Source organism: Rhodococcus sp. JVH1 (genome assembly GCF_000280725.2).
Taxonomy (GTDB): domain Bacteria; phylum Actinomycetota; class Actinomycetes; order Mycobacteriales; family Mycobacteriaceae; genus Rhodococcus_F; species Rhodococcus_F jostii_A.
Genome location: NZ_CP166291.1, coordinates 1 through 57,671 on the forward strand (window position 1 = coordinate 1; position 57,671 = coordinate 57,671).

The 57,671-nt window shown below is 64.5% G+C and carries 49 protein-coding genes and 1 pseudogene (1 of these 50 running past the window's edge); 32 read left to right on the forward strand and 18 right to left on the reverse strand.

The genetic code is table 11. The annotated features are described in order from the left end of the window. Positions 1 to 21: 21 nt before the first annotated feature. On the reverse strand, positions 22 to 858 hold the full coding sequence (locus JVH1_RS43245; RefSeq protein WP_157173982.1) for a DUF6602 domain-containing protein: 837 nt from the start codon (positions 856 to 858) through the stop codon (positions 22 to 24). Between the two features lie 279 nt (positions 859 to 1,137). On the opposite strand from JVH1_RS43245, the gene JVH1_RS43250 reads away from it, so the two are divergent. Next, on the forward strand, positions 1,138 to 2,490 hold the full coding sequence (locus tag JVH1_RS43250) for a Shedu immune nuclease family protein (RefSeq protein WP_009475939.1): 1,353 nt from the start codon (positions 1,138 to 1,140) through the stop codon (positions 2,488 to 2,490). A 449-nt stretch (positions 2,491 to 2,939) separates the two neighbouring features. Continuing rightward, positions 2,940 to 3,500, forward strand: a complete 561-nt coding sequence (locus tag JVH1_RS43255) for a recombinase family protein (RefSeq protein ID WP_043779607.1) — start codon at positions 2,940 to 2,942, stop codon at positions 3,498 to 3,500. A 68-nt stretch (positions 3,501 to 3,568) separates the two neighbouring features. On the opposite strand, the gene JVH1_RS43260 is transcribed toward JVH1_RS43255, so the two are convergent. From JVH1_RS43260 to JVH1_RS43270, 3 genes are all read right to left on the reverse strand, one after another. Next, positions 3,569 to 4,030 carry a hypothetical protein gene (locus tag JVH1_RS43260; RefSeq protein ID WP_009475936.1) on the reverse strand — a complete coding sequence of 154 codons (462 nt, stop codon included), beginning with the start codon at positions 4,028 to 4,030 and terminating at the stop codon, positions 3,569 to 3,571. A 76-nt stretch (positions 4,031 to 4,106) separates the two neighbouring features. Continuing rightward, positions 4,107 to 4,697 (reverse strand): hypothetical protein, encoded by a 591-nt coding sequence (locus tag JVH1_RS43265; protein WP_157173981.1) that lies wholly within the window; start codon positions 4,695 to 4,697, stop codon positions 4,107 to 4,109. 40 nt (positions 4,698 to 4,737) lie between these two features. Next, positions 4,738 to 5,157 (reverse strand): hypothetical protein, encoded by a 420-nt coding sequence (locus JVH1_RS43270; protein ID WP_009475934.1) that lies wholly within the window; start codon positions 5,155 to 5,157, stop codon positions 4,738 to 4,740. Positions 5,158 to 5,330: 173 nt separating this feature from the next. On the opposite strand from JVH1_RS43270, the gene JVH1_RS43275 reads away from it, so the two are divergent. The 3 genes from JVH1_RS43275 (at position 5,331) to JVH1_RS43285 (ending at position 8,206) form a co-directional block, all read left to right on the forward strand. Next, on the forward strand, positions 5,331 to 6,347 hold the full coding sequence (locus tag JVH1_RS43275; protein WP_237735166.1) for a hypothetical protein: 1,017 nt from the start codon (positions 5,331 to 5,333) through the stop codon (positions 6,345 to 6,347). Positions 6,348 to 6,530: 183 nt separating this feature from the next. Further along, complete coding sequence (locus tag JVH1_RS43280; RefSeq protein WP_009475932.1) at positions 6,531 to 6,878, forward strand: Lsr2 family protein; 348 nt, start codon at positions 6,531 to 6,533, stop codon at positions 6,876 to 6,878. Between the two features lie 35 nt (positions 6,879 to 6,913). Continuing rightward, entirely contained in the window at positions 6,914 to 8,206 is a 1,293-nt protein-coding gene (locus JVH1_RS43285) for a zinc-ribbon domain-containing protein (RefSeq protein ID WP_083849756.1), read from the forward strand. Positions 8,207 to 8,395: 189 nt separating this feature from the next. Here the strand turns inward: JVH1_RS43285 and JVH1_RS43290 are convergent, their stop codons facing one another. Beyond that, positions 8,396 to 9,370 carry a DNA ligase gene (locus JVH1_RS43290; RefSeq protein WP_043779598.1) on the reverse strand — a complete coding sequence of 325 codons (975 nt, stop codon included), beginning with the start codon at positions 9,368 to 9,370 and terminating at the stop codon, positions 8,396 to 8,398. A gap of 433 nt (positions 9,371 to 9,803) precedes the next feature. On the opposite strand from JVH1_RS43290, the gene JVH1_RS43295 reads away from it, so the two are divergent. Further along, the gene (locus JVH1_RS43295; protein ID WP_009475928.1) at positions 9,804 to 10,109 is read left to right on the forward strand and encodes a hypothetical protein; all 306 of its coding nucleotides are present in this window, start codon (positions 9,804 to 9,806) and stop codon (positions 10,107 to 10,109) included. 80 nt (positions 10,110 to 10,189) lie between these two features. Here JVH1_RS43295 and JVH1_RS43300 read toward each other — a convergent pair whose 3' ends face one another. Continuing rightward, the gene (locus tag JVH1_RS43300) at positions 10,190 to 10,690 is read right to left on the reverse strand and encodes a hypothetical protein (protein WP_043779596.1); all 501 of its coding nucleotides are present in this window, start codon (positions 10,688 to 10,690) and stop codon (positions 10,190 to 10,192) included. A gap of 217 nt (positions 10,691 to 10,907) precedes the next feature. On the opposite strand from JVH1_RS43300, the gene JVH1_RS43305 reads away from it, so the two are divergent. The 22 genes from JVH1_RS43305 (at position 10,908) to JVH1_RS43410 (ending at position 36,513) form a co-directional block, all read left to right on the forward strand. Next, positions 10,908 to 11,846 carry a recombinase family protein gene (locus JVH1_RS43305; RefSeq protein WP_043779594.1) on the forward strand — a complete coding sequence of 313 codons (939 nt, stop codon included), beginning with the start codon at positions 10,908 to 10,910 and terminating at the stop codon, positions 11,844 to 11,846. An 833-nt stretch (positions 11,847 to 12,679) separates the two neighbouring features. Continuing rightward, the gene (locus JVH1_RS43310) at positions 12,680 to 13,510 is read left to right on the forward strand and encodes a CopG family transcriptional regulator (RefSeq protein WP_009475924.1); all 831 of its coding nucleotides are present in this window, start codon (positions 12,680 to 12,682) and stop codon (positions 13,508 to 13,510) included. A 356-nt stretch (positions 13,511 to 13,866) separates the two neighbouring features. Then, positions 13,867 to 14,343: a hypothetical protein gene (locus tag JVH1_RS43315; RefSeq protein WP_009475923.1), complete on the forward strand. Its 477-nt coding sequence runs from the start codon at positions 13,867 to 13,869 to the stop codon at positions 14,341 to 14,343. Continuing rightward, positions 14,340 to 14,717, forward strand: coding sequence for a hypothetical protein (locus JVH1_RS43320; protein ID WP_009475922.1), 378 nt, complete (start codon positions 14,340 to 14,342; stop codon positions 14,715 to 14,717). Before JVH1_RS43315 ends, JVH1_RS43320 begins: the two co-directional genes overlap by 4 nt. Positions 14,718 to 15,167: 450 nt before the next feature. Then, positions 15,168 to 15,596, forward strand: a complete 429-nt coding sequence (locus JVH1_RS43325; protein ID WP_009475920.1) for a hypothetical protein — start codon at positions 15,168 to 15,170, stop codon at positions 15,594 to 15,596. A gap of 601 nt (positions 15,597 to 16,197) precedes the next feature. Next, entirely contained in the window at positions 16,198 to 16,377 is a 180-nt protein-coding gene (locus tag JVH1_RS43330; protein ID WP_157173980.1) for a hypothetical protein, read from the forward strand. A 66-nt stretch (positions 16,378 to 16,443) separates the two neighbouring features. Continuing rightward, positions 16,444 to 16,887 carry a hypothetical protein gene (locus JVH1_RS43335; protein WP_009475918.1) on the forward strand — a complete coding sequence of 148 codons (444 nt, stop codon included), beginning with the start codon at positions 16,444 to 16,446 and terminating at the stop codon, positions 16,885 to 16,887. 235 nt (positions 16,888 to 17,122) lie between these two features. Beyond that, on the forward strand, positions 17,123 to 17,920 hold the full coding sequence (locus tag JVH1_RS43340; protein ID WP_009475917.1) for a hypothetical protein: 798 nt from the start codon (positions 17,123 to 17,125) through the stop codon (positions 17,918 to 17,920). Beyond that, positions 17,920 to 18,252: a hypothetical protein gene (locus JVH1_RS43345; RefSeq protein ID WP_237735165.1), complete on the forward strand. Its 333-nt coding sequence runs from the start codon at positions 17,920 to 17,922 to the stop codon at positions 18,250 to 18,252. The genes JVH1_RS43340 and JVH1_RS43345 overlap by 1 nt, the downstream gene beginning before the upstream one ends. Before the next feature lie 392 nt (positions 18,253 to 18,644). Beyond that, positions 18,645 to 19,013 carry a hypothetical protein gene (locus JVH1_RS43350; RefSeq protein WP_009475915.1) on the forward strand — a complete coding sequence of 123 codons (369 nt, stop codon included), beginning with the start codon at positions 18,645 to 18,647 and terminating at the stop codon, positions 19,011 to 19,013. An 88-nt stretch (positions 19,014 to 19,101) separates the two neighbouring features. Next, positions 19,102 to 20,721: a ParB N-terminal domain-containing protein gene (locus JVH1_RS43355; RefSeq protein WP_009475914.1), complete on the forward strand. Its 1,620-nt coding sequence runs from the start codon at positions 19,102 to 19,104 to the stop codon at positions 20,719 to 20,721. Positions 20,722 to 20,820: 99 nt separating this feature from the next. Further along, positions 20,821 to 21,210, forward strand: coding sequence for a hypothetical protein (locus JVH1_RS43360; protein WP_009475913.1), 390 nt, complete (start codon positions 20,821 to 20,823; stop codon positions 21,208 to 21,210). A 32-nt stretch (positions 21,211 to 21,242) separates the two neighbouring features. Beyond that, complete coding sequence (nrdH, locus tag JVH1_RS43365) at positions 21,243 to 21,467, forward strand: glutaredoxin-like protein NrdH (protein WP_009475912.1); 225 nt, start codon at positions 21,243 to 21,245, stop codon at positions 21,465 to 21,467. A gap of 41 nt (positions 21,468 to 21,508) precedes the next feature. Then, positions 21,509 to 22,039 (forward strand): DnaB-like helicase N-terminal domain-containing protein, encoded by a 531-nt coding sequence (locus JVH1_RS43370; RefSeq protein ID WP_009475911.1) that lies wholly within the window; start codon positions 21,509 to 21,511, stop codon positions 22,037 to 22,039. 780 nt (positions 22,040 to 22,819) lie between these two features. Further along, positions 22,820 to 23,191 (forward strand): hypothetical protein, encoded by a 372-nt coding sequence (locus JVH1_RS43375; RefSeq protein WP_009475910.1) that lies wholly within the window; start codon positions 22,820 to 22,822, stop codon positions 23,189 to 23,191. Between the two features lie 23 nt (positions 23,192 to 23,214). Further along, entirely contained in the window at positions 23,215 to 23,796 is a 582-nt protein-coding gene (locus JVH1_RS43380) for a hypothetical protein (RefSeq protein WP_009475909.1), read from the forward strand. A gap of 26 nt (positions 23,797 to 23,822) precedes the next feature. Then, positions 23,823 to 24,035: a hypothetical protein gene (locus JVH1_RS43385; protein ID WP_009475908.1), complete on the forward strand. Its 213-nt coding sequence runs from the start codon at positions 23,823 to 23,825 to the stop codon at positions 24,033 to 24,035. A 190-nt stretch (positions 24,036 to 24,225) separates the two neighbouring features. Then, positions 24,226 to 24,885 carry a hypothetical protein gene (locus tag JVH1_RS43390; protein ID WP_009475907.1) on the forward strand — a complete coding sequence of 220 codons (660 nt, stop codon included), beginning with the start codon at positions 24,226 to 24,228 and terminating at the stop codon, positions 24,883 to 24,885. 77 nt (positions 24,886 to 24,962) lie between these two features. Beyond that, positions 24,963 to 34,031, forward strand: coding sequence for a helicase-related protein (locus JVH1_RS43395; RefSeq protein WP_009475906.1), 9,069 nt, complete (start codon positions 24,963 to 24,965; stop codon positions 34,029 to 34,031). Continuing rightward, entirely contained in the window at positions 34,028 to 34,231 is a 204-nt protein-coding gene (locus JVH1_RS43400; RefSeq protein ID WP_009475905.1) for a hypothetical protein, read from the forward strand. The genes JVH1_RS43395 and JVH1_RS43400 overlap by 4 nt, the downstream gene beginning before the upstream one ends. Beyond that, the gene (locus JVH1_RS43405) at positions 34,228 to 35,196 is read left to right on the forward strand and encodes a Fic family protein (RefSeq protein WP_009475904.1); all 969 of its coding nucleotides are present in this window, start codon (positions 34,228 to 34,230) and stop codon (positions 35,194 to 35,196) included. Before JVH1_RS43400 ends, JVH1_RS43405 begins: the two co-directional genes overlap by 4 nt. A gap of 78 nt (positions 35,197 to 35,274) precedes the next feature. Beyond that, entirely contained in the window at positions 35,275 to 36,513 is a 1,239-nt protein-coding gene (locus JVH1_RS43410) for a pentapeptide repeat-containing protein (protein ID WP_009475903.1), read from the forward strand. Positions 36,514 to 36,589: 76 nt separating this feature from the next. Here the strand turns inward: JVH1_RS43410 and JVH1_RS43415 are convergent, their stop codons facing one another. The 3 genes from JVH1_RS43415 to JVH1_RS43425 all read right to left on the reverse strand — a co-directional run bounded on the left by JVH1_RS43415 (position 36,590) and on the right by JVH1_RS43425 (position 38,853). Next, positions 36,590 to 37,420 carry a hypothetical protein gene (locus tag JVH1_RS43415; protein WP_371113196.1) on the reverse strand — a complete coding sequence of 277 codons (831 nt, stop codon included), beginning with the start codon at positions 37,418 to 37,420 and terminating at the stop codon, positions 36,590 to 36,592. Positions 37,421 to 37,458: 38 nt separating this feature from the next. Next, positions 37,459 to 37,869 carry an HNH endonuclease gene (locus JVH1_RS43420; RefSeq protein ID WP_237735164.1) on the reverse strand — a complete coding sequence of 137 codons (411 nt, stop codon included), beginning with the start codon at positions 37,867 to 37,869 and terminating at the stop codon, positions 37,459 to 37,461. Between the two features lie 351 nt (positions 37,870 to 38,220). Then, on the reverse strand, positions 38,221 to 38,853 hold the full coding sequence (locus JVH1_RS43425) for a hypothetical protein (RefSeq protein ID WP_009475900.1): 633 nt from the start codon (positions 38,851 to 38,853) through the stop codon (positions 38,221 to 38,223). Positions 38,854 to 39,089: 236 nt separating this feature from the next. Here JVH1_RS43425 and mobF point away from each other — a divergent pair, with 236 nt between their 5' ends. The 4 genes and pseudogenes from mobF to JVH1_RS43445 all read left to right on the forward strand — a co-directional run bounded on the left by mobF (position 39,090) and on the right by JVH1_RS43445 (position 46,562). After that, the gene (gene mobF / locus JVH1_RS43430) at positions 39,090 to 43,430 is read left to right on the forward strand and encodes a MobF family relaxase (protein ID WP_009475899.1); all 4,341 of its coding nucleotides are present in this window, start codon (positions 39,090 to 39,092) and stop codon (positions 43,428 to 43,430) included. 57 nt (positions 43,431 to 43,487) lie between these two features. Further along, a complete protein-coding gene (locus JVH1_RS43435) occupies positions 43,488 to 44,840 on the forward strand; it encodes a hypothetical protein (protein ID WP_009475898.1) in 1,353 nt (450 codons plus the stop codon). Between the two features lie 630 nt (positions 44,841 to 45,470). Further along, a pseudogene (locus tag JVH1_RS43440) lies at positions 45,471 to 45,641 on the forward strand (DUF2188 domain-containing protein); the annotation flags it as partial. Positions 45,642 to 46,346: 705 nt separating this feature from the next. Then, the gene (locus JVH1_RS43445; protein WP_009475897.1) at positions 46,347 to 46,562 is read left to right on the forward strand and encodes a hypothetical protein; all 216 of its coding nucleotides are present in this window, start codon (positions 46,347 to 46,349) and stop codon (positions 46,560 to 46,562) included. 66 nt (positions 46,563 to 46,628) lie between these two features. On the opposite strand, the gene JVH1_RS43450 is transcribed toward JVH1_RS43445, so the two are convergent. The 9 genes from JVH1_RS43450 to JVH1_RS43490 all read right to left on the reverse strand — a co-directional run. Continuing rightward, the gene (locus JVH1_RS43450) at positions 46,629 to 47,228 is read right to left on the reverse strand and encodes a DUF4913 domain-containing protein (protein ID WP_009475896.1); all 600 of its coding nucleotides are present in this window, start codon (positions 47,226 to 47,228) and stop codon (positions 46,629 to 46,631) included. Continuing rightward, the gene (locus JVH1_RS43455) at positions 47,228 to 49,237 is read right to left on the reverse strand and encodes a type IV secretory system conjugative DNA transfer family protein (protein ID WP_371113194.1); all 2,010 of its coding nucleotides are present in this window, start codon (positions 49,235 to 49,237) and stop codon (positions 47,228 to 47,230) included. Before JVH1_RS43455 ends, JVH1_RS43450 begins: the two co-directional genes overlap by 1 nt. A 61-nt stretch (positions 49,238 to 49,298) precedes the next feature. Continuing rightward, a complete protein-coding gene (locus tag JVH1_RS43460; protein WP_043779585.1) occupies positions 49,299 to 50,525 on the reverse strand; it encodes a hypothetical protein in 1,227 nt (408 codons plus the stop codon). 79 nt (positions 50,526 to 50,604) lie between these two features. Then, positions 50,605 to 51,156, reverse strand: a complete 552-nt coding sequence (locus JVH1_RS43465; RefSeq protein WP_157173976.1) for a hypothetical protein — start codon at positions 51,154 to 51,156, stop codon at positions 50,605 to 50,607. A 405-nt stretch (positions 51,157 to 51,561) separates the two neighbouring features. Further along, the gene (locus JVH1_RS43470; RefSeq protein WP_009475891.1) at positions 51,562 to 53,199 is read right to left on the reverse strand and encodes a M23 family metallopeptidase; all 1,638 of its coding nucleotides are present in this window, start codon (positions 53,197 to 53,199) and stop codon (positions 51,562 to 51,564) included. After that, positions 53,199 to 53,504 (reverse strand): hypothetical protein, encoded by a 306-nt coding sequence (locus JVH1_RS43475; RefSeq protein ID WP_009475890.1) that lies wholly within the window; start codon positions 53,502 to 53,504, stop codon positions 53,199 to 53,201. Before JVH1_RS43475 ends, JVH1_RS43470 begins: the two co-directional genes overlap by 1 nt. Next, entirely contained in the window at positions 53,501 to 55,372 is a 1,872-nt protein-coding gene (locus JVH1_RS43480; RefSeq protein WP_371113195.1) for an ATP-binding protein, read from the reverse strand. Before JVH1_RS43480 ends, JVH1_RS43475 begins: the two co-directional genes overlap by 4 nt. A 10-nt stretch (positions 55,373 to 55,382) precedes the next feature. Further along, positions 55,383 to 56,879 carry an SCO6880 family protein gene (locus JVH1_RS43485; protein ID WP_009475973.1) on the reverse strand — a complete coding sequence of 499 codons (1,497 nt, stop codon included), beginning with the start codon at positions 56,877 to 56,879 and terminating at the stop codon, positions 55,383 to 55,385. Next, on the reverse strand, positions 56,876 to 57,671 hold the 3' portion of the coding sequence (locus JVH1_RS43490; RefSeq protein WP_157173989.1) for a hypothetical protein. The gene runs 701 nt beyond the window's last position; 796 of the gene's 1,497 nt are visible here — the last part of the coding sequence; its start codon lies off the right edge, out of view — the gene reads right to left on this strand; it ends in the stop codon at positions 56,876 to 56,878. Before JVH1_RS43490 ends, JVH1_RS43485 begins: the two co-directional genes overlap by 4 nt.

The following is a 57,671-nucleotide window of genomic DNA, read 5'->3' on the forward strand; positions in this document are numbered from 1 at the left end:
CTCGGGCTCGGATGCTTCCTCTCATAGTCTCGTAAGTTCGCGCCCGGTATCCGTGAGGTAGTGGGACAAGACGGACCTTCGATCTCCGAGCGTCAGCGCGTTGAGCATGGACTCGCAAAACAGTAGAAGTGCCCGCGAGGGCTCGCAGACGAAATCATCGCCTATATTTACGATGGGATATTGGTGGCCGTCGTACAAGACGTCGGTTGTGTCTTCATCGGAAGGCTGCATGAATGTTCCCGAAGTTCGAATGTTGTCCGTTCGTTTGTGCATGAGGGTCACGCCGACAACGTACTCCTCCTCCTTCTCGACGACCCCTGGTGCGAATTCTGCCTTCGATGCGAACATTCCTAATTGAAGAACGCATGCGAAATCAAGGCGATTGTCTTGCTCGCCGGACTTCAAATGTCCAGCGATCGTCTTAGCCATTTGTGATGCCTGATATCCAACGAATGCAAAAGATGGATGGGTTCCTGTTGATTTCAAAGCACGTATGCTGGCCATCTTTTTGGCCGCGTCTTCTATTTCCTCTTTGTCTGCTGTCGTTTTCACCTCAATGCAGAGCCTGACGTTTTCCACCGGAAATAGAACCTGGTTCGTCTGGGCAAGTAGGGCTGGCTCTTCGGAGTGGTCGTAGACGACGATGTCCATCTGCTTTGAGTAATTTCCCTCAGAGTCAATGAGGAGACCAGAGCCTATTCCGTACTTGGAAGGGACTAAACGCTCCAGCACGCGCGCCAGGGAAAGCTCGTTTTCTCGACCCTTTTCTCCCTGGTGATCAATCAACCGGTTGAATGTGTCCACCTCAGCCTGGAGTCGACGAAGCACGCCGGACCAGTACTCTTCCAAGATCGCCATTCACAAACCATGGCATGGCTACTCTCCGCCTGCGCGAAGAGGTATGCACTGGCGGGTGGCCGGCGCTGCTGAACCGACTACCCGCGTCTTCCGCGCGACCAGTGGGCTGAATATGGTGAGGACGCCGGATACAAGGCCAAGGAGGCATCCCTCACTCGCGGAGAATACCCCCACGAGGAGCCTTCGTAGTGCCACCTACCTCACCCCCGGTGCTCACAGTGATCGACAGTGTTGCGAATCGACGACTTCTGGAATGCCGAACGATGAGACACTCACTTCGTGGTGAGATACAGCAGTGACCAGGACATAAAGGCCGAACTTGACGTTCGGCGTCGTGATAATGAGGTGGACGGATTCTTCGTCCCACTCGATACTCCAACCGACGATCCTGGGGCTTCCAATGGGGTGCGGATACTCAACTTCTCAGGGGACAGTTCGGAGCTGCGAATCTTCCCCATCAACACATTCCCGGACAAGGAGAAGTACCTCCAGTCGAGGTACCCGGTAATTCGCACGTTGACGATTGCCTTGCCGGATATTGACATCGATGATGTTGATTTCACGGAGATTCTTGAGTATTTGCCGAACGGCTTCCGCAAGACCTACAAATCTGGTCTTGGGCTACTCAAGGACTGCAATCGCCTCGTACGACTGATCGAGGAGCACACCGAGTGCGACGAAATCTACTTTATGGGAGGGACGACAGTCGCAGTGGACGGGAAGCAGCTGCTGTTCGGCCTGGATCGCTTCGAGGCGATCCTTTCGGAGATCCGGCGAATCAACAGCCGCGGCAATGACGGGGCTGGACGCGTCAAAAATGCATTCGTTCACAATGAACTGGCCTCCACCTTCGGGCTTGAGCCGGCGGTGTACAGCCTCGGCCGCCATCCGGTGTCGCAGGTGCTGACGAAGGCGGCTGGCGGTGTCACGGAGTTGACCAAGCAAGAGCAGGACGCGCTGCTCGACACGTTTGCATCCGAGTCCGCGGTACTGGCGCGGACACGGCCGGAGTCGTTTGTGAAGCTCCACCGTGATGTCGAGCTCGTAAGCCTCGATCTGCTCATTGCGTCCTACGAGGATGCAATGGCTAGCCGTAAGAAGGAGGGGTTCTGGCAGAACTTCTTTGACGACAATTCTTTTGCACTTCAGCAGGTATTCGGCGTGCCAATGGTCCATTTTCAGTCAAGTGCAAGTGTCGGTGGTGTCGGATTCGACGGTAGCGGAGAAAAGATCGCCGACTACATGTTCAAGAACCCGCTGACCAATAATGTGGCTTTGGTGGAGCTTAAAAAGCCGGCAACATCGCTGCTCACCGCTAAGCCGTATCGCGGGGGTGCGTTCGGCCCGTCAAAAGAACTCGCCGGCGCCGTGACACAGGTGATGGATCAGGCGAATCGCCTGATGATTACTTTCGCGAGTAAGAAAGTCGCCTCGCGGGTGACAAATCTGGAGGCGTACGCGGTGTCGTGCTTCGTCGTTATTGGGCGCACCCCCTCCTCGGATGACGAGAAGAAGTCGTTCGAGATGTACCGAGGAAACTCGCGGAGCGTGAAGATTGTGACGTACGACGAGATCCTAGAACAGCTTAAGATCCTGCGGGATTTCCTTCTCCCGCCAGACAAGGATCGCTAGCGGCAGCGCGGATTCCCGAGGCCCGTCACGGGTATCGACGGATTGTGTCTGTCCTGCTTCGGAATCGGGTCCTTTCTGAGGCGCTGATTCGTGAGACAACTACTTTTTGGTAGGCGAGCGTCTACGGATCTACGTACATGCGGATCTACGGATTTACGGATCTCACCACCCGACGGAGTGGTCGCCTCGGTGGACTCTGGCGAGCTATCTCTCTGTACGTCGAATCCGGAACTGTCTCGCTATCGATCATTTCCGAGACACCGAAACGTGAGACACCGTCGGGCTAGCGCTGCAAGTGAGGGCCGCTCGAGCAGATCGGCACGCTGGGGGAGGTCCACCGGCCAATCCGACGTCGGAAGTTATCAAACTGTGACGTGTCTCAGAAACCCGTCTCAACCACTGAATCGCCCGCTCGTGGGTGTCGGACGTTTCTGAGACAGTCTTGCTCTGTGAGCGCCGTATTGGGGTACCTGAGAGTGTCAACCGCCGACCAGTCGTTGGATCTTCAGAGAGACGCTCTGGCGGCCGAGAACTGTTTACGCGTGTGGGAAGAAGTTGCTTCAGGCGCGCAGAAGGAGCGCCCGCAGTTGCAACAGGCTCTCGACAGCCTCCGCGCAGGAGACACCTTGGTGGTGTGGCGACTAGACCGGCTTGGCCGCTCGCTGAGTCATCTCATCGAGACGGTAGGACTCATCGAAAGCAAGGGGGCGGCCTTCCGGAGCCTGACCGAGGGTATCGATACCTCCACGCCCACAGGACGATTGGTGTTCCACATATTCAGCTCTCTCGCAGAATTTGAACGTGAGTTGGTCAAGGAACGCACCTTGGCCGGCCTCGCCGCAGCGCGTGCTCGTGGCCGGGTCGGTGGCCAGCCAGCCAAGATCACCCCCGCCAAAGCACGCCAGATCCTGCGAATGCTCGAGGACGGCACACCGAAAACTGAGATCGCCGCCGTCCTAGAAATCGGACGAGCAACCCTCTACAGGCATCTCGCGGAAGGGTCGGATTGATGCGGCGTCCCCACCATTGTTGATTCGGTGAGCGGCGAATCTTGAGAAGACGTCGCGGAGGGTGCGCGTTACCTATTCGTTCGTCGTCGGGCCGCCGTGGGCTGTGCCCTCTCGCCGCGGGCGCCGCGGACCCTTCCTTTCACCTTCTCCGCGGTCCTCCGAGGTGCGGCAATGCGCTTCCTGGGTCGCGCCTCCTGCTCGTCCTCGTCCTCGTCCTCCTCGTCCTCCTCGTATTCGTCCTCCTCCTCTAGTTCAACGTCAGAATCGAGCACGTGATCGCGGCCGACGCCACTGAACTCATTCGCTGGTGTTGAAGGTGTACTCGCTGCGGCCTCGCGGGCAACTTCGATTGCTTTCTCACGCTGACGGGCCAGCTCGTCCTCAGGAATGGCCAAGATCTCCAGCGCGGAGTCCGGTACGGGGCGACCCAGCCGTTCAGCGCGACGTTTCGCCGAGCGTGCCGCTGCGTGTGCGTCTCGCGCGTACTCGGTGGGTTCTAGGTTGGCGATCTGCTCTCGAAGAGTGCTCATCGTGCGGCCTGTCTAGTTGTGGCGTCATCGCAGGTGTTGCAGTGGTCAGGAGGTCGCTGCATCCGGACCTAGGTTTTTAGGACGCCTGCTGAGCATCCTTAACCTCGCGATACCTGTCAATAACTTCGGTTGAGTAGGCGACGACGGCCTCCTTCAATGTGCTGTCGTCGAGACTGTAAGACTCGGATTCGATCGCGTCGAGGATCTTCTCACGCAGCGTTTCCGTTAGGCCTGGATCATTACTACCTGGGCTTGCGCCTTTGTCGATCACCCACTGAAGCCTTGACCAGCTCCTGTCCGAGCGATGATGTTCCTTCGCCTGGTGCCACGCACGTTTACCTGTGATGTAGGCGAGAATAGCCGCCCCCAACGCAGCTAGCCCAGCGAAGAGAGTCGCCACAGGTTGGCCCGCAATCGTCCAGAACTCGGACGATCCCGGAACCTCAAACCAGCGGCCAAGCAAGAAGCCGATGAACATCGAGAGGCCGGCGAAAAGCGGGATTCCCCAACGGGGTACCTGGGTGGTGCTAACCCACCACGCTGCCATTCCACCGGATCCGTGAGAGTCCATCACTGCCCGATTGTCGCTGATTTCTGTTGATCCGGGGTTGTTACGCCAGCCAGGTCTGAAACCGACGAGGAAGACCCCCAGGCCGCCGAACGGCACCGGGAACTCTGCTCGTCTTCATCCGTTGTCGGAGAGGGATTTACCGGCGACCGTCGCGAATCTGGTAGACCCGCTCGCGGCTGACTCCGGCCGCCCCTGCGAGCCGTGTAGCTGAACCGCCGGCGCGCATCGCATCGCGGAGTGCGGTACGCCACGCCAGGTCCTGCCGGCCCGCCTCAATCTCCGCCTGTGCCTTGGCGAACGTCACGTGTTTGACGATCTGCTCCCAATCGACGGCCTCGACCTCCACGATCCTGTAGCCCATCTCGACCGTAGGCGTGTCGCCGCTGGTGACCCGCCATCCGTTCGCTGCCAGGACGTCCTCTGGGGCTTCGTCGTCGGCCAGGGGATAGCTGGCGATGAGGCCGGGTTCGTCCGGAGCGGTCATCACGAGGATCTCGGGATCGCCGAGGGCGACGGCGTCGCTGGTCACGATGTGAGCGGCATAGGTCGGCGACATTCTGTCTCCTTCATCAGCGGTTCTGCCCTATTTCGTAAAGCACGCTACACACTTACCGTGAAGCGCGCTACACATTTCGCCGTTTCGTATCGTTTCGTTTCATAACCGAAACGTAATGAAACGAAACGATAATGTGTTACGATTTACCTCACGTCAACGGTGGGAGCGTCGAAATGGCTGAAAACAAGCCGGGTAGGCCCCGGGAGTACGCGTCGGACGCCGACCGAGTCCGGGCCTGGCGGGCGCGGCAGAAGCAGGAGGCCGCCTCTGCCGCGGCGGAGACCGAACTGCCGACCGATCCGGCCGAGGCGGCGGCGGCGTTGGCGCAGGTCCTGCCGTTGCTGCGGCAGGAAGCCGACGGCGCGTTGGAAAGACTGTCTGCGGTCGCCGATCGGATCACCGGTGCGGTCGACCTACTCGGAGACCCAGCGGCGATCGACGCCCATCTACGTCGCGCGCAGGTCACTGCCGCCAAGGTGGAGGCCGACGCCGCCGCGGAGATCGAAGAACTCCGTAACCAGCTCGACGCGGCGCTCGATGACCGGGCCAATGCCGACGTCGCCGCCCAGGCCGCCGAAGCAGCGGCCGCGGAATCAGCGACGGCCCTGACCGAGGCCCAGCGTGAGCACGCTGAGCAGTTGCAGGCCCTGCGGGTAGCTCAGCAGCAGGAGCTTGCCGCGCTCACTGAGGAGCACGCCGCAGTCCTTGATCGGTGGCAGCAGCAGTTCGACAGCGCGGCCGCCGAGCACCGCGACCAGGCGGCAGAACAACACAAAATCATCGAGACCCTGCGCGGACGCAACGCCGAGCTCGTGAGCGAGGTTGACCAGGTCCGGAGTGAATCTGACCGCGCAGCGGCAGCGGCGACGGCCAACATCGAACGGCTCGAGGCCGATCTCGCAGAGGCGCGGACCGCAGTGCAGTCCGAACGCACCCGGGTGGACACAGTCCGCGACGAACTCGCCGCCGCCCGGGCGGATCTCGCTACCGCCCAAGCGCAGGCAGCGGCCGCTCGTGAGCGAGCCGGCGAACTCCGTGACGAGCTCGGCGCCACCAAGGCGGATCTCGTGACCGCGCAGGCGCAGGCTGCGACTGCCCGCGAGCGAGCTGATGAGCTGCGCGACGAACTCGCCGAGGCGCGTATCGCCAGCGCGGCCACAAAGGACGGCGAACGGGGCGGCACGAAGTGACTCATTTCGATCTCCCGGTGGGAGGCGCACTTCGAGGTCCGGACCGATGACGGGGAGTGGGCCGAGAGCTTCCCGGAGTCAGACCATCCGGCCGGGCACCCATAGGAGCCCGGGACTCGCGGAGTTTTCTGATACTGCCAGTACTTTCATCCGGTCTGTACCGGAGAACGAGGAGTGGAATCTGTGGCACGCAAGGTCGTAGTTGAGATGGTCGACGACATCGACGGCACCGCCTTCGGTGAGGACGGCGAGAGCATCCACTATGCAGTCGACGGCGTCGAGTACGTGATCGACCTGAAAGACGAGCACGCGAAGGAACTCCGAGAGACCTTCGAGTACTACATCGCGCACTCCACCCGGGTCGGCGGCCGCAAGCACCGTGCGGACCGGCCGGGCAACCCCACTCCCGGGAAGCGGCCATCGGGCGAAACGAAGAAGATCCGCGCCTGGGCACTTGAGCAGGGCTACGAGCTCTCCTCCCGCGGTCGTATACCCGCCGAGGTCGAGCAAGCCTTCCACGACGCCCACTGACGGCACCTGCCTCAGAACAGGAGCATGCACCTGGTATGCGTCTCAAAGATGAGCACCCAGAACTGTTTCGGCAACTACATCGGGCCCGCAATGCCGGGGTCGATCTTGATTCGACCACGGCCTCCTCTCACGAGATGCTGTGGTGGCGTTGTCCTGTTGGTCACGAGTGGCGAGAAACGCCCCTGCAACGCCGGTCACACGCGATGTGGAAGAAGGGGGATCTCACCGCATGCCTGTACTGCGTAGCTCCTGGCTGCCTTGTGTACAGCTGCGGTCACCGCAGGTTTCGGCGCAGTGAATCCACCTTTCGAGTGCTGGCCCACCCGTGCGACAAGTGTGAGAGCACAGAGCACGCACAACTGATTCTCGACGCCCTGGACGATTCGGCCGCGGCCGCGGTCCGCATCCTCGATGAGAGCCCGCACTACGCCCTGTTCTGCAGCAAAGCGGCCGACACAGTCGAGTGGTGGGAAGATCTCTTCCCGCTGGTGGAGGCATATTTCGTTCGCATGGTCAGCGTGTACGTCGCTATCGCGACCGTCGAGCATCGTCACGCTTTGAGCGAGCCGACATCGAGCGTGCTCGGCGCGTGCATGCTGCGCATCCTCGATGCGCTGCCGCAGGACTGTCGGGAGGAGATGTACTCGGCCGTGCCGGAAGACGCCGGTCACATGCATTCGACGTATCTTCCCGGCCGGCACACTGTCGAGGTCGGATGGGCGCTGAAGAAGCTCGGCTTCGACATCCTCGACACACCGCTACCGGACGATATCGAGCGGCGCCTTCAATTCTGCGAGCGACAACGCTTCTCCGCGACCGGTGAGCTCCCGCTGGTCAACCTCGCAGACAGGCACTATCCCGCCTTCAGCCACCTTCCCCGGGACCGCGAGAAAGGGGCAGAGACCGAACTGCAGCGATTCCGTCCGAAGCAGCTCACACCACGGATAACGGCCCTACGGGTCGCGCTCGACGAATCCTCACCCGCCGAACCCGACGACCCCCTCGGCCGAACGCACGTCGGCTACGCCCCAGATCTCACTCCGCAAGAACTGTGGGAGCGGGGACGTGGAGTGTGGAAGTTCCGGGCCGATCACGTCGCTGCATCAACGATCGTCCTCATGGTTCACGACAAGACGGTTGTGCTGGTGGGATCGATCACCGGACTGACCCTGCACCGTGGCGGCCTGGCGATTCTCGGTGCGCCGCTGATCGATCACCCCCTCATCGGTAAGCCTGACCCGCTGCATACACCGAACCCCCTCGCCTATGGCGTCATCAATGGTGAGGTCGAACGGAGCGGCCGGGAGCAGCCTCGACCCTTAACGTGATTGGGTATCTGACGCACCGGGTACCACATAACGATCGGTGGCTGCGAGCGACCACTTGCCGAGAGGCGATATGGCGCGCCACTGTCACCCCCGAGCCGGGGTAAGACCTGCATTGCGTAGCGTTCTCGACGTAGGGGATGAGGAGCCGCTGACGCCGGGGAAGGTGTCGGCGGCTTTCCTCTGGCCGGGCTACAGGTCCTCCACACGAACCGATTGAAAATCGACGTCGAAGCGCCGGCCTTTCAATGAGGGGTGCCGGAGCCCGCCCGCCGTGTGCGCCCTGTAGGCGACGTCCACGACCAGCCGAGGAGTCAGCCACTGAACCCCAGGGAAGGTCTCCGCGGCCGCTGACGGGTCCGTGAGAGGGCTGCTAGGGCGTTCCAGCGGCCGGAAGTCCTCCCGGAGCTGTCGGCGCATCGAGACCGTGAGTCCGCTGGAGACAGAACCTACCTGGACTAACCGTCCTTCCGCGTCGTACGCCCCGAGGATCAGCGCCGCGACCGATCGGCTCGAGCCGACGAATCCGATCACCAAAACCGAACTGCGAGTGCGGATTGCGTGTTTGATCCAGGACCGGCTCCTCTGGCCCGGAAGGTAGATCGACGCCGATCTTTTGGCCACAATCCCTTCCATGCCAGCACTTCTCGCTGCATTGAGCATGATTTTGCTGCTCTGATTCTCCCAGAACGGAGGGACGGTGATGGGCAGGCCGCCGACGTCCTGGATGACCGCATCCAGCTCGGCCAGTTCCGCCCGCCGATCCAGATACGACGCCTTCGTGAGATCGTCTCCGTCGAGCGCCAGGACGTCAAAGGGTAAGAATGTCACAGGTATTCGCTTCTGTAATGGCTTCGTCGCACGCGCAACCCCCATTCTGCGCTGGAGCAGTCCGAACGAGGGCTTGCCGTGATCATCGAGTACGACTACCTCGCCGTCGAGAACGATGCGCCCGCGGCCGCCGAACGCCGCTGTCAATGCCTCGGCGATCTCGGGATACGAGGATGTCACCACGTTCATGGCGCGGGTCCACAGCACCGGCTCGCGCCCGCCACCGACCGAGGCCAGTATCCGGCACCCGTCGTACTTCATCTCGAAACTCCACGGGCGGTCCGTGTTGTCCGGAAGCGTGCCGGCCGTGGCCAGCATGGGCGCGATCAGCCGCATAGCCCCGATTGTGCCCGTGACCTGGGAGCTACGCAGGTAGAAGGCTCAGGACAGCGCGTCGCCGGCGGCGCGCGAGGTACAGGGTCAGTGCCAGGAGTTCCACCAGAGAACTATGGGCACCAGCCAGGGCGTCCACACCATCCAGCTGCCGCCCAACCCGTACGGGGGGATCGGAATCACCGCCATCACCTCCGGGGTTAGTTGAATGGAAGCGACTGCCACCACCTCGTTGCTGCAACCATTACGTCGACAACAGGCGTGAGCCAGGGGTACCAGAACAAGAGGTCCATCGTGATCTCCTTGGTCGGAAACGGGCTCAGTTGAATGGAAGCGCACCCCTCCTACGCTGTGTATCGACCGCCGGAGGCGGATCGGTACAACTGCCCAGTAAGAGACACCGGAAACTGCCAAGCCCGAACGCACAAGGGGAACTATGACCGAGTTCTACACCGCAACCGACCTCGAGCAGGCCGGATACGTCCGGTACCGGCTGACGGAGCTGTTCGGGGAACCCGACACCACCACCAACGAGGACCGCTGGTCACGCGAGACCGTTGAAGCTGTTGAACACGAGGTCCTCGCCCCAGCTGCGCGGGTGATCTTCGCCGCGTTCGAGCCGCAGCTCGACACCCGTGCAGGGATGATCGCCGCCGATCTGCGGGTCGGGTGGCCGCAGATGGAACAGATGCTCGCGCGCGTGACCGAGCGAGAGTCAGGCAATGGTCGGAATCATCCCTGACGACCACAGGAACGGCCCCGTGGAGAACTCCGCAGGGGCGTTCTGACTGTCCGGCTGGATGGACGGGACCTGTCGTTGGATCAGGCGGTGGTGACGATCCGAATCTCGGGATCGGTATCGCCTGCCTGCAGGCGGTAGTGCGGACATCCAACGACTTGGCGGGGCGCCCGGATCGCCTGCCGGTCGGCGTCGAGGTAGAGCCGGTAGGCCAGCTGCCCGTCCCGGTGTTCACCGGTGTCCGGGTCGACGGCGCCGAGGAAATACCCCTGCGTCGCGTCGGCATCGGCGAAGATCGCCCGCGCCCACTCGCCCGGTTCGGTGACCGGGAGATACCGCGGTAGGCCCGTTGCGGCGTCGACGATGTGCACGAGCACGGTGACCACGAATCCCGATGCCGGCGGCACCCACTCCTCGGCCGCGACATCGAACACCGTGAGCGATGTGTGGATCCGCAGCTCGATGTTCGTGCCGGTCCGGGCAGGCACGGTGATCACGTGCGGATCCGCCGACGGACCCAGTGCGGTCAATGACGGCAGCACTGGGGGATGCTCGTCGGAGAGGTCGTTGGAGGGAGCGGGCACCAGGAGAGACTACGGGTCCACCTGCACAGATCGGCCTGAGCGATCACCCGCATGCCGCAGCAGTACCGCCCGTGGATGACGCCCACGAGTTGTTGTGTGTGCACTGCTCGGATGCGTTTCCGACACCCCGCTGACCCGGAGAAGTGCCAGCACAGAGCGTCGAAAACTCGTGTCGAAAAACTATGTCGAAAACCTCGAACGAGGGTATTCTCGACACATGTTGATCGGCTACGCGCGGGTGCCCAGCGCAGACCAGAACCCCGACCACCAGGTCGATGCGCTGCGCCGCGCCGGAGTGGCGTCCGAGAACATCCACGTCGACCAGGCGGGCGGGGCGAAAGCGTCACGCCCCCAACTCGATCTGGTGCTGGCGCGGCTGCGCGAGGACGATGTCCTGGTGATCACCCGGCTGGACCGGCTCGGACGGTCGATGCTGCACCTGATCACACTCGGCGCCGACCTGCGGGAGCGCGGAATCGGTCTGAGGGTCCTCGAGCAGGGCATCGACACCGCTACCGCCGAGGGCCGTGCCATGTTCGGGATGCTGTCGGTCCTGGCCGACTTCCAACGCGAGCTGATCGCGGCCAACACTCGTGACGGACTGGCCGCCGCCCGTGCCCGCGGCCGCAAGGGTGGTCGACCCTCGAAGCTCGGTCCAGACCAGATCGCACTCGCTCAACGCCTGTACGACGCAGGAGAGCACACCGTCGCCCAGATTGCCGACATGCTGAAAGTGCCGCGCACCACGGTCTATGGGCACTTAAACAAGCGAAGGGTGGACACCACACCGCTCGCGCAGGAGACCGCCGTAGTCGCCGGTCCGCCGGCACCCAACTCTCGCACGTGCCCGACTTGCGGTCACGAGCCGACCACTCGCGCCGAGGCAGTGCATCAACGCGCTGACCTCGCGGTGATCTGGCTTCATCCCGATCCCCAGCACCGCGGAACGCTGATCAGTCGACACCATTGTCGGCACTGCGAACCAGGACAACCGGCATTCGATATCGCCTGCAGTATTTGTGGCGACGGACCCATCCTCGCCGGCGCGCTCGCAGAAGAGGCGCGGAACGGCGAACTGACCAAGCCGGTCGAACGATGGCTCACCGCAGCGGGATGGACCGTTGCACCGGGCCTCTTGTGCCCGGACCACGCATGAGATGCGACGTCCAGACCTCAGAGTCCCGTTGACCGCGAACGTGCACATGGCGGCCGGTAATGCATCCTGGGCCTGTCGGGCGCGCTGTTGCGGTAAGCCTGCGCAGGCGTCGATGAAGCGCAGCCGGGACGAGACCGCTGACTGCTAGGAATCCGCCGGGACCAGAAACTTCGTCTGGACGCTGAACGGATAGGTGCCCGGGCTGGCCAGTAGGGACTCGATGAGCGCGTGGCCGTCCTCATCGATGGAGAGGATTTTGAACTTCGAGACCCCTTGAGGGTGGAGCAACACCGTGTCCCCTGGCGCCATCGGATCAGCCCTCCAGTCTTCAAGACGCCGAAATTGCAGGTCATCGGCGGTATAAGAGTTTGTGCACCGCGGCGGATCGTCTCCGTGCCGAGGCAGCAGCAAGATTACATCTATCGAACGGATGTGCGAAAATCGAGGGGTGAAGCACGTCGAACGCGCTCCGGTGCACTGCCCCTCAGGGCACATGCTCGGGCCGAACACGTGCGTCGTCGGCTGGGAGGTGTGCGCCTGTGACACTGCAAGCAACGGCGGCCACCGCACACACTTCTGCCGTTCGTGCGGTCAGACAGTGCGGACACCGCCCTGTGCCGGTGCGCAACCACAGGCGGACCGGTGGTTCACTCCTCCCAAGTCCGACTGACGACGAACCGCGGCCGCGCGAACGGATGTCAGTGGTGCTCCGTAGACTCAGCTTCGTTCTGGAGCATCCCCCCAATTTTGTTCTCGGAACACCCCCCTGTGCCCCGGCGTCACCTCCCCCCCCGATGCCGGGGCACAACCATGCGCACAGCGAAGATCGAGGGATGACGGAGTCGAAGCCAGGGCGGATCCCTGTAGGCGATCCCATCGCACTGCGCTTCGACCCCGAGACCAAACGCAGACTCGAAGAGATGGCCAAAGGCATCGGGCCACGCCGATTCGGCGCGCTGATCCGTGTCGCCTGCCGACGCCTCATCACCCAGCCCAAGGCCGTCGGCACCGGCCTCGCCGAACAACGGCGACTCTCGGAAACGCTGCGGGCGATCCCGCTGGTCATGCTCAAGATCAAGTTGGAACCGGACACCGCACAGAAGTTCGCCGCGCTGGCCGCCGAGTACGACACCACGGTCAGCGCGCTCATGCGGATCGCGCTGCACCGATTCCTCGAAACCCCCGGTCGCTACAAACACCCGATGCTCCGCGAGGCCGAGCGAACCGGCTTGTCCGACTGGGTCGACGTCATGGTCAACCCCACCAGCAAGGAACGGATCTGGCACCTCGCCGGCCGATACGGGGACAAGCTCAACACCGCACTGCTCCGAGTCGCACTACGACGCCTGCTCGACGAGCCTGGCGACCTCACCGCAGACCTGGAGAAGATCGCACCACTGCGCGATCTCAGACCCGAGATCTATCCAGCCAGGGCGAATGTGCACTTCGATATCCCCCTGCGCGACAAGCTCGATGGGCTGGCGGCACGGGTCGGGTCCGACCGCGCCGAACTGATGCGCCTCGCCGCGAAACGTGTGCTCGACGAGCCCGGAAAGATCGACCAAGCAGTGAACCGGGAGATCTTCCGCAGCGAGAAGAACAAGGCGCACCTGATGGCCCGGCACGCTCGCCGCCAAGCACGCCGCAACACCCAGCACGACTGATCACATCGGGCGACTCGGGTCGCGATGTACCCGCCTCCGGCGGCTACCCGGCCACCTCCGGCGGCCCCAATTCGAACTCCGCTGCGCTCCGCCCTGTTGAAGAACATCGTTCGTTTGACGTGCTGGCCTTCCGATCCTGATCGACGGCGGTCCTGGCAAAACCCCTGGCGGCTTCGCCGGCACAAGGCTCCGGAAACTTTCTCAACCCGCACTCGCTGGCGCTCGCAGAGAAACTTCCCGGCCCAGGAGTTGCGCCAGGCCCTGATACCGCCGATCCGACTCTCCTTTGCCAGCACGGCAAAACGAACGATCGGGGCACGCGAGTGGTCCGATCCCGTACGAAAGGTCACTGACCTATGACCACAGCAACAGCATCCAGAGCTCCCGTTGCGGGGACGTCCGAGCTGCTCGACTACCGGCACTACGGCACCTTGGAGGAGATCTACGCCCACGAGCTGGGCCGACTGGCAGAGGCAGGCGTCGGGGATCCTGAAGTGACCTCGACCGGCGGGAACTGCTACGCCCTCACCGGCAATCCCGGCCGCACTGCCGACGGCCGGTCGATCCACCTCCTCGCCACCACCAACGGCGAACCCGCTCTGACCACCGATTCGCCGATCACGAGCTGGGCTGTCGGCCTGTACGAGACCGAGGGCGACTCGGTAGCCCTGGCCATGGGAGAGGCCACCGTCGACGCATTCGGCAACTCTCCCGATGCCCTCGGCTGCGCGATCACCCGCGCCTGCACGGCACTGCACCAGTACGCCAGCGCCGCACCGGCAGGGAAGGTCGCACACATCGGCGACCACGGCATGAGCTGGAGCCCCGAGTGACCGATAGCGGCGTCTCAGTCTCCGCGATCGACCCACCCATCCTGAAAGGGTTTCTGCCCGTGACCATCCACATCAACCCCGAAATTGCGGCCGAGTTCAAACACCTCGCCGATGCCAACGAAGCCGACCTGACCGTCGACCCGGACGCTACCTGCGACTACCTGTACTACAAGGCCGGTGCCATCGGGTACGACGGCGGGTCTCCGGGCATGTACGGGACCTTCCACATCAGCGATGACGGCTACTCCGTGGCTCTCCACCACAACGACAAACCGTGGGAGAACACCACCCCGGAGCGAACCGAACATCGGGTCACAGAATGCGCGGACTGCTTGTTCAAGGCCGTCCAGGTTCTGCTTCGACAAGCTCTCTAGAGCGCCAACACAAGGAGGTCCCATGCAGTTGGAATTGCTCAGTCCGTGCAAAATTCACGCCTGCTCATCATCCGTCGCTCAGGACGGTGACGTGTGCGAACGATGCCGCATCGCCTTCGACTGGATGCTGCAGGAGATTCGCATCCTCGAGCCGGAGGCACCGGGTCAGGACCAGAGCGAACTCGGCACCGGCGCCGATCTCAGAGAACCGAATGGCCCCGAGCGGAGAGCAAGCCAGTGCTGCTGGATCTGCGAAAGCACGCGGACTTGCACCCGAGTCAGGGGCCGATGGGAATGCAGGATCTGCGCCAAGATCGACGGCTCCGACGATCACGACGTCGGCAGCTGAGCTCTCATCGCACGCAGAAGTAGGGGCCACCGGGCAGTAGGAGCCTGCCCGGTGGACCCCCGCAACACCACCACCCACACATCCAAAGGAGAACGAACAATATGTCGGAGAACGAGTTTCAGCCCGGTGACCGGGTCATCATCGACCCCGAGTACGTGACCAAGTCCCTGAGAGGCCGCGTTTTCGAGGTGGTTCGCCGGATGAAGGTGAACTACGAGCTGCGGCCGCTCGACGGTGTCGGCCGTAACTTGGCGGCCCACCCTGGGGAGATCGTGCCCGCCCCCAAGGAACTGTTGGCGAAGCCAATCGTGGCGGTCACGCCCTTGGAGCTCGGCTCGACTGTTCGAGTGAAGGCGGCGAATATCGATCCGTCCACACTGTTCGTAGTCCTCTCGAACGGCAGCAAGGTGAAGGTCGCCAAGCTGGGTAACGACGAGAGCCGGTACTGGAATGTGCCTCGGACCTGGCTCGAGAAGGTGACGATCGACCTCGACGCAGCCGCTGCGAGCGCCCAGGCCGCCGAAGTCTGATCCCTCCACCTCGCGGGAACAAGAACACCGGGCAGTAGGAGCCTGCCCGGTGTTCTCTCCCGAAAGACTAGGAGGCGGGAGCGCGCGACCGCAACATAGGCCCGGACCAGGCCCCGCCCCATCAGGACCCGGGCGCCGGGGCATCGATCACCACAATTCTTAACGGCGGCCGGCAGCACAATTCGCGCCATATTTTCACTCAAAGGGAATGTGAAGTATGGAGACGAAGCCCAGTCGAGTATCCCTTTGCGATCCTTTCACTCGGCGTGCTCTCGCAGCGCGCCGGAAATTTATAGTGTTCGGGGTTGACTTCGCAATTCACGAAATCCTCCCTCGGATGTAGTGCCGCCGCCAATGCAACGTCCGAACTGGGATTAAACCCTGGTGGAAGGGTTTCAGTGGGCGCGGGCGGCGACATGGTCGGTTCGCCAGAGGGGTTTCCAAATCGGTTGTGAATGCGCCGTAAATTACTCGAAAAATTGACGAAAAAGGGTTGGGAAAATTTGTTTTATTCGATATTATGAGACCAATTGATAATTGACTCGGAGGGAAATGCATGACGGTCGCTGTGAAACCGCATGCGCAAAATTGGGAGGGTGAAATGATGATCGCTGACGACGACGCGCGCGATGCCTGGCAACTCCACCACGAGGATGGGCTGACCTGGTCTCGGGTGGCCAAGGAGATGGGATACAGCGAGGGCGCGGTCCGGAAACTTGCTGATGCCTATCTGCAGCGGATCGACGCCGCGGCCGCCGAGCACCAGATAGCGCTCTTCTGAGCGGGTCGTGAACATGACAGACCCTTACGGCACACTGACGGTTCGTTCACCGAAGGAGATACCAGCATGACCCTTGGAATGCGCCGCATCCTGCTCATTGAAGTCGCGTTCGCCGCGGTCATTGGCGTGGTCGTTGCACTCCTCTGGCCTGGCGGCGGCGGTGACGTGATCAATCCCGCCCCGCCCACCGATCTCGGACCGGGATGGCTGGCCGGGCTCATTGCCGGCGCCATCTGCCTCGCGGTCGCCATGATCACCGCGTTCGTGATGCGTCGGAGGGGCGGAGCCCTGGACGCACCCGACCCCGTTGAGCCCGATCTCACTCGACTCGCCAAAGCTGCGGTCGAGGACGACGCCCGCGACCGGTCGATCCGCCGCACGGGCACTCCGACGACTCGGCAACCGCGGACTCCGGCGGCCAGTGATGTCCCCGCGGGCATCTACTACGCCGACGGCGGCACGGGCGGTACCGACGGCGGTGCAGGCGGCGACTCGGGCAGCGCGAGCTGACTCCATCTTTCGTACTTCACGCCGCACGGTGACTGATACCCGAGATCGAGGAGGCCCGCCCCATTCGGGGCGGGCCTTCTCGCATGGGTCGGTGCTGCCTGGCTCATTGTGAAAGGCCCCCGGACCTGGGGTGCAACGGACCCGGACCGGCTTCGGTGAAGCATTCGGATCGAACCTATGTTCGACTACACTCAGTGGGGTAGATCGGGTTCAGAGATGTGCGAAGGCGGCGGGTATGAGCGAACAGCCGATCGCGCCCGCTTCGGACGCGCTCAGTAAGGCGCAAAAGCTCGAACAGCTGCGTCGGAAGATGGCGGCGATTCCCGCCCGTTCCGACGGTACTGAACCGGCTATGCCTGCGGTGATACTGCGGTCCGTCGACGAGCGGGCACCGATTGTGGCCACCGCTCAGACCACGTTGCGCACGCTTCCCGTGCCCTCTCCGATCGCGGAGCTTCTTCCGCGCGGAGGACTCGCCCGTGGCACCGTTGCCAGTGTCGCCGGCACGTCGTCAGTGCTGGTCGGCCTACTCGCCTCGGTCACCGCGTCCGGTTCACACGCGGCCGTGATCGGAATGCCGGACCTGAGTCTGCTCGCCGCGGTCGAGCAAGGCGCGGACCTCTCCAGGATTGCGCTTGTACCTGAGCCGAAGGACTCCGCGGTCGAGGTTGCCGCGATTCTTCTCGATGGTGTTGACCTCGTGATTCTCGGGCTTTCGGGCGCGGCCGTGACGCCGTCGAGGGCGAGGGCGGTGGTGGCGCGGGCGCGGTCGAAGGGCGCCGTCTTGCTGGTGACCGAGGGGCGCTGGGACGGGGTGGATCTGCGCATCGAGTCCCGAGTCGCCGGATACTCCGGTCTCGGCGAGGGGCACGGCCGCGTCACCGGGGTGCAACTCGACGTCGCGGCCGCCGGCAAGGGATTCCAACGGCGCACACGGCGTATGGAGATCCGCAGCGACTCCGGTTCGGTGGCCTGGCGCACGGTCCCCGAGGTCCAGGCCACCGGCCACACCCCCTTGCGAGCTGCGCTGTGATGAACACCGACAGCTGGACCGAACGATGGCCCGAGCACCCGGTCATCAGGACATTCGACCCGCCGCGCCCGGTCCAGGTGGACATCAGCAAGGCGTTGCCCCTCGGACGTGGCGGATCGGCGCGCGCCGATTACGTCAGCATGCGGGTGAAGAGCTCAGCGGTCTACCTGTCCGGTCTGCGGCCGGCGCTTCAAACTCACTGGTTCAAAATCCACGATGGACAGTGGCTGGCTGCGATCACCGTGTACGTCACCGACGCCGCGGGGATGAACAGCCTCGAACTCGACATGGTCGTCACTGCCGACGCCATCAGCGAACCGCCCTCCGCCTAGCTGCCGAACGCGGGCCCGCCGTCTCGGATGAACCGGTGACGCGACGAACGCAGTCGTCTATCAGCTGGTGATCCGCCTGCCCGGCGGCCTGGCCACCTTCGGTGTCCCCCAAGAGGATGCTCCGCTTCGCTCCGCTCTGTTGAAGAACATCGTTCTTTGACTTGCTGTCCATCCGATCCTGATCGACGGCGGTCCTGGCAAAACCCCTGGCGGCTTCGCCGGCCTTCGGCTCCGAGAACTTTCTCAACCCGCACTCGCTGGCGCTCGCAGAGAAACTTCCCGGCCCAGAGGTTGCGCCAGGCCCTGATACCGCCGATCCGACTCTCCTTGCCAGCAAGGCAAAAAGAACGATTAGGGCGCGGCAGGTGTCCTGATCCGAATTGGAGGTAACTGTGAGCGGCACAAACGATTTCGTGGTCAACGGAGTCATAAACAGCAGTCCTGATGTCGCCCGCGCTGAACTGGCTCAGGCACCACTCACCGAACGAAAGGCACACAAGGTGTACGACATTCTGGCTATCTGCGAGGCCGCAGACACGTTCGCCGAGGTAGTTTTCGCGGACAAGTCCGTGATCCGGCAAGTCGCGCTTCTCGACTGCCGCTACGTCGACCGTTACGTCGCGTTGCTGGAAGCGCTGGGGTTCGACGCACTCGCCGCCGACCTTCAGAAACTCCACCTCTCGGAGTACTACCTCCACACGGGAACTACGTGGAGAAGGGTGACCGGCCTTCCCGCACATGACGGGTCCGCGACCGGCTAACTGAACCATTCCCACCGGAAAACACAAGACACCGGGCAGTTGGTACCTGCCCGGTGTCTTGGATCCGAATCCTAGGAGAGAGACCAGCATGACTGCAATTCAGAACGGCCCCGTCGCCGAGATCATCGACGGCGAGATGTTCGTCCGTCTCGACCCGCACGCTCTCGACATCGGCGCCAACGTCCGCGACCAGGTCGACCTGTCCGAGACGCCCGATTTCGTGGAATCCATCCGCGACCACGGCGTGCTCGAAGCGATCAGCGCCGTGCAGCTCGCAGACGGGCAGATTGTCGTGCGGGACGGTCAAAGACGAACGCTCGCGGCGCGAGAGACCGGCGCGACGTCGATTCCGGTGATCGTGCGCCTGGACACCGCCACGGACGAGCGTGCACGCAACGCCGAGCGGTTGATCGCACAGATGGAGGCGAACGACCAGAGACTTGCCCTCACGCCCGGCCAGCGCGCCGCAGGAGCAGCTGAATTGCTGGACCTGGGTGTCTCGGTGGCCAAGGTCGCCAAGGCCATCCACGAAGACAAGGCATGGGTGGAGCAGGCAGCCAAGGTCGGCAAATCCAAGATCGCGCGCAATCTCGTCGACGAGGACCAGCTCGACTTCGCGAGTGCCGCGATCCTCGCGGAGTTCGACGGCGACGAGGAGGCAGTGCAGCGGTTGCGCTATTGCTCTCGCTGGCGGATGGAGTCGACCGCCGAGGAGCTGAGGGCCGCGCGAATCGCACGCGAAGAATTCGAGGATGCGGCCGCACCGTACGAGGACAAGGGTTTCCTCGTTCTGCGCGAGCACCCCGGCTACGGAACCGTGCTCGCGATGGCGGACCTGCGCACCCGCGACGGCGGCGAGGTCACCCTTCAGAACGTCGAGGCCAACGCCGAGCACTGGACCGTGGTCCTGAGCAAAGGCCAGCTCATCTCCGACATCGAGACCGGACTGCCGCTCCACGAGGATGCCATCGACTGGTACACCGAGGGCCAGGCCGACATCGAGGCCGGCGAAGGGTTGGTCCACGTCAACACCGTCAACATCGAGGACACGTGGCTCCCCGAGTACGTGTGCGCCGATCCGGACGCCGCAGGATTGCAGCTCTCACCCGTGATGGCAGCGGTGCGAGCTGGCGGACCGGGCGTGGACGCTGCGGTGACCGAAGGGGATCCACGCGCGGAGGCGGAACGTCAGAGGCTCGAAGCCGAGGCCGAGGCCAGGCGGAAGGAGCTTGAGACCGAGGAGCGGGTGCGGCGTAAGCGCAAGATGGTCCGCTCGCTGAACATCAAGGCAGAGGCCGCGACCGTCGTCCGCCGGAAGTTTCTGAGCGGTCTGCTGGCGGCCAAGACGCCCCCGAAGTCCGCTGCCGCGGACGTCGCCACCACACTCGCCGCCGACGGGCACCTGCTCACCGAGTACCGGGCGGACGAAGTCCTCAAGGAGGTGCTGGCGATCAAGGCTCTCTACAAATCGGATTTCGTGGCCGACCAGGTCGACAAGGCCGGAGCATCCCGCGCCCAGGTCCTCACTCTGGCCCTGGTCCTCACCGCCCAGGAGTCACGGATCCTCAAGGACTCGTGGCGATCGACGCGCAGGGGCACCGAGGCCTACCTCGAATACCTCGAGGGAATGGGGCATCCGCTCACGCCGATCGAGGAAATCATGGTCGGACGACGGACCCCCGATCAGGTCTTCGACCTGGACGAATAAGAGTGTCTACCCCCCTAGACTGAAACAGTCTAGGGGGGTAGACTTTCACTTGGGTGAAGCAGCTCGGAATGGCTGAAGCGTGCCGAGGAAGGGCAGGACATGAAGGTCACAGCACATGCGGTGCGCATCGGGGAGTGGTGGACGGTCGACGTACCGGAGGTGGACGGGCTGTTCATCCCGGCGAAGCGGCTCGACCAGATTCCCGCGATGGTGGCCGACGCCGCCGCACTGCTCACCGAGGTGGCTGCGGACCAGGTGGAGGTCACGCTCGACTACGACCTCGGTGATCCGGCCGTGCTGCGGAACATCGCCGAGGCGAAGCAGCGAAGCGCGGAGGCGCAGCGAGCCGTGGAGAAGGCCTCGCGACTGTCCCGCGCGCTGGTGCACGATTTGCGCGCCCGGGGACTGTCCGTGCGTGACGTGGCCACCATCCTCGAGATCAGCCACCAGCGCGTCGCCCAGCTCGACAAGGAACACCCCACCACCTGACCGTCAGGTGTGGGAGTAGGGGAGGAAGTCTCATGGCTGTCACCGTCTACAGCAAGCCCGCGTGCGATCAATGCAACGCCACCTGCCTGCAACTCGACAAGCGCGGCATCGAATACCGGATCGTCGACATCACCGAAGACGCCGAGGCGCGGGACTACGTGATGAGTCTGGGATACCTCCAGGCGCCGGTTGTCGTTGCAGGAGACGATCACTGGTCCGGTTTCCGGATCGACCGCATCAAGGCGCTCGCGGCCTGATGGACGCCACGGCAGCCAGTCACCGACAGGAGGACTACCCGATGAGCACCGCACTCGCCGCCGACCCGCACGAGGCCATTTCGGCCGATGACATGGACTACGACCCCCGCCTGGACGTCGAGGCGCAGCTGTTGTGCGCGCTGCTGTGGGCGCAGCCTGCCGAGGCTCGGCGCGTGACCGCGCTGATCAGGGCCGCGGACTTCGACCGCCCGACCTACGGGGAGCTGTACGGCCAGATCGCCGCACTCGTCGCAGCCGGCAAACCCCACGATTCGGCGCACGTCGCACTCATGCTGAGCCGTGAAGGCCGCACTGCCGGACACAAGGGGAAGCAGCTCACCACCGCCCTCGCCGACGTCACGACGCTCGGGGCAACCGGCGGAGCCGAACACTACGCCGACGCCGTGATCACCCAGGCATACCGCCGCGGATTCCACCTCGCCGCACAATCGCTGGCAGAAGCGGCCGAACGCCTCCCCGAACGGGACCTCTTCGAGCACATGTGCGCCCACGGCCGCCGACTACGAGAAGCCACCGAACGACTCACCAAGATCCGAGGAGGGCAGCTGTGAAATGGCGCGAACACGTCGAACGAGCGGCTGCCACCATGCGGCCGTGACAGAACGATCAGAGCTGATTGAACCAATCAACGAAGTTGTTCCATGGACCTGCGAGCGGAAGCCACCACGTGTAGAAAAGGTCAGGCAGTATGCCGATCATTGCGCGCCCCTTAGAACGGATTCCACCAGTTGGCGATTTGGGTAAGGATCGGGAACCAGAAGGCCCATTCCCCTTCCGAAAACCATTCTGGGAGGTCAGGAAAGGTACCGATCATGATCGGTACCGCCAGTCCATCCCAGGCTTGAAGCAATGCCTGCCAGAGGTCACATAGAAGTCGCCGACCGGGTCATACATTCCTGGGGGTGACATGGCTAGAACTGATTCCACCAGTGGGCGAAGTTGACGTACCAAACACCCGGTGGCCAGATCGGGTCGCCGAACACTGGGATGTCAAACACGATGCCGATCATGACTGTCTCCTGGTCCTCCCGACCTGCCTGACGTATCGCTGACCTGGCAAGGCCCGTTACCCAGACAGGGCCGCACGCCGCCCTAATCGAAGGACAACCCAGGGCGCATTCGCCTGCGTACTCGCCGCCGACGTCCTGTCGGAGAAGGCAGCCGAGACGCCTCGGCTCATCTTGCCGTCAGTCTTTGACCTTGAGCCAGATCCCGTGCCCGACGAGCAACGGCCGGCACGTACCTATTCTACTTGGAGAGGTCTCTATGTAGAGTAGGTGGTGAGTTGTCGAGTCGAAACGCGGATGACGCGCGAACGGAAGGACAGGCTTGTGACGGTTCTGTTGATCGACCAGGCGTTGCGCGGCGAGGTCGGGCTGGCGGTGCATCAACCGATGGGCGCCGGCCACGAACAGGCGCTGGCGCAGCTGGCGCGCGAGTTCTACGAGCGCAGCGACTCGCACGCCGAGACTGAATCCCTGGCTTCGAACATCACGCTCGACGACGGCGACCTCATCTGGCGCAGCGGCGACGGCCACGACATCCTGTTCACCGTTGTCGACGTATCCGGAACGCTCCTCGTCCGAGCGTTGGAGAAGTCGTCGGAGGGCTGGGTTACCGTCGCAGACCGACCCGTCGACCCGCGCGATGCCGCCAGCACCGCACACGCAGTCTGGCAACTGATCTCACTACTGACGGCATGAACGAGAATCCAGAAGGAGCAGGCATGGCCAAGGTTGTTCACCTCGCGGAGGGCGTGACGATTCCGCACCTCGAGTACTACGCCACCGATGTCGAAATGGTCGAGCTGAACCAACTCTTCGATGCGTGGGCGCGCCGCCACGACGATCTCGACGAGAGCGAACGGTCCAAACTGGGGCCGCAGAAGGTCAAGTTCCTCGCCGCGTTGGAGGCGCTGGAGGGCTACCGATCCGTGCACACCACAGTTTTCGAGTCCGGTCACTCGTCCGCGTGGTTCACCGTGGAAAACCCTCTCGCGGGCTTGCTGGCGAAGGCCAGGGAGCTGGATCCCTCCAATTCGCGCCTGCGGCTGCAACCGGCGACGATCGAGGTCGAACTGCCCTGGACCCGGATCGAGGCGGTCACTCAAATCCTCGACTTCCCAGCCGCGGCCGCGGAGGGCAGCAGCACCCTATCGGGTGCGCAATGGAGGGCCGTGCCGTTCGCGGCCGCAATGCCGGGCGCAACGATCGGTGGGGCTGCCGCCCCCGGAAGTTTCGGCTTCGGGGCCGACAACCCCTCCCGGATCAGCGATGTCGATCCCGTGCGGTTCGATGAAGGCACCTAACACCCGCTAGAGAGGTTGGCCCCGTGATGGACGGAAACGCGTTCGCCGCCACCGTGTTTGTCGCGTTCAATGTGTTGTCCATCACAGGGGCGGTGGTCTGCGCTCGCCGCTCGTACAACCGCCATCGCCGCCCCGCACGGGCGTTCATGGCGGGTATCGGCGGGTTGTTCATCGCCCCATTGGTGCTGATGATCTTCGTCGCTCTGGCGCGCCCTCAGGGCGCTTCCCGGAGCACTTGAATCCGGCAACGAATTCGGCATTAATGCAGGTCAGGCACCATTTTTGTCGTAGTTCTGTAGTAAAATCGACCTCAGAAACTCCCCGTTTTCGGGTGGGGTGTCGCCCCGGATGGGCGCTGACGAGGAGGTCGAGTGGCACGCGGAAACGTCAACCAGGGCGCGTTCGATTTCGAGGATGAAGGAGCAGGGGATGGAAGCGCAGAGCGAGGAAGCGATCGAGCAGGTCGAGGGGATCGACGTGACGATCGCGGACGAGACGCGACGGATTCTGGTCGAGTGGCTCGGCCTGGACCCGACCTCCCCGCAGGACCTGGAGCGGATCGACCGGGAGGCCCTGCGCCTGCAGCAGCTGACCGAGTCCGCGAGCGGGCCACTGGAGACTCAGGCGCACGAGCAGTGGGCCGAGGCGAACCGGGGCATGACCCCGACCTACTGGAACGTGGTGCAGGCGAAGGAATCGGCGTGGCGGGCGGCGCGGGAGATGATCCTCGCCGAGGAACTGTATCCGCAGGTGACACCGGAGATCGCCGCCCGCAGGACGGAATTCGAGGCCTGGGCGGACAACCAGATCGAGGCGGAGCAGGAGCGGGCCCGGCGGGAACACGATCCGGACCGGTGGAAGAGCCTGAACGTGCGGCCGATGCCGGTGGCGGAACAGATCGTGCACCGGGTGTGGCTCGATCGCCAGGCGTGGTTCCAGCAGTTGGGGCGGGCACTGGTGGCGCAGCGGATCGAGGACAACCAGCCGGTGCCGATGACCGCGTACGACCCGATCGCGGACGAGTTGGCGGAGATGATCGACGAGGAGATCCGGCGCAATCCGCCACAGGACCCGAATCTTCCGTTCTAGCTGCACAAGCGCAGTGGGCGGCCGCCAGCGAGCAGGTCGCAGAACTCGAACGGCACGGGGCCAAGCTCACCCGGCAGTTGGCGGCCGCTCAGCGGGCGCTCGCGACCGCGCAGCAGCGGGGGCTGCAGGCCGGGATCGTCGCGAACATCGAGAACGTCCACAGCATCACCGGGAAGCTCGAGCGGCTCCGCACCCAGTGGCGCGTCCAGTCGGCCCGAGAGGGTGAGCTGCGCAATCAGATCCACGCGCTGGGCATCGATCCGCATGAGGTGCCGCGTGCCCTCGTGCAGGAAATGTCCACAGCCGAGCGCACCCCGGCCGCCGGTTGGCGTAGCGACACGATCAGCCGGGCACAGATCCGCAAGCTCGAACAGCTGGCCGGCGAGGTCGAGAAGCCGTTCACGGTCGACACGACGATCACCAAGGGCGAAGCGCACGACCTCATCTCGGCCATCCTCAGCGGCAACCTCAAAGAGGTCCAGTTCCGCGATCGTCCCGCCGGCCCCCTGTTCCCAGAGCCCGCGCCCACCGACAATGCGCAGTTCGATGCCGCAAGCGCCGACGCTTCTGCCGACACCGACCCGGTCGAGGACGCAGCGGCCGTCACTACGCCCCTGGACGCGACCGCCGAGGTCGAAGTCAGAATCCTGCAGGCACTTTCCGAGCCGGACCCCGAAGCCGATACCTCCGCCGCGTCCTCGGCGAACACCGCTACCCAGTTCCTCGCTTGGGCAGAGGGACATTTCAAGACGAAAGCCCAGGTGGCGCTGGCGGACCTGATGAGCGACCGGCAGAACATCTCGGACGAGATGTTCACCGCGTGCCGGACGATTCTGCTCAGCACCGACCGGTGGCATGAACTGGGCCGCAAGGCCGCCGAGGCGTACTGGGAAGCCCGCCGCCCCGAGGCGATCCAACACCCGATCACCACGGCGGTCACCGACGCAGTGGTGGCCGCGCGAGACGCCGTCGAACGCGAGGTCGGCGAGGCCTACCTCGAAACCGCGCAGCGCGCCGCAGAGTCCGTGCTGGCGGCCGTCGAGAACACCGAGATCGACACCGATCTCGATCTCGACGACGAGATGAGTCTTGAACAGGCCGAGGCGGAACTGCTCGAACTCAACGACCGCGTCGAGACCCTCGAGGCCGTTCAGGAAGCCCTGGACCTGGGCGTCATCCCGGAAAACGACTGGTACCGCCGCGCCCGCGTCAAGTTCGACCCCGCCACACCGCTGGACTTGCCGCATCCCGACTGCGATCCCGCCTTCGTCACCGCGCTGCGCAAGCTCAAGGGCGAAAAGGCACGGGTCGCAATGACGAACCAGTGGTGGAAGGGCTGCGTCGACGCGCAACGCGACGTCACGGCCGCCGACCAGGCATTCCTGTACGCGGCGGCCGCCGCGGATTCCCGCCTCATCGAGGCGGTCGGCGGCCGCGCGGCCGGCGACCTTGCAGAGTCCACCCGGTTCGACACGATCGTCCGTGAGACGTTCGTCGAGCTCGCCCGAACCGGCTCCACGACCCGGCAGGCAGCCGCCCAGCTCATCGTGCGGGACCTGCGCCCACTCGAGGACGCCGGGTTCTACGAGACGGTGGCCCAGGCGTGGATTGCCGCGCACCGCGACGATCTGACGTGGGACAAGTCGGTACGCGAGGAGTGGACGCAGTGGATGCGTGCGCACCTGCGCACCGATCCCCTCGTCGCGCCCTGGGCGGGTTTGCCCTCGCGGACCCGCGGCTCGGAGCTGGAGGCGGCCATCGCGGTCGCCTTCGAGGTCCTCGAATACGAGCGTCCCGACCTCGTCGCCGCCACCGCGAGCATCGGCCAGGAGCGGCTCGCCGCCGAACTGCGGCGCACCATCGTCCCCAACCTTCACGACGACATGGAGGTCGTCTACGCGCACAACGGCCACGAGTACTTCGAACGCGGCGGCATACATGGGCTGCGTCTGAAGTCGAAGCCACGGTCCGGGATCCGCCACACCGCCCGCGGATGGGAGTACACCCTCACCGGAGGCGACACCGAGATCAACTGCGGTGAGGACTACCGTGTCGCTGTCGGTGGCCTCCTCGACGCCGCCGGCCACCCGATCCCGGCGTGGGTCGAGCGCACCTACCGGCCCGTGCGCGAGGCGCGCGATCGGATCATGGCCACCGCCGCCATGCTCGCCCGGGGTCACGAGTTCTATCACGCAGCCGCACACAGCGACCCGCTCTGGAAGTACTCGAAGAACGGATCCTCCGCCGCCGACAACGGGCCGGTGCGGGAAGCGCGCCGCACCATCATCGACGACCTGCGCCGCACGTTGGGGAGCGAGGTGTCCCTGCTCGAAGCGCGGGGGTTCGATCTGGACTGGGTGCTGGAGACGGAGAACGACCGGCAGCTCCTGGTCGCGATGCGGAAGCAGAACGCGAAGGACCCGTACGCCACCTTCGACGTCAGCGATCTGACGGTCTACTCAAACGGCAGGGTGTACGTCGGTGACCCCGAGGGCACCCACATCGAGGTGAGAAGGCCGAGGCAGAACCGAGATACCGAGGCCGCCGAACTGGACGGGCAGGTCTACAGCGAGGTTCGTTCCTGGCGCGAGGCCATCGACGAGGCCCGCGTGCTCCTGCCGCGCAAACGCGCCGCTGCCTCGTCCGAAACGGCCGAGGCGACTCAGACGGTCGAGGCCGAACGGGACGCTCAGACGCAGTCCGAACAGGCCACCGCCGATGAGATCGAGATCGTGGCGGAGCCGGCCAGCCCGCTGGTCCTCGACGAACACCAGGAGACCACCGCCCAGGTAGAAGGGGCCGACCCGTCGTCGGAACAACCCGGGGTCGCCGACCCGGCGGCCCCCACTGAGCGGACCCCTCGCATCGCCGACGCGGAGTTGCCGGTAGTCCCCGATCATGTTCGCGGCGAACCGATCACCAGTCCGCTGTGGCGCAACGGCGGCCTGATCGAGGTCCGCAAGGAAAGCGGCGGTCACGTCTGGGTTTCCCCCGAGACCGCCGCCCAGTACGGCCCCGCCGACTCCGCACCGGCCGCGGAGCCGGAGCCGGGGATCACCCAGGCACCCGAGGCCGCCGCACCGCTCACACCGGACGAGCTGGCCGCCCTGGACCCGCTGACCGCCACTGCCGGCGAGCTGGCGCAACGGCAGGCGCTGCTGGAGTCGATGCTCGCGGACTCCGAGGCGGTCGAGGAAGCCGAGGTCGAGGAGATCGCGGAGGTCCCGCGGCCGACAGAGCCCATCGCGGCACCCGCGGACTTCGAGCTGGGCACCGACATCCTGGTCCCGTCCGGCGCGAAAGCCCGTGTCCGCGCCAACATCGCCGCTGCCCGGCTGGTCACCGAGCTGGACCGCGAACAGCGGCTGGCGACGGCGGAAGAACAGACAGTCCTCGCCCAGTGGTCCGGCTGGGGCGCGGTCCCCGAGGTATTCGACAACCGGGCACGGTTCCGCGATACCTGGCGCACCGAACGCGACGAGTTGTACGAGCTCCTCGGCGAGCGAGGCTTCGCGCAGGCCCGCGAGACCACCCTCAACGCGCACTACACCGATCCGGCCGTGGTCCACGAACTCTGGCGCGCCGTCGAACGCGCAGGGATGCCGAAGAACGCCCTGATACTCGAACCCGGCTGCGGAGCCGGGTACTTCGTCGGCACCGCCCCGGCCGGGGTGAACATGGTCGGCGTCGAAATCGAGCCGATCAGCGCCCAGATCGCGCACCACCTGTATCCGTCGCAGCAGATCCGCAACCACGGATTCGAGCGCAACTTCGCCGGAGACGACACCTTCACCGGCGCGATCGGCAACGTGCCCTTCGGCAAGGACGGCGTCTACGACCCGATCCACAACGCCGACGGCCATTCCCTGCACAACCAATTCATCGTCAAAGCTCTCGCCCTCACCGCCCCCGGCGGCTACGTCGCGGTCGTGACCTCCGCGTACACCTCCGACGCGAGACGGCCAGGTGCACGTCAGAAGATCACCGAGACCGCGGACCTGATCGGCGCGGTGCGGCTGCCGACCGGAGCTTTCGACCGGCAGGCCAAGACCGCGGTCGTCACCGACGTACTGGTCTTCCGGCGCCGCCCCGACGGGCAGGAACCATCCCCCGAGACCGCGGCGTGGGCCGGCGAGGTCAAGAGCATTCCGCTCGACCATCGACAGGGCGCGGACCAGGGCGGCGCACCGACGGCGCAGTACTGGATCAACCGCTACTTCGAACAGCACCCCGAGCGGGTGCTCGGCACCCTGGCGGTCGGGAACGGTCCGAACGGCAAACTGAATCTGATCGTCGAACCCCGCACCCACACACCGCTGGCCGAGCAGATCCGCCGCCAGCTCGACCCGATCATCGACCGGGCCGTCGACCGCGGACTCGGATTCACCGCACCCCGACCATCGCCGACGGCCGCCGCACCGTTCACCTCCGCTGGCCTGCTGACCGGCACCGGAATCGAAGCAACCACAGTCGAACCCGGAACGATGCGGTTCGACGAGGTCAAAGGCCAGTTCGAGCAGTTCAAGATCGGTCAGGGATGGACCTACGTCAACTGCATCGGCAAGGACAAGGCCGAGCAGTGGAAGGTACTCATCGCACTCGGTGAGACCGTCATGAATCTGACCGAGGCGAGCCGCTCGACCGACTCCACCCGAGCCGACCGCGACGCCCTGCGAGTTCAGCTGGGCACCCTCTACGACCGCTACACCAACCGGTGGGGACCGCTCAACAGGTTCACCCTCACCGAACCCGCGCCGCTGACCGAGAAGAAGATCGCCGAACGCCTCGACAAGGCCATCACCCGGTGGCGCATCAAGACCGGCAAGGCCGAGGCCCGGGAGGAAGGGCTCAGCGCCGAGGAGGCCGGCCCCTACACGGGGCCGATCCCCGACGATGTCCTCGAGGACATGCAGGACAAGGCCGCTACGGAGCCGATCCCGCAGAAGAACCAGAACCACCTCAAGGGTGCGATCCTGCGTGATCCCCGAATCGGCATGGTGCTCTCGATCGAGAACTTCACCTCGCGGTTCGACGGCACCGACGCCGAGGCCAGCAAGTCACCGATCTTCACCGAGGACACCACCCCGTTCAAGAGTCGAGCCGAGACGGCCGACCATGTCGACGAGGCAATGGCGATCAGCTTCGACGAACTCGGCTACCTCTCACCCGAGCGGATGGGGGAGTTGCTCGACCTCGAGGTCGGCGATGTCATCGACCAGGCCCGCGGGCGTATGTTCCCGTCCCTCGATCACCCCGGCGAATGGGAGATCGCCGAGACGTTCCTCTCCGGGCACGTCCGCGACAAGCACGCCAAGTCCCAGCGCCTCGCGGCCGAGGACCCCGAGCTCTACGGCGGGGCTGTCGAAGCCCTCGAACGGGTCATCCCGCCCGACGTCGATCCGGCCGCCATCGGTGTCCGGCCCGGCGCGATCTGGGTACCGATGGAGTACTACCGGGAATTCCTCATCAAGGAGTTCGGCCTCAACCCGAACCGGCTCACGACCGAGTTCGACAAGGTCAGCGGCAACTGGAATTTCGAGACCGAGCAGAACAGCCGCCACAAGAACCCCACCAGCGGCTACACCGACAAGTACGGCAGCGCCCAGCTCTCCGGCGTCGAGATGTTCAACCTGATCGCCAACAATAAGGCTGTTCAGGTCCTCAAGACCGCCGAGGAACTCGAGCGGTCCCCGAAGCCGCGGTTCCATCCCGAACTGACGGCCGCAGCCCGCTCGAACGCGGCAGCCCTGCAGGAGCGGTTCGCCGAATGGTTGTGGTCCGACGGCGACCGCTACGTCACACTCGCCGCCACCTACAACGAGCTGTGCAACTCGTTCGTCAAACCGAAGTACGGCACCGAGTTCAAGCAGTTCCCCGGGCTGAACCCCAAGTACGAGCTGTACGACTACCAGGCCGCCGCCGTCCAACGGTTCCTGCACGACGAGACGATCCTGCTCGATCACGTCGTCGGCGCCGGCAAGACGTTGACCATGACGGTGTCCTGCATGGAGGCCAAACGACTCGGGCAGGTCCGCCAGCCGTGGGTCGTCGTCCCCAACCACCTGCTCTCACAGTGGGGCAACGAGGCCCGCGACGCCTACCCGAACGCGAAGATCCTCGTCGCCTCCGAGCTCGACGGGATCGAGGACCGGCAACGGTTCATCGGGCAGACCGCCGTCGGTGACTGGGACATGGTGATCGTCCCGCAGTCCGTGTTCGGCCTGATCGCGATGAAACGCGAGGCGCAGATCGAGTACCTCGAGAACGAGGAAGCCGAACTGCGGGGCGCCCTCGCGGCCGCCACCAAGTCCGGATCGGAGTTCTCGGTCAAACAGATCGAGAACGCGATCAAGGCGATGAAGAAGCGCATCGAGACGATCGTCGGGCAGAAGTCCACCGACGACGGTCTGAGCTTCGAGCAGTCCGGGTGCGACTTCATGTTCATCGACGAGGCACACGACTACAAGAACCTCTCACGGCCCTCGAACTCCGCTGACCTGTCGGTAGCGGAAGGGTCGCAGCGGGCCACCGACCTGGAAATGAAGGCAAGGTTCCTGCGCAAGCAAGCCCAGGACCGCAACGCCCGGGCCGGCAAACCCAACGCGCCCGCCAAGGCGATGGCCTTCGCCACCGGCACCCCGATCACCAACGCCATGTCGGAGATCTGGGTGATGACCAAGATGCTGCGGCCGGACCTGCTGACACGGACGGGAATGAGCCGGATCGACAACTGGGCCGGCACCTTCGCCAAGCCCGTCACCGCGGTCGAAATGAACATCACCGGAACCAAACTGCGGATGGTCACCCGCATGGCCGAGTACGCGAACGTGCCCCAGCTCGTCGCGATGCTCGACCAGTTCCGGGACGTCGTCACCGCCGACCAGATCCCGGTTCGGCTGCCCGTCATCGAGGGAGGAACGCCCACGATCCTCGAATTCGACCAGGGCCATGACGTCCTCGATTTCGTCGCCGACCTGGACGAACGCCTGGGCAACGTCAAGGGCGATGAGATGCACATCGACAACACGCTCAAGATCTCCACCGACGGGCGCAACGTCGCCATGCACCCGAGACTGGCGAACCTGCCGTCCCCGCCCCCGGAGAACTCCCGGGTCGAGGTCGCCGCCGACGCCATCTGGAACGCCTACGTCGACAACGCCGACGTGGTCATTCCGGCCGACAAATACGGCCCGGACATGACCGGCGCCTTCCAGCTCGTGTTCTGCGACCGCGGGACACCGAAGGTCGGCGACAGCCGCCGCGCCCGCAACGTCTACACCGAACTGCGCGACGCCCTGATCGCACGCGGGATGAAACCCGAGGAAATCGCCTTCATGCACGACCACAACTCGCCCAAGGCAAAAGCCAAACTCACCGAGGCGTGCCGCGACGGGCGGATCCGTGTCCTGCTGACCTCGACGAAGAAGGGCGGCACCGGACTCAACGTCCAGCGCGCACTCAAACAGCTCGTCAACCTCGATCCGGCCTGGACGGCCGCGGACATGGAACAGCGGATCGGACGCATCATCCGCCAGGGCAACACCTTCGAGAAGGTCAGCGTCATCAACGTCGTGGCCCGCCGCTCCTACGACGCGATGATGTACCAGTACGTCGCCCGCAAGTCCGGGTTCGTCGCCCAGCTGCGCCGTGAAGACGTCCCCCAGACGATGGAGGACGTCGGCGGCGACCTGTCGTTGTCGTGGGCGCAGACCAAGGCCGCCGCCACCGGCGACCCGGTCTTCGTCCAGCAGGTCGAGGCCGAGCAGAAGGTCACCATGCTCGAAGCTCAACGCAACGCCGTCACCAACAACAACGCCGCCCGACAGGCCACGATCCGCTCCCTCGAACGGCAGATCGCGGCCGCGACGGAACGGCTGCCCGAACTGAGGGAACAGAGCGGGAAACTCCAGGACTGGCTCGCCACCCCGGACCGCAGCAAACGCATCTGGCACGTCGCCGGCCGCGCGGTGCCCGACAGCGAGGCACCCGAACTTCGCGATGCGGTCAAGGAATCGCTGGCACAGGCCCGCGAAGAGGTCACGAAGGCACGCAAGTTCCTTCCGATCGGGTCGATCAACGGAGTCCCGATCACCCTCGGCTACTCGCACACCCTCGCCAACTACATCGTCGACATCGCGGGGGAGGAGCGCTACATCGAGCGCGACAAGATGATCGACATCGTCGCACTCGACAGCGCCACCACCGGGTTCATCCAGTCCACCCGAAATCACCTCTCCGCGGTCAGCAACCGCGGCGACGCACTCGCAGCTCAACTCGAACGCGACAAGGCCAAACTCGAAGTCGCCACCGCCGAACCCGAGCTGGTGTTCACCCAGGAAGACGAACTCGAACAGGCGAAACTCGAGGCCCACGAACTGAGCCTCGAGGTCAACTCGCGGGAGAACTCACCCGAGGCGCTACGCCGCGAGCGGCTCGACACCGAACGGCGCCGGGCCGACGGCCAGTACCGAGGATGGTCGCTCGACCTCAACCCGACCGAAGGATGGGCAGAGGAGCAAGGGATGACCCGCGAAGCGGTGATCGCGAGCGTGCCCGGGCGCATGGCCGCCGCCCGCAAGGAGTGGGAAGAAAACGCCCAAGCCCGCGCCGAAGACCTCCAACGGCGGCCCTGGCAAACTCTCGACTCCAGCGAATACGAGTGGCGGTACGGCTTCGACCCCAACTCCGGAATGCCCGGCGCCCGCACGTACTGGCACGGCCGGCAGTGGAACTGGGAATCCTGGGACGGCGCCGGGCAGACTGATCGCGGAGCCGCCAACCGCCGCGGCGACGCCTTCGCCACCGGCGAACGCAGCGCCGACAAGCTCGCCAAGGAACGTGAGGTGCCCCGGGAGAAGCTGTACGAAGCCAGCCTCAAACGCGGCGTCGAACTCCGCGCCGGACAAGCCGCAGCACCCGATCAGTCAACGGACACCATCATCGAGCCGACCCAACCGGTCGCCACGATCGTGGAGCAGTCCGTCATCGACGGCATCAAGGCCGCCAGCAGCGGACACGCCCGCCCCATCCGAGATGTCCTCGGCACCACCACTGCCGCGGACAATGGGAACGTCACCCCGATCCACCCGGAAGCCGAGATCGACCACGGTTACGGCATCGACGAAGAAGGCGAGCGCGCCGTATGAACGACGACGAACCACCGCGCGGTCTGACCGAGGCGCAGGCGCGAGCCGAATACGAGCGGCTCGCGCCGATCATGGCCATCGAGGGACGAGCGATGGACGAGCCCACCAAGGAACTCCTCGTCCAACTGCTGCAGGAGAACATCACGCTCGACGATGCGCTCGACTCGATCCTTCGCCGACGAGCCCAGACCGAGCAGTGACCCGGCCGCGCCCGTTCTCACAGGAGTGGATCGACTACTTCATCCCGTCGACGGTGCAATGGGATGCCACCGGATTCCCGGACATCTCCGGTGCTGTCATGCGCAACCTCGTTCGTGTGTCCGCCGATCGGCCGTACGGCATCACCGACCCGGAGGTCCTCGATGTGTACGAGGGGCTGGCGACGTACAAGCGCATGTCCGAACTGAGACGTGAGCCGATCCCCGGCAACTACGACCTGACACACCTGCGCCGGATCCACCACCACCTGTTCCAGGACGTCTACCCCTGGGCCGGCGAACTGCGCACAGCCCCACGTGATTGGCCGATGGTCAAACTCGGACCGGACGTGCAGGCGTACCGGCAGGGCATCCGAAACCCACCGGAGATCCCGCACCGCTACTTCGCCGCCAAAGAGGTCCGCGGATACGGCACCGCGGTGCTCGATCGAATGGCAGCCAAGAACCACTTGCGCGGACTCGACCGCGAGACATTCGTCGACGAGCTGACGAAGGTGTGGGCGCGGATCAACTACGTCCACCCGTTCCGGGAAGGGAACACCCGGGCGCAGTTCGCGTTCTTCACACAACTCAGCGCGGACGCCGGCTACTCCTTCGACACCGCACGATTCCAACCCGCCGAAGCGAACCTTCCCCACGAGAGTTCGTTGGTCGGGGATCTGCGGGAGCAATTCGTGTGGGGACGATTCGAGTACATGCAGACCGGCGAGACCACGCTGCTACACGAAACGATCGACGCCGCCGTGGTCGTCGCCGCACCACCGCGCGACCCGGAAGCATCGACCGCGGGCCACGGCTACGACATCGGCTCACTACGCACTGCGACCGCGGGGCATCCCCGCCCCATCGAGGGGATGCTCTCGGGCAGGGCCGAATCACGGGCGGAGCCAGCGGAAGCGCGCGGTCCGGAGCGGGCGCCCGCACACGACACCGGGTACGAGCTGTAGAAGATCGAGTTCCGCCTGGAGAACAGATACTGTTTCGAGCCGATCTACGACCGAGCGACTGCTTCCCGAAGGAACAACATGAACGCCGACGCCGAATCGACAGCCACATCGAAGCAGCTGCACCGACGAATCGGCGTCCCGGTGAGCACAGGCATCGCTGGACTCGCGGGCGGCTACCTTATCGGTCGGCTCTTCGCCGTCCCCGGCAGCACACAGATCTGGGAAGTCGCCGCGCAACCACTCGCTACCGCTCTCGCTGGCGCAGGGGCCATTACCGCCGGCTATCTCGCCTTCCACAACGGGGAAAAGAGCCGGTCCCAGGACGCACACCACCACAAGGAGAAGGCCGAACGAGATCGAGAAGCCGACCTACGCGAGCGATACACCACCGCAGCGCAGCAGCTGGCCGATAGTAGCCCAGCGATTCGCGAAGCCGGAGTGTATGCCGTCGCAGCCCTTGCCGATGACTGGATCCGATTCGGCGAACTAACCGGCCGAGGATCGCTCGCGGCTTCCGGCGCACAAGTATGCGTGAACCTACTGTGTTCGTATCTCCGAGCCAGCCGGCGGCTTGTTGATCGGATCTCTGATGCGCCTGATCCCGACGAGCACGCGGTTCGTGCATCGATCATCGAGGTGTTGGGAAAACAAAGTATTGACTGGCGCCTAGAGGTGGGGGATTGGCTGAAGGCAGGAAAAGTTGGTGTGCGGTCGCTGATTGCGGTCGACCTGTCCCGCGCGGATCTGAGTGGAGCTCGTTTGTACGAGGCAGACCTCCGCGGTGTGAGATTTCTGGGCGCCGATCTATCGCACGCCATACTCCTTAAAGCGCGTCTCGACGGTGCGAAGTTGGAGGACGCGAACCTGTCGGACGCAAAACTTAACGAAGCGCGTCTAGATGGCGCTTCGATGATGGAGGTCGATCTTACGGGCGCCCACATGCGACACGTAAGTCTGAGGGGGGCGGAACTCGTCCGCGCGAAATTGGTGGGCGCCTATATGACCGGGGCGAATCTGGACGGCTCGAACTTGCATGGCGCCATTCTGCAGGGGGCGAGGCTGGGTGGGGCGACCCTCACAGATGCGAACCTGAGGGGGGCAAATTTGGTCGGCGCGAACTTGATGGGAGTGGATCTGACGGGGGCGGCTCTAGCCGGGGCGGACGTTACCGGTGTTCTGGTAGACGACGACACCACTTGGCCCGACGGGTTCACACCACGCAACTTGGAGGCGAGGCCGGCGGCCGCCGAGAGAGCAGGTCTTATGGAGCAGAACCAACCGTGCTTAGGCGATGACGGCAGCGAGGAATCAGACTGATCGATCGACGGCACCCGCGGCGGCACAAAAGCCCGGCGCGTACCCCACTCCGACGGGTATCAGCGCCTGGGGCCGATCACGAACTTCGGAGAGCCTTCTCGACGGCGCTGCTGATGAGAACGGCAGCTTCGCTGGACACCTCGCCGACCTGATGGTCATCGAACTCGACGACCGTGATGTTGCCATCGGTGATCTCTCTGGGTTCCACCCACCAGGCGCGGTTGGGATCGGTTCCGGCACGGGCTACAACGATGATGGCGTGGGCGAGTGAGCCTTCTGCAACCATTTCATTCAGCTGTTTGAGGACGTGACCACTCTTCGCAGTGCGGGGGCCCGCTAGAACTACGACACCAATGGGGAGTGCGTCGCCTCTGTTGATGACGATGTCCACCGTCGCGCCGTGCAACTGCGGCGACTTCCCCACCTGAACATCGCGTTCGACGGTGAAGGGTGGAGCGACTGTCGTAGCGATCACCGAAGCGACCGCTTCCTCAAGACTGATGATTCGGGCAAGTGCCTGCGCTCGCGAGCTGTCGGCGGGCGTAACAAGCGTTTCCGTTGGTGCGGTCCACCTTCGGACTTCGCGTGCGTTGCTATTCAGGAGCTCCGCGACTTCCCTCTGCGTCCCCGGGCTTCCGAACTCTAGTGCGTCCTTGACCGTCTTCTCTTCGATGGAGTCGTGTTCGATTCCTTCTCTTCCGATGCGGTCGGGGACGCGCCCCGTCATGGCCATGAGAAGAAAGACGGCACCGAGTAACAACAGGGCGGTACTTCCGGCTTGGTTCGTGCTCGCAAAGACCGACCATCCGCCAAGGCTTGCTGAGACCAAGCCAACTGCGCCTGATGAAATGCGTGCCCCCCGTGACAGCATGATGGGGCTGCGGGTCGACTTGCCTGTCTCCGACATGCTGAGAAACTCTAGACGACCGCCGAGGTCGGAGTGTTTCAGAACAGAACGCCTTGGTCTGGGCCTGGATCCGTCTTTGCGCGAAGCACCGCTTCTTCGTTGTAGCCAAACCGCAAGGCTTCCCGAATGGCGAGAGAACGGTCGACGCGTGATCGACCGTTGCCGTCGAGGAGTGTGTGCCCGACCAACCGTCCGAGCGCGATCGCGAATCGAACGTTCTCCGAGTACGTCGACTGCACCAAATGCTTCGGGTGTACACGGACGCAGAGCGGTTCGTTGCACTTGTGCTCGCACACGACACCGTCGTCCATTGGACCGTGCACCAGCTCCACCGAGAAGCGGTGCGCGAGGACCGTCCGCTGGCGGTTGTCGCGTTGATAGTTGAATCGGCCGTACCCGTCCGGTGCACTGATTGCGCCGGTCCAGTACCAACAGGTCGGGGACTTCACGACCTTCGACCAGAACAGTGCAGTCGCGCGCGCATTCGGAGCAAGTGTCGTATCGACGGAGCGCCGTCGGCGAGTGCCGGCCGGAACATCAACGGAGCCGGGACCGGTGCCCTCAGATTCTTCTGCAGGCCACAACCCCGGCTCGACTTCTTCACTCACTGATCACGCAAACCCGCGCCTGTGCCGTCCGGCCCGATCGACCTAGCCGGTCCATGCCGTTCATATCGACCCCGGCCACCACAGCGAGAGCCAGAGGTCGATCGCGCCCTGCCACACGGGCTGCAGCCACGGGGCCATGTCGTAGAGGGTCATGGTCTAGCCTTCCGAACGTTTCAGCCCCGGACCGGGCCGTCACGCCGAGGCGAGGGCAGGCGCGTCGACCGGTGCCGCCTCAGTCTCGCCCTCGTCCTCCGTCGCGGGTGCAGGCTGTTCCGCGGACGGCGCCGGCGTGTTCGCTTGCGACGCCGTGTCGGTGGGCCGGTCGGTGGAGATGCCGGCCTTCTCCAGTTCGGCCGTCGAGGATGCGATCAGTTCCTTCGCCTTCTTTTGGGAGATACCGAGGACGGTGGCGAGGTCGGCGTTCGATCCGCTGTGTGAGAACTGCACGATCGCCTGGGCGTACTCGAGCATCAGTGCGTCCTCGGACTTGCGCTGCGAAGTGTGGAGCTCCGCGAGCTTTGTCTCCGAGTCCTTTTTGGCCTGCTCGATCTGTGCGGCGGTGTCGGCCTTGAGCTTCTCGATCTTCTTCTGGAGTCCGTTCTTCAACGACTCGATTCGGCGGTCACCCGCAGCGGACACCGAATCCCTTTCGCGATCGAGGCGGGCGAGCTTCTCCGACACCGAGTTCAGCGGCTTCGACAACTCCTCGATGCGGTTCTGACGCTCGAGCGCGCGCTGCCTTGCTGCCTTGACGTTCTCTTCGACGTTCTTGACGGTGTGCAGTCGGCGGGAGCGGATCGCCGCCGTTTCAGATGGGGTGGCCATGGCGCGAAGTGTATCGGCTCGGCACGCGCGTGGGCGGGCGCAACGCGGAGACAGCGATCTGTGAATTCAAATACGAACCGAATCGACACATCCAACGTTCGGACGAGCAACTACCTAACACCCTCGCCTCCGGCGAGAAGAAACTGAGCCTGACGGCACCGTATAAACATGGACCTGCCTGCGGCAGGTCCAAAATCTTTTACACACCTCTTGCACTAAAGGTGCCACCTGGCACAATGGTCGCCATGATGACCATCCACAAGCTCTCAGCTGGGGATGGATACACGTACCTGACGAACCACGTCGCGGCCGGCGACGCGACCGAGTCGAAAAAGGGCGATGTCATCGACTACTACAACGCCAAGGGCACGCCGCCTGGGCGTTGGTACGGGAAAGCTACGGCGCGAGCCGGAGTCGCCGTCGGCGACGTAGTGACCGAAAGTGCGATGCGTTCGTCGTTCGGTGCCGCGCGAACTCCGAACGCTTTTGCCACGATGCCGCCGGTGACGGCCTCGCAGCAGGAACGCTATGACTGGTCCGCCGCGACGGCGCTCGGTCGGCCGTTCAGCTGGTTCACTGCTTCGCAGGAGTACGTCCACGAGGTCGTGGATCGGTGCAACGACTACAAGCGCGCGACCGGCAAGTTTCCCGAATCTGCGGCGAAGGATGCCATCAAGTGGGACGTCGCGGTGCGCCATCTTGGGAAGGCGAAGGGCGACAAGGCAGCTCTGCTGAGCGACGCTGAGGTTACCAAGTTCATCGCCGACAGCTACCGGAAGATGCGGCAGCCGGTCGCGGGCTACGACCTCGTCTTCACGCCCATGAAGTCAGTCTCGTTGCTGTGGGGGCTGGGCGATCCACGCGTGAAGGAGGTCATCGAGGCGGCGCACCGCCAGGCCGTCGACGAGACCTTGGGGTACGTCGAGGACGAACTGACCTACACCCGGCGCGGCGCCGGAGGAACGCGGATGGTCAAGGCCGAGGGTCTGCTCATCGCCCGATTCGACCACTGGGACAACCGAGTCGGCGACCCGAACCTGCACACGCACTGCGCGGTCCTGAACCGGGTCTACGCGGAGGGTAAGTGGACCACTATCGACGGCCGCATGTTTTACCGTGCGGCCGTCTCAGCGTCCGAGCGGTACAACACCCGAGTCGCGGATCTGGTGGCACGCAACCTCGGCGTGAGCTTCGCGCCACGCGCCGACACCCCTGCCGGAAAGCAGCCGGTCTACGAAGTCGAAGGCATCCCACTGGCGCTGATCGAAGAGTTCTCGCGCCGTCAGGCCATCGTGGACCGGCAGGCAGAACTGGCCCGCGAGTACACCGCCCGCCACGGCAAGAATCCGCCGAAGAAGGTCCAGTTCGCGCAAGCGCAGCAGGCAACGTTGGACACCCGCAACGCGAAGAACCCGCCCCGGTCGATGGCAGAACTGCGGGCCGAGTGGGACGAGCGGGCACGCGCAATCATCGTCGACACCTCACCCCAGCAGCTGGTGGAAGAGGCACAGACCGGCCACGATAGCCGACCTCCGTTCGGCCCCGCCGACCTCCCGGAACTGATCCGCACCGTCGAAGAAGACTTGTCCCGCAAGGTCGGAACCTGGACCGTTTACAGTCTCACCGCCGAGGTTCAGCGGCAAGCCCGAGCGTTCAGCTTCGCCGACGATCTCGACCTGGACGTCTACGTCCGCGCGGCCGTCGACACCCTCGTGAAGAACCATTGCATCCCCGTGTTCACCGAGATCTACGTTGCCCCGGACAAGCTGTCCGAGGAGATCGAAGGTGGTCTGGTTCGACTGCACACCGTCGACCGCACCACCATGCGCTACACCTCCGAGTCGGTCCTCGCCGCTGAGTCATTCATGCGCAGCAAGGCCGACGCCGCGAGCGAACTGACCGTCGCGGATCGTGTCATCCGGCGCCAGATCCGGAAGATCGAGAAGGCCGTCGCGAAGGAATCGAAGATCGACGGGTTCCACCTCGGAACCGATCAGATCGCGATGATCGAGCACTTCCTCACCGCCAAGAAGACGGTCGCCGTGGCCGTCGGCGCCGCGGGCGCCGGAAAGACCACCGCCGCCAAAGTGGTCGCCCGAGCATGGGAACAGACGAACGGCAAGGTCATCGCACTCGGACCATCTGCCCGCGCCGCGGAAGTTCTCGGATCGGAAATCGAGGTCGAGGGCCGCACCATCGCGGACATCCTGACCCGCGACAAGCACGGCGTCCCGACTGGGATCGACGCCGGAGACCTTCTTTTGGTGGACGAGGCCGGCATGGCATCGGCTCGAAACCTTGCCGACCTCACTCGAATCGCGGCGGATGCCGGGGCCGTGGTGCGCCTTCTCGGCGATCACCAGCAGTTGGCCTCAGTGGAGTCCGGCGGTGTTCTTCGCGATCTGGCCGAGCGCACCTTTGCGCCGTTCCTGTCGAAGATCCACCGATTCCGCACCGAGGGTGAAGCGGCCGCGAGCCTGATGCTCCGCGACGGCGACGAGAGCGCGATCGAGTGGTACGAGGAGAACGACCGCATTCAGTCGGCCATGACTCATGAGCTCGCCGACAAGGTCTTCAACGCCTACGTCGCCGACGTCGAAGACGACGAGGTCACCCTCATGGTCGCCCCGACCAACGACCTGGTGCGCGAACTGAACCTGAAAGCCACCGCGTACTACCGGGACAACGGCACCGTCACCGGGCCTGGGATCGTGCTCGCCGATGGGCTCGAAGGGGCGGTCGGCGACGTCGTGGTCACCCGCAAGAACAACAGCAAGTACGTCGTGAAGGACGACAGGGGCAAACGCACCGGACGCGTCAACAACGGTGATCTGTGGACCATCGTCGAGATCGGCGCCGACGGCTCACTGCGCCTGGAGAACCACGCCAGCGGCGGCCGCGTTGTCGTCGCTTCCGACTACATCGCCGAGAACGTCCAACTCGGCTATGCCGCCACGGTCCACCGGTCGCAGGGAATGACGGTCGGGTCCTGCCACGTCCTGACCTCCGCGGGGATGGACCGGCAGGGCTTCTACGTCGCGATGACACGAGGCAAGAGCAAGAACATCGCCTACGCGGCGGAAGACGAACTCCCCGATTGGGACTTCGAGCATCGACCCGATGAGCATCCCGGCGCTCTCGGGGTCATCAAGGGGATCTTGGCCCGCGACGGATCGCAGCGCACCGCGCACCAGATGATCGAAGAGGCCCGCGTTCACGCCGAGTCGTTCGACGCCATCAAGGACGGCTACATCGCCGCCGTCAGTGCCCTGTACGAGGAACACACCGCCGCGCTGCTGGACGAAATCCTCACCGACAAACAGTTCACCTGGGTCCACACATTCGGCGGTTGGGACAAGATCGTCGAGACCGTCGCACAGTCAGAGACGTTCGGCTGGGACACCCGCCAGCTCCTCACCGACGCCGCCAATGTGATGCGGGCGGTCGGCAAGAAGGGCAAGCTCGACGACGAGAGGAACACCCCCGGCAAGGTCATGGCCGATACGCTCGGCAAGGCAACCGCACCCGGAAAACTGCCCCGTAGCCGAACCGACGCCGTTGCCCGATACCGCGTTCCGCTCCTCTCCGAAGCCGCGGCCGGCGAGGACAAGATCCTCGCCGCCTACGCCCGCCAGCACCAGGAACAGATGCACGCCTACGTCGACACCTACATCGAGAAGGCGATCGACAGCGGCGCGGAATGGGCCGCAGCACTCGGCGACCCCGGTACCGATCCACGCAAGCAAGCCCTGTTCCACAGCACCGCCACTGAGGTGGCGGTCTCACGGATTCTGTGGAACGTAGGCGACGACGTTGCAGACCCGTTCGCATCACTGAATGAGGTCCGCACCGAGGCAGTGAAGAAGCAGATCGAGCAGATCACCGCGCCACGCCAGGCGGCCAGTGTCTACTCGGCGTACGGCACCGACGAGCTGAACACCGCCGCCGCGGCCGCGCGCCGACGTATATCCGACACACGGCAGATGCTCGGATCGGCAAAGCACGAACTCGATCGTGCGACCAACGAATCGACCGCAGGCGCGGTCAATTCGGTCATCGCTGAGATTGAGGCCGAAGAGCAGAAGATCCTCGCGGTGCGCCGCGCCCGTGAGATCCATAACCGGATCCAGCGCGATCCCGCCGCCACCGCCGAACAGATCGAACAGGCCAGCGCCGCCCGGCAGGCCGCCGAAGCGGATGCGCCGTCCGAACGACGATGGGGTGCGATCGAAGCATCGGCGGCCGCGAACCGCGCCAACCATGGACGCCGCCAGCGGGCCGAGCAGACGGACGAGCGGGTACTCGGGCAGCTCCAGACGCGAATCGCGCGACTCGAAAAGTCGCTCGCCACCGACCGGAAGCGGCTTGAGCTCATCGAGGCAGAACAACGTCACCGGACCGACAGCAGCGCAACAGGACCGCGGCGCCGGAACGCACAGATCACCGAACAGCAGAACGACCCGGCACCGCCCATCTACGAGCAAGATCCACCGCCCATCTACGAGCAGGAGCCACCGCCGGCCTACGACGAGGAACCGCCCTACGACGAGGAACACGATCGTGGCCCGGAGCTGTAGCTGAGCACTGAACATCCTCGCCGCCACCAGCGAGGGGGGAAACGAGGAGGAGAAGGCATGGCCGACATCGACCGCACCACCGACGAGTACCAGCAACGCATGGACGAAGAGGCCGATTGGGCCGAACGGAACTACGACGAGGAAGAGGTGACCGGGTACGAGGAGGAACTCGACCTCGACGCACCGCGACGCCTACGCGTACCGCGACGAACCCCCTCGGGAGACTGGGAGTACCACGATCAGGAGCCCGACAACCGCGAGGCCGGCATCCAACCGACTCCCGGCCTATCCAACGAATCCGTGGCGGCCGACGCGGGTTCACTCGAACCGCAAGAGCAACTCGACCTCGACCCATCCTGGCCAACAGGCGAAGACGGTGAACAGGTAGCCGCCGACGAACCGGACCGGTCAGACGACTACGCACACTCGCCGGCACTCACCAAAGAACCCGCACCCACCCGCACCTCTACACGAGCGGTCGACGACGGAGTACGTGTCGATGCCATCGCGGCGAGACCCCGCGACAGCCAGACGAAACGGTCGAAGCAGCACACCGCGCCGCCGCCGAATCAGCGTGTGCACGACATCGCAGCGTTCCTGACCGACGTCGAGGTACGCCATCGAACCGGCCAAAAGGTCGCCCGCCCCAAACCGATCCGTGAGGTGCTGGGCGTCTACCGAGGTGCACCGATCGATCAGACCAGAATCCAGGTCCTGGCCGCCGCCGCGGCGGCGCGCCACCTCGAAGGCGTGGAGTCGGCCAATGCCCAACGCTTGAATAGGCTGGTCCAGGACAACGACGCACGGCTGCGCTCCCTGCGCGAGCACGAACGCCGAAACGCGGTCCTCTTCCACGCCGCCAATGAGACAACGAAGGATGAACTCGCCGCCGCCGACCAGGAGCGCATCGAGCGAGAGACGACCAACGATCGCCGCGTCTTCGACGCCGCATCTGCCGTCGCACTGGGATATGTGGCCGCGCGGGGACTTCCCGCCTACGACCAGCTCGCCCAGCTTTCTGAAGCCCAGCTCGGTCCCGTGCCCGAAACTGCAGCGGAAGAATCGGCGGAGAAGGCACCCGTCAGCGGTGGCCAATCGAAGGTCGACAAGACCAAGAGCGTGCTCGACTCCGTGGGACGAGGACTCGCCCAAGCAGCCGGACCAGTGGCCGGCGACGACGACGTCGCCGCCAATCTGTCGCCGATCAACCTGACCCAGCTCAACGAAGAACTCGCGAACCTGGCCGCCAGCATTGCCCCCGCGATGAAGGCTGCCATGTCCAGCCACCCCCGATCCATCAAGGAACTCCTCAACGTCGAGCAGCGGCCCGATGAAGAGAGCGAACTCGCCTTCGAGCAGGAACCGCAACTCGACCGCGAACACCGCCGAGACACCGTGCACTCGGTCTAGAGCGGCTCCGAACAGAGAAAGAGGTCGCCACCCCGCCGATCCGAGAACACTTCTCGGATCAGGGCGACAGGGAAATCTCCCCGTCAACCATGGCAGTGGGTGGCGACCTCTTTCTCGTCGCTCGGGCAGTGTAGAACCGCTCTACGACATCGGGGGCGAAGCGCCGGCGGCCCACGAGAACTTAGTGCAGCAAACCATCAGTGACACCCCCGCAGAAAGCGAGGACGATCGAATGGAACCGACCAGTCTTATCTGAAGAGGTGGAACGAGATGTTCCGGTTCAATCGAAAGAAGGTCTCTGAGAACGTCGAGGAGACGAGAAGAGTCTTCGACTTCGCGCGCCGAGGAGGCGACATATTTCGCCCCTTTCACCCACGCAACGACCACATTAACTGCCCGGAACCGACCGATCCGGAGCCGTACCCGGATCCTCGCACCGCAACTGAGAGGCGGATTGCCGAGCTCCAATCGCTTCTTGATCGGGGAGTCATTAGCGGTCAGGACTTCGAAAAACGGAAAGACGCGATTTTAAGGGAAGTCTAACCTCTGGGTGCGGAAACTCTAGCCGTACGAGATGCGCCATATATTTGAAAAGGGCTCGTGACGTCCTCAAGGATTGGATATCCTGCTATGCCAATCACTCGGATCGTCGAACCTACCGGCCGCGGTCGATGGGCAATCCGGGAACGCCCCCAGACAATGGCAAGATCACTGCATCGCACTCGTTTTGATGCTATCGCTATCGCGAAACGTGAGGTCGCGAGTGGCGGGGGTGGAGAGGTAGTCATCTATGACGGGTTAGGGCAAGTTGAACGCTGTCCCATTGCTTCGTCCGAGGTCCCGCCGGGTTGGGGGACTCCCTTCCAATCAGGTCTCTTCGTTCCGCCTCCGTCGTCGGCAGGTCCCTTTGTTCCGCCGCCTCCAGCTCCGCGCGGTGAGGAGTCCGCGGGGGCCTTCCAGCCGTCGCCTCCGCCGGCGTCCGGGCCGGGTGTGCCGCCGGGGTGGGGGACTCCCTTCCAATCAGGTCCTTTCGTTCCGCCTCCGTCGTCGGCAGGTCCTTTCGTTCCGCCTCCGTCGTCGGCAGGTCCTTTCGTTCCGCCTCCGTCGTCGGCAGGTCCCTTTGTTCCGCCTCCAGCTCCGCGCGGCGAGGAGTCCGCGGGGGCCTTCCAGCCGTCGCCTCCGCCGGCGTTCGGGCCGGGTGCGCCTCCCCCACCGATTGGAGTGCCCCCCCAAGTCGAGGAAGCAAGGCAGAATATCCGCGATTTCGAGAAAGGGGCATCATTCCTCAGCGAACATATTTGGCCTGTGTTCGGATTGCTCGGACTGGGCCCTCTACTCAACGGACTTATATCGGAACAACTACAAGGGCAAAGCACTTTTGTAGGGATATTCTTGGCAACCCTTTCATGGTCGGGTGGGTGCTGTTTGTCAATTTTGCTACTTAAGGCAAACGAAAAACATCAGTTTACAGGCGGCTACCAGCTGTTATTAGGAATCGTGGTTTGCTTGACCGTCGCGGCCCTAGTTGCAACGGTCATCGGAGTTGGCACTTACAGCGAACCTGTAACTGTCACAGGATCGGCCTATGATGTCGGGAACTTCATCGAGGCTGCGATAGAGACGTGGGGCCCACTGGGGATGATCCTCGGCGCCGGGTCCGGAGTCCTCGCCGGCCTGTGGATGTTCGAGTACATCGAGCATCGCCGCGCCCACGGCGGCTGAACCCACCTCCTGCCGCAAACGTGCTGTAGTAGTGCACACGCGAGGGGATCATGATCGGGTAATTCGTCATTCCGGATCTTCGTTCCATGGATCACGTAGACCGGGGGGCATGGGCTCATATGGGAGGGCGGGCCAGCCCGAGAACGATCCGTCGGCCTTCGCATGGGACATGGGGCCGGAATCGCTGTCGAAGATCACCCGCAGATGCGGGTCGAGCTGGTGGATCCACCAGTTCGACATTGCCGACGCTTTGTCGGAGGCTCGGGCTTCTTCCCATCCAAACCAGAGGGATTTGAGTCGGCCGGCGACTTCGGGGTACAGCCACCATCTCGCGTCCCAGGCCAGGCCGCTTTCGCCGCCGCCGGGACCCATTTTCCGGCGGATGACCTGGGTGAACCATCCTTCTACCCACGCCTCGTAGGTGGGATACATCGGCTCGATCTCGGCGAGCTCGCCATCCTCTTCGTCGGCCTCGACGCCCTCGAGCTCGTCGTCTTCGTCCTCGACGATCTCTTCCGTGTCTTCGTCGGGGTCGAGGCTGGGATCGTCCCCGTCGACGGTGGGGTCGTTCTCGTCGACGGCGTTCGGGTCGTAGTCGTAGGGGTTCTCGTACCCGGTCTCGTCGTCGGTCTGCCACTCGTCCTCGGTTGCTGAGAGATTGACCATCACTGCCTTCCTTCCGCGAAGAATTCGGACTCGAAGATGTCGTCGACGGCATCAGGTGCTGCGGCGACGCTCGTGGTCGGCGCGACGACGTTGTGCTGAACGGGTAGCTCGATCAGTTCCTTGTCGGCTGCGGCAGCGATCCGTGGGATCGGGCCGGTGGGTGCCTCCGATGCCTCCCGATCGGAGAATCCGACCGGAAGCGCCTTCTGCTCGACGCGGTCGGTGCTGGTCATGCACTCGGCGAGGGACCGCTTGATGTCGTCGGCGAACGGTGTGTTCCCCCAGAAGTTCTTGCGGACCAGCAGCGGCTTGTTGCCGCCCATCGTGACGATGGCCCGAGTCTGCGGCAGGGCCTTGAGGTCGTCGACGGTGAGGATCTTCTCCCGCTGGTGCGACGTGCTGATCGTTGTTTGCCCACTGCCTAGAATTCCGCCGCTGCGGCTGCGGTTCTCGACCTCGACGAAATGGTCGCCGATCTCGTCGGACAGCGAGGCCAGGAACCCTTTGTCGTTGACGTTGCCGCCGTACCAGAGCATGTTGGCGGCATCGACCATGGCGTCGTAGTTGGTCTCACCCCACACCTTCTTCGCCTGCGACGGTGACTGCAGGATGGTGATGAGGATGCATCCGCGGGATCCGAAGTGCGAGTACCACTCGGGGAGTTGCTGCAGCTTGCAGATGTTCGCGGCTTCGTCGAGAACCATGACCGCCGGGATCGGGACCCGCCCGTCGCTCTGTTGGGCGCCGTACTCCTGCAATGCGTCCCCGATGGCGCCGACCAAGGCTGTGGTGAGCGCGGAGGCGGATCCGGCTCCCTTCTTGCTCATGGCGTAGACGGTGTCGGTGCTGCGAATGACCTGGTCGATATCGAGTTCGGGCAGGTCGTGGACTTCACGGCCGGGGGTGATGAGGATTCGCCCCTCGCTGTCCGTCCCGATCGTGATCCGGGTGTTCGGCAGGATCGTTTCTTCGTAGCGGGGCTCGTCCAGGGGTGCGAGGAATCGGCGCGCCATGTCGTAGAAGCCGTCGCGCTGTTTGGCGTTGACGCTCTGCTTGCTCTGCATGGTGTTCGCGAGGTCGGCGTACCCGTTCTGGGCGAGCACCTTCACCGGGATCTGGGATTGTGTTTCGCGGAGCCAGTCCACGACGTGCCGAAGATCGCCGCCGGCGAGCGCGGCGGCGAGAAGGTAGGAGCCGAACAGGTCCCGGGCGGCGCCGTCGAAGTAGGCGTCGACCCGGGCGTTGTCGTCGGTGGCGGCGGAGATGAAGTAGTCGCACACCACTCGCGCCGACGGCAGGTCGTCGACGCGGCGCAGCGGGTTGAACCAGAAGGTTGCCTTCTCGCGCCGGTTGCCGGTGGTCACGCCTTCCAGGTCGAAGAGCCAGACCTTCCCCATCTGTTTACGCAGGTAGAGGGTGTGGGTGTAGATGTCGGGCTTGTTGGATGTGCCAAGGCAGAATCCGGGGGCGTAGCAGATGGCCGGAATCGCGAGGGTCGCTGACTTTCCCATTCGGGAGCCGGCGATCGCGATGCATACCCACTCCCACGGCATCCGAAGTTCGCGGTTCGATTTGACCGTGTTGCCCATGACGATGCCGCCGTGACCGGGATGAGTCTCGCTGATCGTCGGTGCAAGCCGCCTCGTCTCGTCCGCGGCGGCGGCTGCGTTTGCCTGCTCGACGTCCCGCGGGTCCGTCATCGATTCGGCGTACTTGTCGATCCGCTTCTCCGACCGCTTCTCTTGAATCTTCTCGAGCCGCCCCGTCTTCTTGAGCAGCCAGAACCCGCCCACCACGAGCGCGGCGATGGCGACCACTTCTCCGATCAGTACCGCGGTCGCGCCGCCCGGCCACGCCCGATTCCCCTGGGCCACATCGAGGAACAGGCCGAGCGGGTGCCACAGCGTCTCCTCGCCGCCGCCGAGGTTGTAGGCGAATACCGGCAGGAAGGAGGCGGGGACCGCGACGGCGATGGCTTTGAGCACCACCATCTCTTTGTTCCTGCTCACCTTTGGCCGATCGCGACGCATTTCCGTCATGGTCGTTGTCCTTACTGGTAGCGGAGGTTGGTCAGCCGCCGAGCGGCGTTGGTGCGGGTTCGGAGATACGCCAGGTCTGTGCATCGGTGTCCGGGTCGATGTCACGGAGCACGTCCAGCTTGACGATCCACTCCATATCGGGGATGCCGGTGAACCAGATCCTCTTCACTGCTTGTTCGAGGCTTTGCCGGAGGCGGCCGCTGCTGGTGGTGGGGTCGAGTTCGGTGACGGTCAGGGCGGTGCACAGCAACCGGTAGGCCCAGTACCCCGCCTTCGAACTCGGTGTACGGGCGAGCAGGTCGGCTTTGACAGCCAAGCTCGAGGCCTGCCCCGCCGGGGCGAGTCGCTGGTGCGCGTTGTGGTGGATCCCCGCATGGGACAGGTCGATTTCGCGTTCCTCGAGTGCGAGGGTGGCGCGCTTGAGGGCGCGCACGTGCGGCCGGAGTCGGCTGGGCTGCCGGAACATTTCGGGCGTCACCATGGGCAGCGTTGCCACCATGTCGTGTTCGTCCCAGAATCGGCACGCTCTCAGTGCCTCTGCGGGGCCGAAGCGGAGCACCCAGTCGGCGGTTGCTTCTGCCAGTACGCCGTTGAGGTTGGACTGCGCGACGATCGGATCGATGGCACTGAAGATCTCGTCGGCGACGAGCCACCGCCGGTCTCTTGGCTGGTCAGTGTGCGATTCGGGTGCAGAATCGTCGGTCCCCTCAGCGGGCAGTGGTGGCGCGGAAGATTCGGCGGCGGCGGGTCGGGTGCCGGTGGGGACCCAATCGACCAGACTGGCGTGGGACGCGATCTCGACACGGAGCCCGAGGTCGAGGTCTGCGACGAATCTTTCTCGCTGTTCTGCGCTGTCGAAGAGCCTCTTGTTGCAGCCGAGCAGGATGATGCTTTCTGCTGCCCGCCCGGCAGTGCGCACCCAATGCGTCCCTCCCACATCGGCGGCGACACTCGCGACAAGCCGGGAGATACCCGCCGAGTCCGAGCGCTGGTCTCGCTCGCGCATCCATGCGGGGTGTCCCGCCTGGTCGAGTAGCTCCCGCAGGGCATCCCGCCCGGCAACCAGGGTGGTCTCGAGTTCTTCTCCCGCTGTGGGGTTGTCGAGTAGTTCCTCCATGAGTCCGCCGGCGGGCGGGAGCGCCCGCAACGTGTCGGCCAGGTCGGTCAGCCCGTGCGCGGCCAATACCGTGGCCGGGCCGACTCTCAGTGGCCAGTCCGCGATCTGATTCAGGGTGTCAAGGAGCTCACCTCGGGTCACAAACGGATCATGGTCAAGGACCCACTGGCGCCGGGTAGCTGGATCGTCCGGAGCGATCACATGATTCATCCCTATGTCCTCACTGGTAGCGGAAGTCGGTCAGACGCCAACCGTCGTCGGTCCGGGTGACGGTGGTGCGCCAGGTCTGTTCGGCGAGAGGGGTGCTCGATCCGGCGGTGTGCAGCACGGTCTGTCGGCAGCTGACGTCGATGACGACGGTCCGCATTCCTTCCGGTGCCGCTGGGGTGCTGTCGGCTTCGGTGCAGGACGCGGTCAGTGCGTCACCGGCCTGCTGCCACGCCAGCCACTCCCGATCAGGTCGAAGACCAGTCGCTGCACCGTTGTCGTTGTCGACGGTGGTCGCCAGTTCCCCACCCAGCCAGGGGCGAGCGCGATGCAACGCATCGGACTTGCTCTCGTCGACGGCGGGCTGCCACGAGAGGATTGCCTGCATCGCCGTGACGGCCGTGCCGTCCGCGTCGAGGTGCGCCGGGTCCAGGGGGTCGATGTGCACGTGATCGTCACTGCCCACCGGCTCGTCATCGGTGCCGGATGAGCCGCAACCGGCCAGCACCATCGTCGTGGACAACACTCCCGCGATCAGCAGTTTCGTCGAGAAGCGCATGGTCATACGTCCTTTCCCATGGTTCGGGCTGGCTGCGAGGAGTCGAGCGGCCGGCCAACAAGTTCCAGCACCACGAGCACCAGAGAAAGAAGCGTCAGGACGATCAACGTGCCCCCGATGACGACGAAGAGTTGCCCATGCGGAATTCCGCCGCAGTGGACGTAACCGGAGCTATTCGGAGAGGCGGCGCACCAAGTTCCGCGGTACGGGTCCGATGACCGCAAGCCCAAGCCGTACCGGAGGACTGCCAGGCCGCCGACGCACAACACCACCGCGTTCAGTGCCAACATTTTCATCGGGGACTTCCGTTCTCGTGGGCGAGGATTGGGATGTTCGAACGAATACGGAGACTGCATGGCGCAACACATCGATTCTACGTTAAGGGGTCTCTAAGTAGAGACCTACCGTCGGCTATTTGTTGATGGCGCGGTACTGCGCTTCGTTGGCGATGATCTTGTCGGCGTACGGGCGGGTCTGGACGATGTAGTCGGTCGACCCGGTCGGGAAGCCGCCGGAGCTCTGTACTGCGCCTTCACCCGCGTTGTAGCCGGCGAGGTACAGCTCGGTGCGGCCGTTGGTTGCCTTGACCGATCCGTCGGCGATCCAGCCGTCGATCGTCTTCGCGATCGTGCACATGTAGGTGCCCTGCGCCATGACCGCATCGCCGATGCTGTTGATGTCGACGCGGCCGTCGCCGTCGTAGTCCTTGCCGTATGTCGCCCACGTCCCCGGCATGAACTGTGCGGGACCACCGGCACCGGTGTTCGAGACCGGTGCATTGGCTCCGTACTGGAAGCCGTTCTCCGCAGCGAGCTGTGCCGCCAGAAGGGAGGGCTTGATCTGCGGGCACAGTGCCCCGGCTCGTTCGATCCACGGTGCGAACTCGGTGGGCACCGTACCGGCGGCGAGGGTGTCGCCGAGGCCTTCACCGGAGATGGTGCAGTCGGTGGCCGATTTGGTGGCCTGGCCGCTGCCGCCGGGCAGGGAACCCCACTGTGCGGTGGCTTCGTCGAATCCGCCGCCCTTGACGGTGATGTGGACGTGGTTGAAGTGGTTCTCGTTGTCGCTGCCCCGGTCCTCCATTTTGTTCGGCGTGCCACCGGCCGGGTAGTACGTCTGCCGCCAGATCGCGTAGTCGACGTGGAAGAAGTCGGCGTTCGCCATGACGTAGTCCAAGACGGCGTCGCCGGTCGCGACGCCGGTTCCGGAGTTGTAGTCCGGGATCATCGCGTCGACGGCCTGGCCGCTCGGGTGGTCGTTGAAACCGCCGCCGTCGGCGCGCCATCCGCCGAGGGTGTCGAGGCGGTCCCCGAATCTCAGGTGCAGGGCCCGGATGAGGCGTTTGGTGTTGACCTGCATGTTCTGTTCGGACCCGGCCGAGGCCGGCAGTGCCTGCGCCAGGTCGGCGCCACCGGGCGCCGAGGGTGCCGGGCTCGGGGTGGCTGGTCCGGGCCTCTGTTCGCCCGGTGCAGGTGCGGAGTCGTACTGCGGCTTCGGATCCACGGCCGCGCCGCCGGTCCGGCCACCCGGCCACGTCTCGAAGTGCAGGTGCGGCCCGGTCGATTCACCCCGGTTCCCGATGGTGGCGATCTGCTGGCCCGCGCGAACCTGCTGGCCCGCCTCGACGAGGTAGGTGTCGACGTGCCCGTAGACGGTGGAGAACAGCTGCCCGTTGATCACATGGTCGAGAACAACCCACTGCCCGAAGCCGCTCGCTTCGCCTGCGTCGGCGACTGTGCCGTCGGCGGCCGCGTAGATCGGGGTCCCGATCGGACCGGCCAGGTCGATGCCCTTGTGCTGGGCACCATCCCGCTCACCGAATCCGGAGGTGAACGTCACCAGAGTCGGATCGGCCGGCTTGATGAACGATCCTGCGGGGGCGATCATGTCGCCACCGATCACGGATGTGCCGCTACCGCCGAGGCAGTCCGTCGAGGCCTGCTCTTCCTCGTCCTGGAACAGGATGGCCAGCAGAACGATCAGTGACATCGGAATCCCGAGCACCAAGGCGAGCACCACGATCAGCAGTGAGCTGTTCTTCGATTCCATTACTGAGCCGCGCCCATCCCGCAGTCGGCCGGGGCGTACCGATTCACCAGGCGGCGATTGAGTTCCGTGGCGGCCGCGAGATCGGCGCGCAGCCGACTCACGACCGTCCACGACGGCTGCGGACGCCGGCCGGATGCGTTGACCCAACTGCGCACCGCGGTCTCGGACACGTCGAGCTGCGCCGCCACCGCGGCGCAGGAGGCGGTGAACGAGTCACCGGCCTCGATGCACTTGATGGCCGTGGCCACCGCATCGGCCTTGGTCTGCTCGTCGACCACGCGGTAGCGGCGGCGCGCGGGCGTCATGCGGCGAACCCCGTATGCTCCCGATCCTTGACCGCGGCATTCAAACGCTCGTCGGTGTTGTGGATACCCGACGCAAGTTCCGCCGGGGTCACCCACACCTTGAACGGCACACCGGGACGATCGCCCTCACCGAGTTTGAGCAGAAACTGCCCCGTACCGGCTGCAACAGGATTGGGGACCGGAGCCTGTTTCGCGGCCGACACGATTCCGGCCTTCTCGGCCGCGAGACGGACCTTCTCCGCAGCCTGGCGCCGCCGCGCTGTCTTCTGGTCGATCGGGGAATTCAGATCTGCGGCGTCCGACCAGTTCGTGAGCATGCTCTTCTCGATCTGCGAGAAGTGGATGACCTTCTCGAGGCGCTCGATCTCCGCCGACGGAACCGGGCCGATGATGCGGGCGCGGCACCGTTCGATCAGTCCTAGAGCGCCGGCCTTCTCCAGCTCCTCGATCGAGTGGGTCACGAACGTGATCCCCACACCGACCACGCGCTGCAGACGCAGCAGCGCATCGATGCGCTCGGCCATCATCGGCAATGCGAGGACCTGCCAAAGTTCGTCCATGAGCACGTTGAACGCGAGGTTCGGTCCCAGGCCGGCGTCTGCTCGCACGTGAGCGGCTTCGATCGTCGCGAACGCCTCGTTCCACCCTGCGATCAGGACAGCGGCACGCATCATCTTGTCGTCCTGCGGGACGCTGGACATGTCCAGGCACATCGAGGGTGCCTCGACATCGAGGCGGACGGTCGACTGCCCGTTGAAGACCTCCCCGAAGCGGCCCTTCACCATCGAACGCAGCGTTCGACGCAACCCCTGGATCGCGGCCCGATACTCCTCGTCGGTCTCGGCGACCGCGTCGTCCTTGAGTTCCTGACTGTTCGACGTCAGCAGTGCGATCAAATCGTCGAGGATTGCGGGGTTCTCGGAGGTGAACCCCGCACCTCCCTGCGCTACCGGGGTGTAGAGCAGGCGAATCGCCGACGCGAGCAGCGTCTGCTCGAAGTCCTCGAGCCGCTTGCCGCGCACGATCTCACACAGTGCGGCGGTGATGTTCTCCTGGCGCGCATGCAGTGCGTATTGAGTCTGCTGACGTTGCAGCTCCAATTTCTGGCGCTCGAGTATCAGCTCGTCCCGCAGCGCCGGGTCGTTCTCGAGTGCGATGCGGTGGGCGAGTTCGGCGATCCGGCCGGAGAGCAGGGTGATCGCCACCCCGATCAGACCGGGATCGAGCGGGTTGATTCGGCCGATCCCGCCGTACCCGACCTCGGTGCACTGACCAGCCACGGCCTCGGTCAGTTTCCGCCCGTCCGGCTTGACGTCGCCCGGCCACACCACGCGCACACCAGCGGCGATGTCGCCCAGAGCGATCCGGCGTAGCAACGTCGACTTACCGAAGCCGTTGAGAGCGATGATCATGCAGGCAGGAGCGGTGATCGCCTTCGCTTCCTTCGCCGACAGCGGGTCGAAGCACACCGGTGCATGCGGCGGTGCCAGGTGGTGGCCCAGCGGGGTTCCCAGCAGAGGGGCATTCGCTCCCACGACCCAGGGGTTGATTCCCGCCACCTGAATGTTGGTGCCACGAAACTCGACTGGGGGCAGGATCGCGCCCATCCGGCCACCGCCGGCACCGGAGAAGCCGCGCTCGTCGAGGGCATGAACGTCACGGTCGGACGAGTCGGAGCGGGCCCGCTCGTTCGCCGCGATGTTCGCCCGCCGGTCGTACTGCCGCTGGACGAGTCTGGCCAGCACCTTCTTGCGGAAGAGGCTGGTCGCCGCTGCTTCGCGGGCTTCCAGGCGTGCGAGGTCCTCGTCGGAGAGAACCTTGATGTTCACCGCTTTGGGGGTCTTGGTCCTGGTCTTGGTCTTGGCCACTGTGTCCGCCTTAGTTGCTCAGGAACGAGGGAATGGTCGTGTGCTCGGGTGGAATCACGCCGACGCCGAGCGATGACCAGAACGCAGCCGACTGCCAGCAAAATGACCGGCGCACCTGCAGCTGACTCTGGATGGACAAATCGCGCACCAGTGCGTCCACTCGGGGAACGTCCGCGTTGCCGACCGGCTGGGTGACGGTGATGAGGATCCCGAAACGGGTCAGGCCGTGGCCGCGCGCGACCTCCATGCGGCTCTGTTCCGTCGCGGCCACTTCGAGCTTCGCCTTCGCCGACGCGATCCCACGCCCCGAGGTCACCGCAGCCATCGCGTCGCGGTGGTCACGGTTGACGATGTCCGTCGCGTCCGCGGCCGAGTGCGGCCGGTAGATGATCGCAACGCGCTTGATCGGCAATGCCGGGTTCGGGTCGAGCAGTCGTTTGAGGACGGTCTCGTGCACCGCACTCTTCGGAGCCTCTCGCATCTCCCACGTCACCGAGATCGCTCCGTCGTGGATTAGGCGGTCCTTCTCCTCGATCTGGGTGCGTGGACCGCAGTCTGCCCACTCCAGGCCGGTGCCTTCACCGGAGAACAGTGCCCGCTCGATGTTGCTCAAGGACGCCGGATCGACGGATCGGCGTACCGTCCCCATGATCTCGTCGGCACTCATCGGGGTGGCCGGAACCCCGGCACGGGCCGCGGCTTCGGTGATCCCCGGCAGCCGGCGGGCGATCTCCACCGCCTGCTCCGACGGGTCCTTCTTGCGGTCGGCGGTCTGAGCCTGAAACGTGATCGAAATCCGGGCCCCCAAGCGGACGCCACCGGTGACCAGGCCGGTCGCCAACTGGTACATCGAATCGCGGGCCAACTTCGGCGCGTCATGACGCACCCGCTGCGACACGGTCTCGTACAGCTCGATCCCGGTGTTGGGCAATGACTCGATCACCGCGACCAGGGCGACAATGTCCGAGGTCTCGCCCATTGCCGTCAACATCTGCGACCAATTGCCCACCGCAGCATCGAGTACGGACTGGTCGAAGTTCTCACTGCCCTGCGGGTATGCGTCGAGAACGACGGTGTAGTTGTTCGCCTGCGGCATGTGGATCATCCCGAAGGGCCGGTTGTTTCCGTCGATACCTTCGTAGATCTCGGTGTCCGCCAGCACACCCGGGGGCCGGTACCGGCCCCCGGGAACGCGGGAAAAGGTGCCCGAGCTGTAGATGTGTTCTCCGCGCTTGAACGCCCGCCGCCACTGCATCATCAGAAGTGCCCTCTCATATCCGCTACGTCCGTCCTTCTCGATCACCAACGGCACGAATGCAAGCGCCGTGAACAGCCCCAGAACCAGTGCGGGCACGAAGCCGATCGCAAGGCTCAGAAACACCAGGGCAATGACCGCGCCGATGCCGAGCATCGTGGTCCCGAACGTTGCCCCGGCCATGCCGGTCGACCTGGGCTTTCGCCAGTTGCCGTACATCCGGTACTCGGTCGTCGTCTCGGTCCTCGTCATCCCTCAAAACCTCCATTGCGACTCGGTGGCATTGCTCCGGTCGGGCCGTCTCCGGATGTGCCTGGGCCATCAGGCGCGCCCGGTGCGCCGTTGTGGTTGGTGGGTGTGCCGTCCACCCCGCCTGCGGCGTTTCCGCCGGACGGCGCTGACTGGTTCGACGGTGTGCCGTCCACGCCGCCCGTGGCGTTTGCGCCCGGTGTGCCGCCGTCGATTCCGGAAGTGCCGAAGCTGGGGGGCGCACCGGAAGGTCCGGAAGGGCTGGTCGTGGTCGAACTCGCCGAGGTCATACCTCCCGCGGCCGCCCCGCCTGACGCTCCAGCCGACGCGCCTCCGGTCGCGATCGCGCCGCCGACCTTGGCGCCGACCGCGGCCACGCCCGCGGCTGCGGCAAGCCCGCTGCCGCCGCCGCCGAGGGATCCGACTGCCGGGACGATCAACCGCATCAGGGACGGAAGGACCAAGGCAGCCGAGCACAACAGGAGTGCGCCGATCAATGCCGTCATCGCGCCGCCGTTCTCATCGCGGGAGGGCGCAGACTGCATGAAAAGCATTGCCGCCACGCCGATCACGAACGATCCGACCGGCTTGAACAGCAGGAACGCGAGTGTCCAGGCGATCATCTTCTCGTAGGCCTGTGAGCCGATCTTGGTGCCGCCGGCCGCGCCGGCAATCGGGAGCGCTGCGGTGATGACGACGAGTAATCCCATCCTCATCAGCAGCAGGAACGCCATCACCAGGCCGCCGAGAATGCCGATGATCCCGATGACGTACAGCAAGGACGTTCCACCAGGT

Excerpts from the sequence above, each read along its gene's own strand:
- JVH1_RS43305 (WP_043779594.1), top strand. The coding sequence starts at position 10,908 with ATGTTGATCGGCTACGCGCGGGTGCCCAGCGCAGACCAGAACCCCGAC.
- JVH1_RS43310 (WP_009475924.1), top strand. The coding sequence starts at position 12,680 with ATGACGGAGTCGAAGCCAGGGCGGATCCCTGTAGGCGATCCCATCGCA.
- JVH1_RS43470 (WP_009475891.1), bottom strand. The coding sequence starts at position 53,199 with ATGGAATCGAAGAACAGCTCACTGCTGATCGTGGTGCTCGCCTTGGTG.
- JVH1_RS43370 (WP_009475911.1), top strand. The coding sequence starts at position 21,509 with ATGAGCACCGCACTCGCCGCCGACCCGCACGAGGCCATTTCGGCCGAT.
- JVH1_RS43275 (WP_237735166.1), top strand. The coding sequence starts at position 5,331 with ATGGCTGAAAACAAGCCGGGTAGGCCCCGGGAGTACGCGTCGGACGCC.
- JVH1_RS43315 (WP_009475923.1), top strand. The coding sequence starts at position 13,867 with ATGACCACAGCAACAGCATCCAGAGCTCCCGTTGCGGGGACGTCCGAG.
- JVH1_RS43245 (WP_157173982.1), bottom strand. The coding sequence starts at position 858 with ATGGCGATCTTGGAAGAGTACTGGTCCGGCGTGCTTCGTCGACTCCAG.
- nrdH (WP_009475912.1), top strand. The coding sequence starts at position 21,243 with ATGGCTGTCACCGTCTACAGCAAGCCCGCGTGCGATCAATGCAACGCC.
- JVH1_RS43410 (WP_009475903.1), top strand. The coding sequence starts at position 35,275 with ATGAACGCCGACGCCGAATCGACAGCCACATCGAAGCAGCTGCACCGA.
- JVH1_RS43415 (WP_371113196.1), bottom strand. The coding sequence starts at position 37,420 with ATGTCGGAGACAGGCAAGTCGACCCGCAGCCCCATCATGCTGTCACGG.
- JVH1_RS43325 (WP_009475920.1), top strand. The coding sequence starts at position 15,168 with ATGTCGGAGAACGAGTTTCAGCCCGGTGACCGGGTCATCATCGACCCC.
- JVH1_RS43450 (WP_009475896.1), bottom strand. The coding sequence starts at position 47,228 with ATGGTCAATCTCTCAGCAACCGAGGACGAGTGGCAGACCGACGACGAG.
- JVH1_RS43400 (WP_009475905.1), top strand. The coding sequence starts at position 34,028 with ATGAACGACGACGAACCACCGCGCGGTCTGACCGAGGCGCAGGCGCGA.
- JVH1_RS43295 (WP_009475928.1), top strand. The coding sequence starts at position 9,804 with ATGACCGAGTTCTACACCGCAACCGACCTCGAGCAGGCCGGATACGTC.
- mobF (WP_009475899.1), top strand. The coding sequence starts at position 39,090 with ATGGTCGCCATGATGACCATCCACAAGCTCTCAGCTGGGGATGGATAC.
- JVH1_RS43285 (WP_083849756.1), top strand. The coding sequence starts at position 6,914 with ATGCGTCTCAAAGATGAGCACCCAGAACTGTTTCGGCAACTACATCGG.
- JVH1_RS43270 (WP_009475934.1), bottom strand. The coding sequence starts at position 5,157 with ATGTCGCCGACCTATGCCGCTCACATCGTGACCAGCGACGCCGTCGCC.
- JVH1_RS43260 (WP_009475936.1), bottom strand. The coding sequence starts at position 4,030 with ATGAGCACTCTTCGAGAGCAGATCGCCAACCTAGAACCCACCGAGTAC.
- JVH1_RS43385 (WP_009475908.1), top strand. The coding sequence starts at position 23,823 with ATGGACGGAAACGCGTTCGCCGCCACCGTGTTTGTCGCGTTCAATGTG.
- JVH1_RS43345 (WP_237735165.1), top strand. The coding sequence starts at position 17,920 with ATGAACACCGACAGCTGGACCGAACGATGGCCCGAGCACCCGGTCATC.
- JVH1_RS43335 (WP_009475918.1), top strand. The coding sequence starts at position 16,444 with ATGACCCTTGGAATGCGCCGCATCCTGCTCATTGAAGTCGCGTTCGCC.
- JVH1_RS43475 (WP_009475890.1), bottom strand. The coding sequence starts at position 53,504 with ATGACGCCCGCGCGCCGCCGCTACCGCGTGGTCGACGAGCAGACCAAG.
- JVH1_RS43425 (WP_009475900.1), bottom strand. The coding sequence starts at position 38,853 with ATGGCCACCCCATCTGAAACGGCGGCGATCCGCTCCCGCCGACTGCAC.
- JVH1_RS43330 (WP_157173980.1), top strand. The coding sequence starts at position 16,198 with ATGATGATCGCTGACGACGACGCGCGCGATGCCTGGCAACTCCACCAC.
- JVH1_RS43390 (WP_009475907.1), top strand. The coding sequence starts at position 24,226 with ATGGAAGCGCAGAGCGAGGAAGCGATCGAGCAGGTCGAGGGGATCGAC.
- JVH1_RS43485 (WP_009475973.1), bottom strand. The coding sequence starts at position 56,879 with ATGACGAGGACCGAGACGACGACCGAGTACCGGATGTACGGCAACTGG.
- JVH1_RS43435 (WP_009475898.1), top strand. The coding sequence starts at position 43,488 with ATGGCCGACATCGACCGCACCACCGACGAGTACCAGCAACGCATGGAC.
- JVH1_RS43360 (WP_009475913.1), top strand. The coding sequence starts at position 20,821 with ATGAAGGTCACAGCACATGCGGTGCGCATCGGGGAGTGGTGGACGGTC.
- JVH1_RS43340 (WP_009475917.1), top strand. The coding sequence starts at position 17,123 with ATGAGCGAACAGCCGATCGCGCCCGCTTCGGACGCGCTCAGTAAGGCG.
- JVH1_RS43355 (WP_009475914.1), top strand. The coding sequence starts at position 19,102 with ATGACTGCAATTCAGAACGGCCCCGTCGCCGAGATCATCGACGGCGAG.
- JVH1_RS43465 (WP_157173976.1), bottom strand. The coding sequence starts at position 51,156 with ATGACCATGCGCTTCTCGACGAAACTGCTGATCGCGGGAGTGTTGTCC.
- JVH1_RS43380 (WP_009475909.1), top strand. The coding sequence starts at position 23,215 with ATGGCCAAGGTTGTTCACCTCGCGGAGGGCGTGACGATTCCGCACCTC.
- JVH1_RS43290 (WP_043779598.1), bottom strand. The coding sequence starts at position 9,370 with ATGCGGCTGATCGCGCCCATGCTGGCCACGGCCGGCACGCTTCCGGAC.